This window comes from Methanolobus sp. (genome assembly GCF_016278385.1).
Lineage (GTDB): Archaea > Halobacteriota > Methanosarcinia > Methanosarcinales > Methanosarcinaceae > Methanolobus.
Genome location: NZ_JADQBY010000002.1, coordinates 1 through 57,671 on the forward strand (window position 1 = coordinate 1; position 57,671 = coordinate 57,671).

Genomic DNA, 57,671 nt, shown 5'->3' on the forward strand with positions numbered 1-57,671 from the left:
CTACGAGACTAGGCCCTCAACCTAGCGCCTTTGGCCTGGCTGGGCAACCCCCGCATCAAGATGGATTTCCTATAAATTGAAGGAGAGGAAAATCTCCTAAACCACATCAGAGGGACTCTAAAATTTGGCCCAACTGGCTGGCTTTCTCCTTAATAGTTGTTCCTGCATTTATAATTAACTGTTGAACTGTGTAAGAACCATCGGATTCCATTGTGAAAATAAAAGAATTTTCATCTTCAGACACAGTAATAGCATCAATCTCACAGACCGTTGAACAGAGTTTGCACAGTATGCAGTCAAGAATATCATCACCGGATATTTCTGCACCGTTTGGACCAAGGTGAATTATATCTTTAGGACATTCTTTCACACATGCGCCACACTGATCACAGTTTTCGAATTTGACAACCGGCATATTCTTGTAGCCACATGCCACACCTGCCTGCCATTTAGCATGATCGTGACCATAGCCCATATGAGCAATAGCCTCAAGCACTACTTTCTGGCCTTCCTTCAGATCGATGATAGGAATATTTTGGTCAGCTGGTTGTACTTTTTCATCAGATGACACAAAATCACCTGAGTATACCATTCTTGGACCCTCAGCACTGAGAGTCAGAGATACCTTGCATGCAGGGCATTCTGAACCGCAGGTGCACTCTTCAACAGGTACGAACTCCCCAATGTCTGTTGTCAAAGGAATAAGGCCAAGCCTTAAAGCTAACTGTTCGTCAAAGAGAACTGAAGTATTGTTGTAAATATTTACATCATCTATAGCAAGAGTTGGTACGTCAGAGAGCGCTGCCCTCCTTATACCGTTAGCTAAAGCTGCACTTGCATTAGATAATATAAACTTTGCAGACCTCTCTGACAGCTCAAGTATGTCTACTTCCATTGTCATGAGTTCATATCCATTTCATATTATGTTCTTCTACCGCCCTTTGGACGGGTACCATCGTGTGGAACAGGAGTTACGTCCTGTATTCTTCCAATTTTGATACCTGCTCTGGCAAATGACCTGATAGCAGCCTGGGCTCCAGGACCTGGGCTTCTCTGCTTGTTACCACCAGGTGCACGCACCTTGATGTGAACGCCTTCGATACCCTTGTCTCTGAGAATATCAGCAAGCTGGGATGCCATCTGCATAGCAGTGTATGGTGAACTTTCATCACGTGCTGCCTTTACAACCATTCCACCAGATGATTTGGCAATGGTTTCAGCACCGGTGATGTCAGTTACAGTAATGATAGTGTTATTGAATGAGCACTTTATGTGTGCTACAGCCCATATTCCACTTGTTGCCATAACTTACTCCCCCTTTCCTGCAACTGCTGAAGCAATCTGTGCTGGCCTTTCTGGGTGTGATTCACCTGTAAGTGGTGAATTTCCGTAGTAGTCGATATTCATCTCATCTTCCTTTGAGACAAGTACACTAGGAATTGTCACTTTCTGCCCATTGATTGCAATGTGGCCATGTGTAATAAACTGTCTTGACTGCTTTGGAGTCCTTGCAAGACCAAGCCTGTATACCTGAGTCTGCAACCTGCGCTCCAGAATTACTTCAGCCTGCAGTGCAAGAATATCATCAATATTTGCATCAGATGAAAGGATTGAAAATCTTCTAAGTCTTTCAAGGATCTGGGTTGATTCAGTCTTGAGGTGACCTGAAAGCTCAGTTTCTGCTGATTCTGCAAGAATCCTACGAGCGTCGGCCCTGTATCTTCTAAGGACACTAACTGCCTTCCAAAGTTCCTTCTTATTACGAAGACCGTACTTTTTAAGGAGCTCTACTTCACTGGCCATCCTGGCTGCCTGCCAAGGATGCTTTGGAGTATCGTAACTCTTTCTTTTTTTACCTGGGAATCCCATAAAATCACCTTATTACTTTTTCTTGCTTACGCCAATGGTTGAGCCACGTCTTCCTGTGGACTTTGTTCTCTGGCCTCTGACCTTAAGACCTCTTTCGTGTCTAAGACCACGGTATGCCCTGACCTTCTTAAGGTTGTTCAGGTCTTCCCTGAGAGTCATTATTATGTCCTGTCCAAGGTGGTGTTTGTTTTCACCAGAGATAGGATCTGCACATCTGTTAAGCATCCAGGTTGGGATGTTTTGTTCGAAATCAGCAATAGCTACATCGACCTTTGCAACATCCTCATCGGAAAGGTAACCGATTGTTTCTTTCGGGTCAACACCCGCACTTTCAATGATAATTCGTGATGTTCTAAGCCCTATACCGCGAATACCTGTCAGCGCATACATTACGGGCTGACTACCCTGAAGGTCAGTATTCATGATACGGACTAAGTGTCTTATTTCTTTGTCTGCCATTATTTTTCCTCCTTAGGGACATCAAGTGTCCTGTAGCCTCGAAACATAAGTCTCGACACACCCCACTGTTAGTGGAGCAGGCAATTCTAAAGATTGATAGAATAATTCGCCTGTATTATACTATTGTTCTTATTTAGCGTTACTCACGCAACAGAGAATAGTGATACAAGTGAGCATTCTCTATAGGTTAATTACTTAAATACTTTCCTGTGAGTGAAACAAATTCTTTTCTGACTAGCACAGGAAAAACAATAATCATGAAGCTCATACAGCAAGATGTAAAGATGGCCTGTCAAGTATTTTGAATATAATAACTCCGGCAATAGAACAAATTACAGCAAATACCATTGTTTCTCTGTAACCATAAAACTGGAGCATTAAACCACCCAGAATAGCACCAACTATATTGCTTGCAGCTATTACAGAATTAAGAATACCTGCAGCTGTTGCCTTTTCAGCACTACGCTCCATGAGCAACTGGCTGGCACCAACAAACAGGAATGACCAGCCAAAAGCGACAAATACCATACCCGGAATTATAAAAACATAATTAGGCGATATGAAATATCCGAAGAAAGCCACCCCTGACATGATAAAACCCCATTTTATGAGCCATTCGTTCCTGAACCTGTCCAATCTTCGCATAATAAGAAACTGCAGAAATGGATTAATAGCATAGATAAGTCCTATCCACATACTTGATGCTCCCAGAAACGCGAGATACAGAGGTAATATCGCCCATACAGCAGCTGCACCCGAATGCCTGATAAAAACCGACAGGTAGGTTGCAATGTTCTTCCTGAATGTTTCAAGTGAAAAATAACTTACTTTCAAAGAAGGCTTTTCAATATCTTTTAGCCTCAATGCTGCCAGGAATGAAATAAAATAAAACAGGGAAGAGAGGATAAAGAGATACTTGATCTCACCCACAAACCCTGCAACCAGAAAACCGGCCATCCATCCAAGTGAGCCGAATGAGCTGAACTTGCCGATACTTTCCTTCTGATAATAAACATATACCGTAAGTGCTGCCGGATAGGTACCCATACAAAAGCCAACAAGTGCCCGGGCAGCAGCAAGCGTAAGAGTATCACTTGCAAAGATCTGGAGGAAAAAAGCAAGTGCTGATGTCAGCAGACCAACAAGAACAATTGGACGGAGACGATTTATATCGGCAGCTTTTCCGAAAATAAAGGACGAAACGAAAGTGGCAAAACTGAAAAAGGCAGCAATGAGACCTACTTCGAAGAATGAAGCACCCAACGACCTGGCAAATATAGGAATAAAAACGTTGGACATCATATGAGAGGCATTTGCCAGAAACTGAATCGTATTTACTTTCATTATAGTGCAATGTGCAAAGACCATTTCAGGTATTTTAAGCTGTTGAATGTATCACTACAGAAAAATAATAGTGCTATAGGGCGGTAACAAAAAGATCATTGTTATCATCGCAATTGATAACCACTTTCAGAATCAGACATGAGGGGATTCAATTTTCTTATTGCAGTACGCATTTTCTTAAAGCCGCATACTTTAAAAACCATCTTTTCCAGGAACTGAATACAGAATTACATTCTCCACTGGCAACTAATCACACAAACTGTCAAGCATTAATCTCCTAAGACCGGATTAATCGGATATTTTCTCATTCACCATCATATCATCAATTTTTAGACAATCCTTTGTTCAAATCCAGTTTAAGACCCTTTAACAATTCTTTTGCAACATAATCAGCTATTTTCGTGTTCAATGCCTGGGAAGGATGCACCTGATCAAGATGTCTGTTACAGAGAGGACATTCTATGTACTCGACAAGAGCCATGCTGTCATCTGCCACATTTGAGAATGCCACGGTTATTTCGTTATCGCACTCAGGACATGTTACAACCGTGCTACCATCATCATTGACATCCATGTTTTGTTTTATGAGGAATATGTTTACATCAGACATGATTACATCACCTTGTTCTTTTAGTTCCGGAAGTAAATACAATTCAATGATATATACTTTCAACTATCAAACGTGCATCAATACACATGATAGAAATTGTGCAGGAATTGATTAAATATCCTAGGCAGATGCAGATTCGAAAGTCTATATAGATTCCATAGCTCATAGCTAAATAAGATATGATGTCAGTATGTACCGGGTAACACATTACCCCATAAGTAACCCCAAAAAATCGCTTTTAAAAAACGTATTGGTTTGCAGTCCTGGGCGCCTGTTGTGGCATCTGGCGCCCTTGTTTATTAGTTCACCATGAACCAGAACGCATAAACCAGAACAAACTAAACAGATCTAACCAGCCTATGGTTTGAATTTTCTTGAAATGATGTTGATTTTATAGCAATGTTTGAATACCTGAAATCAACCTGCACATTTTATACAAAATGCCCCATGCTTTACTTGCATCAACTGGCGCAACAACAACAGAGATAATCACACTTATTCTAATTTAGATTTGAAATATAAATCTGGCAACAGAATAACGCAAAATTAGAAAATTGTGGCGCCGAGAGGGGGATTCGAACTCCCGAGGGGCGGATGCCCCACAAGCTTTCCAGGCTTGCGCCCTACCGCTAGACTATCTCGGCACACGTATTTCATTGTGTTTTTTCTGGCTTGCTGTGCCAGCCTTGCGGATAAGTGCCAGCATCCATTATTACTCTTTCGGTCGTTGCAGCAATTCCATTACTATTCAGGAGCATTTCTTCTGTGCTCATGACAGCTTTGCAAAGCGCCACACCCTCCCCTTTTAAACTAAAAAGGCAAATTTCATCATCTTTCTCGATATTGCTGTCAAGACTTACTATACCAGGTACCGCAATTGCCGCACCACGACATACAGCATCCACTGCGCTATCACGAATGATGATTTTCGGAAGATGCGCAAGACCTTCTTCCATAGGCCTGACAACCTCTCGTAAGAATGATTCATCCCCATCTTCTTTCCAGAAGGTATAGGCATCCTTCAGGTCATGGAGTGTAACAAGAGTGTCTTCCCTGAAAGGACCGGTTTTGGTCCTGCGAAGCTCCTGCATGTGCGCGCCACAACCAAGCGCAACACCAATATCATGGCATAACTTGCGCATATACGAACCTGCCTGACAACCAACTCGCATAAGAACTGATTTGTCCTTTACATCAAGAACTTCAATATAATAGATAGTTCTTACTCGCACCGCGCGTTTAACTGCAGAAATTATGGGCGGCATCTGGAATATAGGTCCCTCAAATTCCTTACAGACCTTACGAACCTTTCTTTCAGGAACTGCCTCATGCAAACTCATGAGGCATATATACTCTTTACCAGACAAACGAAGCGCTGCAACTGTCTTGGTTGCTCTGCCCAGCATTATTGGAAGCACCCCCGTCACCACAGGATCCAGTGAACCGGAGTGTCCTGCCCTGTTCAGTTCAAGTATATCTTTGACCCAGGCAGTAACCTCATGACTTGTCGGACCTGCAGGTTTGTCAAGGTTGACAACACCCATCTCTATATGTAATCGAATTGGACGTTTATCAGGCGCACAACCATGAAAAGGACTTGTGTTCGCCTCTGCCTTATGTACTAATTCACGTTTGTATTCAGAAGGTAAAATACCATAGTTCATAAAAACCGCCAGAATCACTTGGATCAGAAATAAGAATTATTATCAATCGCACAGGAGATAACTTTTGTTATCTGGAACTGATCCCACTTTTCTGAATCGATCACAAGATCGTAAACAGAAAGATCATTGATGTCAATTCCATATATTGTCTTGTACCTTATAGCTTCTGAGGCTTCCCGCTCAATTGTTTCACTGAGCTTATACTCAAAAGACCCACTTTCCCTGTTGACAATTCGCTCCACCCGGACATCCACTGAAGCCTTTATCCACACTTTAAAAGCCTTTTCAGCCATGTGGCCTGCAAGTCTGCCTTCAAGAATGATATTATCACGAGTATTGGATATCTCTTTCTGACGCTCATCAATTTCGATATCAATACTATCATCAGATTCAGCCAGTTCACCAAACTCTGCTAGAGTCATACCATACTCTTTTGCAAGAGAACGAAAAACCTCTCCGGCAGAAACCACCTCAAGACCGTATTTTTCAGAAAGTAACCGAGATACAGTGGTAGTACCACTTCCCGGGAGACCGCTAATTGTCAGTAACACTTTATACTCCACCGACATCCAGAGCCTTTCTGATCAACTGACTTACAGCCAGTGAAGAAATGAAATACCAGAAGATCCAATGCTGGAAAGGACCAAGTACAGTATCAGTCAATATTTGCTGTCCCCAGAATGGGAACACAAGTGAAGCACCCTCATGAGCTCTTATGTAATGATACGCCCACATGAACAGTGGCAGAGAGATTATACTTATGTATGCCATTGGCTTGAACTGCTGCTTTGACATCTCCATCTGATCTTGCATCATATCCTTGCGCTCTTCTTCCATTTTCTTCGTTAGAGCGGTATTATTGGAAAGTTGGGCCTCCCTGAATTCTTTCTGGAATCCTTTCATCTTTTCCTGTGTGTTACGCATCAAATCCCAGTCAATAGTATATTTCTGGATAAGTGAAGCGTAAAGCGCAGTAATGGATGCCATTATGAACAGAACAATATGGAAATTGCTTGCACCCAGAATGGTCACTACCGGATCCATGATAACGCTCATAGCAGATCCAAGTGAGTCCCTGAAATCCTGCCCAAGTACCATGATACCAATCATGAGAGAAATACCGAAAGCCAGTAAAAATTGATCCAGCTTTTTCTTGAATTGTTCTGTAACCATGGAATAACCTCTTTATATGGTTTTACTTGTATTGATCCATTATCTTGCAGACATCAGCAAGGACAGCGCCCACGGCACCTGAACCATCGATATTAACGAGAATTCCTGTATCGTCATAATAATTGATCAATGGTTTTGTTTTCTCATTATAGACAGCAAGTCTCTGTCGTATGACTTCTTCCTTGTCGTCATCCCTCTGGTAGAGTTCAGCACCACATGCATTACAAACCCCTTCCTTTACAGGAGGGTTGAACATCAGATGATAACTTTCACCACAGGTACAGCTGCGACGTCCACTGAGCCTTTTTACAAGTGCTTCATCGCTTACCTCGATATTTATTACAGCATCAAGAGGTTTGCTTATGTCTTTAAGGATACCAGTAAGGGCGTCAGCCTGTGGAATGGTTCTTGGATAGCCATCCAGAAGATAACCTTTCTCACAGTCCGGCTCTGTTAGCCTGTTTCTGATAAGTCCAATAAGAACCTCATCAGGAACAAGTTCACCTTTGTCCATGTACTGCTTTGCCTTTAATCCAAGCTCAGTCCCATCACGGACATTTGCTCTTAGTATATCTCCCGTAGAGATATGAGGGATCTCATATTTTTTTGATAATTCCTTTGCCTGGGTGCCTTTGCCAGCACCCGGTGGACCAAATAATACAATATTCATAATCAACACCTTATTCTTGTCCGAAGAAGGACCTTACCATCGGATGCATTTCCATCATCTGCTCAGATGCTATATCCTCATATAAACGATACACAATACTTACCGTAAGCAGAAGACCAGTACCACCTGCACCTCCAAGGGTACCAAGCAGACTTGCAACAAGCGTAAGGAAACCTATGAAAGCACCACCAATAACGGTTACTTTCGGGATGTACCTTAACATTACTTTTTCAATACTTCCGACATTCCTTCTGAAACCCGGTATCTGCATACCGGAATTAAATATCTTTTGGGCTGTTGGTTTTGCACCCATTCCTGTTGTCTCGATCCAGAACAGAGCAAAGATAATACCTCCAACAATAAGGAATAGAGCATCAGTCAGCACATGCAGCCCGATCTGCCAGAGAGCAGGCACGGGAGCACCATAGCTAGTGAATGATTCCCTTACAAGGGAAGGTATCCAGTCATATGGACTGTGGATCGGAGCCAGATAATACATAATACCATTGATAGGGGATGAACCACTGAACTCACCAAGGAATGTTATTCCCTTACTACTCAGCAAAAGACCTATCATCTGGATATTAGCCTGCAATGCCCTTACAAGAATCATTGGCAGGACTGAAGCGTATATAAGTTTGACAGGGAACTTACCCCTTGCACCCCTTACTGCACTGTGTGCCAGAGGAATCTCAATACGAGTACTTTCCACATATACGACAAGCAAGAAAATTACTACTGTACTTACCAGTGCAAGAATTCCACCGCTTATCAGCATAAACATTATACCATCGCCAGAGAAGAGGAAATCTGCTTCCACATTCTGCAGGATGTATATCCATTTAGGGAAGAAACCGGTTGGTAGACCAGCTGAATTTGTTGTCCAGTTGAACAGACCTGTAACTATCTGCTGGGAAACACCGGCCACAATAAAAAGACCGACACCAGAACCGATACCCCATTTGGAGACAACCTCATCCATGAAGAGTACGAGTACGCCGCCTATACATATCTGTATAAAGATTATAAATGTAACTACACCTAGACCGACACCTAAAGTCGATGCAAGAACTGCATCCGGCTGTATATAACCACCGGCTATTTGTGGCAGAGCCTCAAGTATTATCATTACAAAGACCATAAACTTCTGTGCACCCTGGAAGAATGCCTGATCTGACGGATTTGACATATCTAGTTTGATAACATCAGCACCGACCAATAGTTGAAGAACAATGGACGCGGTAACAATAGGACCGATACCCAGAAGCATCAGAGAACCTGAAGCTCCGGCAAAAAATGCTCTATAGGACTCGAAAAGGTCAATCGAATCCGCTGACAATCCAAACAACGGTACATTTGCAAGTGCAAAATAAAGTACGAGAATGCCAAATGTCCACATTAATTTATTTTTAAAATGAACATGACCCTCTGGACTTGCAACCGCCGGCAATTTATTGAAAATTGGTTCCAAACTATCCTTAAGACTCATTAATTCCACCCTTTGAATGGAAAAATCCATGCAATTATTAGGTAAAGTAAACCTTAATGGGTTTAAACATTTATAAATATACACCCTTTAATTGCACAAATATAAAATAAAATAGGTAATGCCAAGTGGCATTACTCATTTATCTCAGTGCAAGATCCACCTGCACCTTCGATCTTTTCCTTAGCACTGGCAGAGAATTCAGCTGCTGATATTGAAAGTTTCTTAGACACCTTACCGGATCCAAGTACCTTATCGATATCAAGGACAGAAAGGTCGATGACATATGTGCCATCCTGAAGTTCTGCGAAACCGTCTTCTACAAGCTGATCTGCAAGTTCATCAAGTTCACCGACGTTTACAATGGAAGTGTCATTTAAGACCTTCAATGGACGTGTAAATCCTCTCTGATGTCCACGGAAGTATCCAAGTAACAGAGCACGGGTTGCATGGTGAGCATTTTCACCACATCTACCCCTACCACCACGGTTACCTGCACCACGTCTGTTCTTGGTTGTTCCGCCACCACATGTGCGTGAACCTCTGAACTTCTTTGTGTTGGTTTTCTTAGATGTCATGGGATTACCTCATTTTCTTCAACAACTTGTTGATGTCTTCACCATGGTTACCAAGTACACCGCCCTGCTGAACTGTCCTCTTCATTCCGGAGTGGCCTTTCCTTGGTGGGTGGAGCCTGAATACCGGCTTGAGTTTTGGAACATCTTTCAGAGTTGCGTTACCTTCACAGACAGCCTGTGCAAGAACCTTGATGGAATCATAGTCTGTGTTCTCAGCTATATATTCCTCGGTGAGCCTTACATCGCCTTCAAGTCTTCCACGGTTTGTAAGCATTTCTGCAAGTGTGTCAGCATCAATGATACCGTATGCCACGTAGTCCTTTACTTTCTGGATCATTCCTGCATTATGAGGATTGTCATTAAGGAGAACACAGTGGTTCACTTTGTGCATACGAAGCATTTTAAGGGTATCCTTGATGGTACCCCTTACATTTACGTCTCCACGTACTCTGACCAAAGCGTACATTTTAAGCCTCCTTGTTCTCCAGATGCATTGGCATTCTTATAGTACCTGCATTTTCCAGTGCACTAAATGTAGCCTTTGCGAAGTTCAGGGTTGTCCTTGTGGTACCTTCTGTCCTTGTCCAGACATCCTTGATACCTGCCTTCTCAAGTACTTTTCTTGCAGTATCTCCTGCAGCAAGACCAAGTCCGCGAGGTGCTGGTTTCAGTTCGACAATGACACTGCCGGCCTTGCCACGTACCTCTGAAGGTACTGTGTGCTCAAGTCCGCATGCACATTCCCATGAACCGCATCCGCGCTTTACCTTAATAATATTAATCTTAGCATTGCTGATAGCTTTCCTGATTGCCGGTCCTACCTGAACGTCCTTTGCCTGCCCAAGACCGACAAAACCGTTTCCATTACCAACAATAACAGTTGCTCTGAACTTTACACGACGTCCAGAGTCAGTCATCCTCTGAACCATGTTGATATCGAGAACCTCATCTTCAAGATCAGGTAACAGGATATCGATAATATTTGATTCCCTTATAGGAAGACCTGACTCGATAACCTCGTCCATGGAAGTAATCTGCCCTTCCCGAACTAGTTTTCCAAGCCTTGTCTGTGGAACCCACTCTTCTTCATATTGATATGCCATGTAATCACCTAGTTGAACTCAGCAGAGATCTTTTCCTTAACTGCATCAAACAGTTCAGGCAAATTTGAGCCTTCCATATACCCTGCTACGTGTTCTCCTCTTACTCTCTCATCTGAAGGAAGAACAGATGAGTCATGAGGAATCTCGAATCCTGCATCTACAATACCTTTCAAGGTTGCATACACACGTGATCCGGATGATGATGCCTGGAGCCCTATGTCAAGAACGCCGTAATCATATCCTTTGCTCAGTGCCCTGTAACCGAATAACAGTCCTGTAAGGTAGGCAGCTGTTGTGTTTCCTGTAGATGCATCGTATCCGTACTTCGCAAGTTCTTTTGAAACTGCAGCTGAAAGGGTCACATCCCCTTCATGTTTTGGAGCTACAAGCTGGACCTGCATGTGCCTTGAGCTCTTGCGTACTACCACACGGTCTTCCTTTGAAAGAAGTAACCTCAATCTCTGGTGGTAATCAGTACGCCCTTCTCTTCGTCGCCTGAATGCGACTTTATATCTGGGTCCTGTTGCCATGATTATTCCTCGTGCTTTATGAGTTTCTCTGACTCAAGATGTGCCTTAAGGTGAGCTACACTACGGTATTCTCCACCCTTTGCCTTACGGTATACTTTACAGTAAGTGGATCTGTCAAGTGAGCCATCTTCACGCATTTGTTTAAGTTCCTTCCTCAGAGCACGGATTTTCTTCATCCATTGCTCTTTGCGAGGGTTACGTGCGCCCTTTGTACCTTTCCTCTTACCGTGTCCTTTACGGTGACCATACTTACGCTTAGCATCTCTTTCTCTTGCACGACCACGGCTTACTCCTTTAACCGGAATAGCTTTGATACTGCCAGCTGTTACAAGCTCACGTATGTCAGCTCTAGTGATAGCCACTGCAATGTCAGCTGCTGCTTCAGGGTCAAGCCAGACCCTGTGGAAGCCACAGCCCAATACTTCAGAAGCAATCCTTTTCTGGTTAGTCAGATCAGTCATCTTACTCACCCCTTGTCGGGTTGAGGACCTTTATTGAAAGCTCTGCAGCTTTTGCCTCAATGATTGCCTTCTTTCTTCCGCCAACCTTTGCAGATATTCTGATAGCTTCTTCAGTTGCTTTTACAGCGTCAAGTTGTCCAACTGTGCATACAAAGACTTCTGCATATCCAGATGGGTGTAAACCTTTTACAGCAGCAGGGCTTCCATAGCCCACCTGAGCAAGAGCACCTTTTGCTTTTATGTGCTTGCGCTGTTTACCCTGAAGACCTCTTGGACGCCTCCAGTTGGAATCCAGACGCTTGTACTTGTGACTATCTGTCCTCTTGAAATCAGGTTTTTTGTGCTTCTGGATTTTCCTTACCTTAAAAAGGCGTTTAATTTTGTCATCCATTCAAATCACCTACACTATCTTCTCCACTATGTATATTCCGTCCTGGAATACACGCGGGTCGAATCTCTTGATCCTGGTCGCCTGCTCAATGTTGGCTGCTGTTTGTCCGACATCCTCCTTGTTGATACCGGTAACAATTACCTCATCAGCTGTGGCCTTTACCTTGGACTCACCAAGAATATTGGCAGACCTTGGTTTTTTCTCTCCAAGGAAATTGCTGATCGTTAACTTCTTTCCGTCAACCTTCAGTTGCATAGGAAAGTGAGCATAAACAACCTTCATACGATATTCGAATCCCTCGGCGACACCTTTTATCATGTTAGTAACATGTGATGCAAAGGTTCCGACCATTGCCTTCTGGGTCTTTTTCACGACTGACGAGTCCACAATGATCTCAGATCCTACAATCTCGATCTTAATACCAGGGTACCAGAAATTCCTTTCATTCTTGCCCTTTGGACCTGATGCTGTAAGGAGCTGGCCCTGTAATGTGACCGTCACACCTTCAGGGATTGGGATTATTTTCATTATTTCTTTTGCCATGCGACATCACATCCATCAGTACACATATGCAAGTAACTGTCCACCAGTGTTATTCTCACGAGCTTCATACTGTGATACTACACCATATGAGGTTGTCAATATCAATGTTCCGAAGTTCTTTGCTGGAAGGAACTGCTTTTCCCATCTTTCGAAGTCTGCAGCACCCACTGAATAACGTGGTTTGATAGCACCACACTTGTTGATTCTACCAATAAGCTCTACCTTATAAATCCCGGCCTTACCATCTTCGACGAACTCAAATTCACCGACATAGCCACGGTCCTTCATTACTTTCAGGACAGTGCCGATAAGTTTTGATGCGGGTTTAATGATACAGGAATCTTTACCAATTGCCTCTGCGTTCTTTATAGTAGACAAAGCATCTGCAAGCGGATCTAATAATACCATTTCTTTCACCTCACGTATACTTTTCAAATCCCATATCGTGGGCAACCTCACGGAAACAATGCCTGCAAAGGTAAATACCATATTTCCTTACAAGGCCTTGCTTTCTGCCACATCTCTTGCATTCACTTGCCCCTCTTCCAAAGCTCTTAGTGGTTTGAACCATTTATAATACCTCCACGGAGTATGTGTCTTTGAAGAAAGCAATTGTATCCTCTTTTGTGATCTTATGAGATGTAGGAATTTTTCTCTTGACTATCCTTCTTTTGTTGATCCTGTAACCTGGACGGTTGACAACAACGTTAACATCCATACCAAAGATACCGATGTTAGGATCATATTTCATACCTGGGAAGTCAGTATGTTCCTCAATACCAAAGGCAACATTCCCGTACTTATCGAACTGGGATGATCTAAGTTTGCTCTCTACAATATCAAGTGTTGTCCTAAGGAACTCTTCTGCGCGGTCAGACCTGAGTGTGACCTTGCAACCAATTGGTTCATTTTTCTTGATACCAAATGCAGGGAGAGTTCTCTTTGAATAAGTCCTTACAACGGACTGTCCGGTAATCTCGCTAAGAATGCTTTCAGCATCTACAAGGTGCTGACCACTTTCTCCGACACCCATGTGAACAACCACCTTTTCAACAACAGGTGTTCTCATTGGATTACTCAACTACCTCACCACCTAGTTTTATTTCAGGTTCCTTCCTGCCTATGACAACAACGAACTCCTCGATGGTTTCAAACTCATAGTCACCGGTAATTGAAACTGTGTTGTGCTTGGAACTTCTGACAGTGTTGATCTCTTTGATAGACCCAATTTCGCCAGTGTGCCTTCCACCAACTATCATAGCAAGGTTACCAACTTCATACCTGATGTGCTTAACAACATTCTTGTCAGGCAGTGAGAGGATGAGTGAATCCTTAGTCTTATAATCATTGGAACCCAGGAGGTTTGTACCATCATTAAGGTTGAGCTGCACTGCTCCGCCATTTAAGATTGTCTTACCATCGATCCTGCAAAGTTTGTTTGCATTTATGTCTTCAAGCTTATGAACTTCAAGTCTTCCCTTACGGTCCAACAACATACGGTATGCTGCATTCTCAAGAGGGATTGTTATTACATCTAAAAGGCCTACAGGGAACCTGAGGTCTTTTCTGATAACTCCATCAACAAGTACATTGCCTTCTGAAAGAACGCGTTTTGCTTCTGCACGGGTGTCTACGATACCCAGCATATCCCTGAGAAGGACAACCAGAGGAATACTCTGCTGCTTGTTATGTGGACCCGGTCTTGTTGCTGTGACCCATTTGTTGGATTTCTTTGATACCTGCCAGCTGTTAGGGACAGATATTCTTTTCTGATGTTTGCCCACAAAATCACCTGTTACTGATTACTTTTTCTCTGCGTTTGTCCTTCATTTCCAGGGTCATGATCATCACATTTGAAGGGTAGACTGGTCTTGCGACTTCCGTTCCGTCTGCTTTAGAAACGGTTACACCTTCTACAACGATCGTTCCGTGCTTAAGTGAAATTGCTTCCACTATACCGGAAGTACCTGCATGATCTCCACGCATTACTTTTACGGTGTCACCAACAATTACATTAGCACTGCGGGAACCGTATTTCTCCCGAAGATCCTTCGAAAGGGGACAACCCATGTACTTCTGTTTGATGTGCAGAGGAGCATTATATCTTGCTTTTCTCTGTTTTCTTGGTTGATTTGATACCATTTTCACACCTCACACTACCGTAGATGCAGTTGTGCCGATCTTTGGGAACCTTTCTGCAGCTTCCCTGGCTACCGGACCTTTAATGTCAGTTCCTTTTGGGATACCGTCTGCGTCAACAATGACAACTGCGTTATCTTCAAAGGAGACCCTTAAACCATCAGGACGGCGTAATTCCTGTTTCTGGCGTACGATAACTGCAAGAAGAATCTGCTTGCGCATTTCCGGAGTTCCTTTCTTCACGGAAACCACACACATATTACCTACACCAGCTCTAGGATGTCTGTTCTTAACGCCTCTGTAGCCCTTTACGGAAATAATTTCAACTACACGTGCACCTGTATTGTCCACGCAGTCAATCTTAGCACCAGCATTGAGTGCACGTGGAACTGTGGATTTAATTCCCCTCATTCCTGCGCCTCCGCTTTCACTACTACATAGGATTTAGTCTTACTAAGAGGTCTGCATTCAGCCACTGTAACAACGTCCCCTACCTTTGCATCAATGCAGGGAGGATTGTGTGCGTGAATCTTAGATTGCCTCTTTTCATATCTCTGATATTTCTTAATTAGCATCTCATGCCTACGCTGGATGACCACTGTCTTGTCCATTTTGTCGCTGACAACAGTCCCTACAAGGACCTGTCCACGAACAGGAAGTTCTCCATGGAAGGGACAATTGACATCGTCACACTCTTTTTCAGGAGCGGGGACATCCAATCCAATATCTTTAACCATGATTATTACCTCATGTGTATTTTTCTTATATTCTTTGTTCTGTTCTCAGGTTGTGAGAGCAGAAGGTTCCCATTCACTTTAACATACCTCTCAGCATGCTTACCGGATAATTGGGCCGGTATCTGAAACACAAAGGATGTACCCTTTTTCGGAATCTTTTTTTCAGTTCCGTCCTTTGTCTGAACAATTATCATGTTCTTTGTCTCGTCAACCACTTTGCCACATATATCGTTTAGTGTTGGATTCGTAGCACCTATAATAGTTGCTCCTAATCCAATCAGTTCATGGAATACCAGTTTAGAAGGAGTGATCTCCAAATCAGATCTCCTTCATTTCCCTCTGGATGGTCTTTATCCGGGCAATGGTTCTCCTGAGTTCGCCAATCCTACCGGGATTGTCAGGAGCTCCTCCCGCGGATGAAAGAGCACGCTCGCGAATGAGTTCAGCACCCATTTTATCGAGTTCGTCCATCCTTTCTTCAGGGGACATATCCCTTATCTCGTTCAGTCGAAGAATAGCCATTTATTTCTCCTCCTTATGAACACGTGAGACTGGATGCCAGTAATCATAGCTGTCATGTTTATGCTGCCATACATCGTCAACCAGCCTGCGTTCTTCTCCGAGTCCTTCTGTAGGGACTGAATCATCAGTAGCTGATACCTCTTCTGCACAGGATTCTTCTTCAACTTCCTCAGCTGAAGCTTCTTCAGTGACTCCTGTTTCTGCAACCTCTTCGGTAACTTCTACTATTTCCTCCTCATCTGCAACCTCGCCTTCTGATTTCTTGTCTACGAGTTCTGCGATATCAGCTTTTGCAGCTTCCGGTGCAACAGCTTCAACCACTTCAGCCTCTACGACTTCTCTGATATCAAAGGCGTCAGGTAATGCTACACCAGGAGGAATGATTCTAACTTTGCAGCCAAGAGTTCCCAGCTTCTTTATAGCTGTTGCAAAACCCTCGTCTACCATATCATCAGCAGGTTTTCCAGCGTGCTTTATGTATCCGTCAACAAGTTTTTCAACCCTTGACCTTGCACCTGTCAATTTACCTGAAATAACTATCTCACAGCCCAGTGCGCCTGAGTTCATAATAGCCCTAAGGGTATTATGACCGGCTTTCCTGAAATACCAGCCTCGTTCAATTGAAGAGGCAAGGCGACTAGCCATCATCTGGGCATTAAGCTCTGGTCTTCTGACCTCCTGAGCATCTATCTGGGGGTTATCGATATCGTACATCCTGTCGATGTCGCGTGTAAGTTTGCGGATAACCTTACCAGCTTTACCAATGACCATTCCTGGCTTTTCAGCGTATACAGTGATCTGAGTACCCATTGGAGTACGGTTGATCTCCATTCCGCCATAGCCTGCTTTGCTGAGCTGTTTTGCGAAATATTCGTCCATTGAAGCTTTAACGTAGCCTTCCTGAACGAATTTCTTCTCTATTGCCATTAGCGCACCTCATTCAAAATAATCTCAATGTTCACAGTTTCTGTGTTCTTGGGACTTCCACGTCCACGAGCTCTTGGCCTCATGCCATGAATCACGCGTCCGCGCTTTGAAGCAACATGTGCAATAAACATGTGCTCAGGGTTGAGTCCCTTGTATTCAGCATTGTTTCTGGCATTCTCAAGAATCTTGAGGAAAGCCTCAGCAACCTTCACAGGGTATCTACCGTTTGCCATTGGACCTTTTCTGTGCCCTGAACCATCACTGTGCCTCTTGAAAGGTACTGCCTGTTTCATTATCACGACATCTTCAAGGTACTTCTGTGCTACAGTGGTACGCATGCCTTTGATCGCTTTACCAAGTTCGCGTGACTTCTTCGGAGAGATATGAAGTTCAGCACCCATAGCTTTTGAACTTGCTTTTGGGTCCATTTCAATAGAATATCCAATTCTTGCCATAATCTCACCTACTTAAGTGGCACGAACTTACTTGAACGGGTTGCTCCTACACCAGCGCTTCCGTGGGAAACTTTTGGCCTGGTTGGGGAGAACTCTCCGAACCTGTGTCCGATCATTTCAGGCTGAATCTCAAATGCCACAAATGACTTGCCGTTATATACTTCTACATTTTTGCCGACCATTTCAGGGAATATAATAATATCCCTGTAGTGGGTCCTCAAATTGTCCCTACCATCTCTGAGCTGTTGAACAACGTTCTTCCTGCCTTCTGTATAGCCCCTCTTAAGAGTGCGGCGTTCACGTGCAGGCAACATCTCAACAAACCCATCATTGCCAATGGCCTGGAGTTCTGCTACCGTTTTACCACGGTAGGTATATTCACCTTTTCGTTTTGGTAATCTGGATGATGTTTTCTTTGCCATGTAATAACCTCCGGTTAACGCTTTCCGGTCCTGCGTGCTGCTATCTGACCTACCTTACGACCAGGAGGCGCATTCCTTCCAACTGTTGTTGGCTTACCAGGATGCTTACGATTACCTCCACCGAATGGGTGGTCAATGGCGTTCATAGCAATACCTGATACACGAGGATACTTTGCAGCTCTTGTCTTCATCTTGTGGTACTTCTTACCTGCCTTAAGGAAAGGCCTGTCAACCCTGCCGCCACCTGCAACGATACCGATTGTTGCGCGGCATTTAGGATTTAACCACTTCATCTCGCCTGATGGCATTTGAACAACTGTCTTACCACGATCATGGGATACAACTGTTCCATAGACACCGGATGCACGTGCGAACTGTCCGCCATCGTTTGGCTTGGACTCTATGTTACAGACTGGAATACCTTCCGGAATCTCTGCAAGAGGCAGGATGTTACCGGGTTTAATCTCAGCTGAAATTCCGCATGCTATCTGTTCGCCTACTGATATACCTTCGGGCGCAATGATCAGGCGTTCCTCACCATTGTCAAAGGAAACCTTAACAATAGGTGCTGAACGAGCCGGATCGTGTGTAATCTCAATAACTGTACCATAAACTGTGCCACCTTCATCGACACGTGGGTGTTTAAGTGCAGCTTTGTACTTGTGTGATGGAGCCCTGTATGTAGGTGATCCACGACCTCTGTTCTGTGATATGATTCTCTTTGTCATGTAAATTCACCTCACATAAGACCTATTCGGGTCGCGATCTCATGAGCTGCGTCCGTACCTTCAAAAGTAACGATTGCTTTCTTCAGGCCTTTCATCGTGCTCATTGTACATACGGATACCACAGGGAATCCATACATCTGCTTCACATCAGTCATGATCTGCTTTTTGTTTGCACGAGTATCAACAATGAACTGAAGTTTATTGTCTTCCAGCAGCATCATTGCCTTTTCAGTAATAAATGGATATTTAATGACGCTCATTCGAACATTCCTCCAAGTGAGGATATTGCAGATTCCGTCCATACAGTCAATCTGCCTGCATGTGTTCCAGGTGCAAGAAGCTCAGCGTTAAGTGAATCAACGGATACTACATCCACACCGGAAAGGTTCTTTGCGGACCTCATCAGTGGACTGTCGCATGTTGCAACAATAAGAAGACTCTTCTTATTCTTGAATCTCCTGCCACGTATCTTACCCTTTCCTGCACGGATATTTCTTCCGTCTTTTGCACGGAGCACGTCATCATAAACACCTGCATTCTGCAGGAAGCTTACAACATCCTTTGTCTTTACGACGTCTTCAAGCTCATCTGCAGCGACCAAAGGAAGCTGTGCGTCGAACCTGTGTCCACGGCCTTTTACGAGTTCTGCATCGATTGTTGCAGCGATTGCAGAGCGTATAGCCATACGTCTTTCTTTCTTGTTAACCTTTTCAGTTCTGTCTGCTTCAGGCTTTGGAGGATGTGCTCTCCTACCACCTACAGCCTGAGGAACTCTTGCTGCACGGCTTCCGTTAGCAATCCTTGGGATCTGAGCAGCGCCTCTGCCTGAACCCCATGAACGTGCAGACGTATCCATACCGGAGTACATCCTTGGACCATATGGCTGGTACCTGTTAGACTGAGCTGAAAGAACTGCTCTTTTGATAAGGTCAGGTCTGTATGTCTCGTTGAATACTTCAGGAAGTTCAACCTCTCCTTTAGCATTTCCTGATAAATCTATAATTTTTGCTGTAACCATTCAGTTCACCCCTGCTTGGACTGTGTACTTATGTGAACGATCTGTGGTTCACTAACAGCAGGTACTTTTGACCTCATTGGATCTCTGAGTCTTACAAGTCTCTTTGAAGGTCCCGGAATGCTTCCTTTAATGAGGATATATTCACCACGGACAACACCGTAGTTAAGGAAACCACCTGCAGGAGTTACATCAGCTCCATCAGTACCTACCTTAAGGATACGCTTGTTGTATTCTGTCCTCTGGTGGTAACCCATCTGACCCATCTGTGGTACGGTCCATCTGACAACTGCCGGATGCCATGGACCAAGAGTACCGATCTGCCTGAGACTTCCCTGACGAGAGTGCTTGTTCTTCATCAAATTGATACCCCATCTCTTAACAGGACCCTGAGTACCCTTGCCAGTTGTAATAGCTGCTACGTCAACAAATGCGCCTTCGCCAAAAACATCGCTAATCTTTATCTCTGAGCCGAGCACGGACTTTGCATACTCGAGCTTTGCTTTTACGTCAGATCCACTTACTGCTGTTTCCATGATATCAGCGTTCTTCTTTGGAACACCTGTAAGCTTTTTTGGTAAAGTGTATGTGATGACCTTGATATCTGAGACTTTACCCTCATCTACCAGACCCTCAATCTTTGCAAGAGCTGCTTCAGTGTTTGATTCCTTTGGAAGTGCAATTGTCTTCCCAAGGCTTTCATCAAGATCAGCGGCCCATGCTTCAGAAAGTGTTTTCTCACCATCTGTAGAACTACCGTAGGCACGAACTGCAGCAACACGTACAGCAGGAGTTTCTACAACAGTTACAGGAACTGATACCTCCATACCTTCTGTGAGACTGTACTTAACGTCATCAATCATTACCACATGAGTCATACCTACCTTGTAGCCTGCAAAGTCCTGGAGCTTTGGTTCTCCAGCAGTCAGCGGCCATGAGTTAAACCTTGGTATGTGGCTTTTTGCTCTTACGCGTGGACTGAAAGCGAGTGATCCTCGTTTTGGTCTGTGTCCTTTTGCCATTATTATTCTCCTAATTTATACATTTCTTCTTGGCAGGCCAATGCAATTTTGCATAGACCAGTTTACGCGAGAAAGTCAGGAAGGAACCGCTATTGAAAAAGAAGTAGACATGATAGAGCGGACTCCACGTACTCTCATAGTACGCATTCAACGCCAAACCTGTACATCCCTCCAGTCATCAACGGACCTTAGTATGCCCTAAGGCATTACTGAGTGGTCATCTCGAAAAGATTTAAACATCCCAGTATTTTAACACATTGTTGTGTAAACGGGCATTCTTGAAGAGGCCCAATTATACTTCATGTTAAATCCGACTTTTTCGCACTGTAATCTTAATACATTCTAGCACGTCCAGATTCCCATATATCGATGGAATCTAACGTTGCGCCATTAAAGGGACATATTATATATAAACCCTTTGCAAGCATACCGATGAAAAAGAGAACGAATATCGTAATTCGGCCCTTACACAGGGCATCACTATTGAAGGTAACATAGAACTGGCACTATAAATAGAGCACACATTAGAAATACAATTTTCACCATATGCAGAATTTCGATGCAAATGAAGATCCCCGCATACTTGCATACATAGTGAAAGTACAAATATATATATTGTATATAGATATTATACGATAAGTACTTCTAGAAAATGTGGCATCAAGTCACATTGGAAATTACGCAGAATAGCAGAATGGGGTAAAAAAATGGAAATTAAAAAAGCTGTGATACCTGTTGCAGGAATGGGGACCAGATTCTTACCGGCAACTAAATCCATGCCAAAGGAAATGCTACCAATTATTGACAAACCAGTAATACACTATGTCGTGGAAGAAGCCATAGCTTCAGGAATTGATGATATTATATTCATAACCGGAAGAAGTAAACGATCCATTGAGGACTATTTTGATGACTCCCCTGAACTGGAAAACCATCTCAAGAAAAAAGGAAATGAGAAATTACTGAAAATAGTACAGGACATTTCCTCAATGGTCGACATCCACTACATTAGACAAAAGGAAGCAAGAGGACTTGGCGATGCAATCCTTACTGCAAAAAAACATATCAATGAAGAACCTTTTGCAGTCCTGCTCGGTGACGACATCATCGTAAACGATAAACCGTGTACGAAACAGTTGATCGATAACTTCCAGAAATATGGTCGCTCTACAATAGCAGTAGAAGAGGTACCCCTTGAAAAGACTGGAAGCTACGGAATAATTAAAGGGCAACTGCTCAATGAGTCACTGTATGCACTTGAAGACATCGTTGAGAAACCTGCTCCGGAAGATGCCCCATCAAATATAGGTGCCATCGGCAGATATGTATTCACACCGGAAATACTTGACTGCATCAAGGAAACTACTGCAGGTGTTGGCAATGAAATTCAGCTTACTGACGGTATTCGCCTTTTGAATGAGGAACAAAAAGTATATGCATACAAATTCACAGGCAAGAGATATGACACCGGTGATAAAGTAGAATACGTAAAAGCAATTATTGATTTTGCACTGTGCAATGAAGAAATGAAAGACCAGATAAAAGAACACATCACAGGCATAAAACTGTGATATTTACTCTTTTTTCGTTTTACAACTTAGTAGATTTAGGTAAAAATCATGGGTAAAAAGAGGATGATAAAATCATCCCTTTGTAACATACCTGCCCATCTCAAATGCTTTTACATTGATATTAATTGTCTTTGGAGGAACAAGTTCCCTGACGCATTCAACCAGAGTATCAACAGATACAGGAAGGTAGTTTGACACTGCACCTACCATGACAACATTCATGGACTGGACATGTCCTGCTTCTTTTGCAAGCTCAGTTGCATTGAAGGCTTTTACCTTGTGGGTCTCTTCCAGTTTTGCAATAATAGCATCAACATCAGGATAAGTACAAAGCCCGGATGTCACCGTTACCGGAAGTATCGGATCGGTGTTTACTATTATAGTACCATCATCGGAAAGAAATTCGAGATATCTGAGAGCCTCGCTTGGTTCAAGGGAAAGCAATACATCCGCACCCTTCATTGGAATCATGGAACCAAGTTCACAACCAAGCCTTATGTGATTAACAACAGAACCGCCACGTTGTGCCATTCCATGTGTCTCTGCTGCACGCACAAACATATTTTCCTTAACTGCCGCCTTACCTATTATGTCTGATGCAAGGATGGTACCCTGTCCACCCACACCGGCAATGACAAGATCGAAAATTGATATTCCTTCAGCGCTCATTTCTTCACCTCCGTGATGGAATCGAACTTACACAAGGCTGCACATACTCCACAGCCGGTGCACATTGCATTGATAGATGCTTTTTTGGTCGTTGTGTCAAACTCAATTGCAGGACAGCCTAGATTTACACATAGCCTACACCCTACACACTTCTCGGCATCGATGCTAAATGGTTTCCTGCGAATACCAGAACGCTTTGCATCAATAACACAGAGCTGTCTTGTGATAACAACAGATGTACCTTTGTAGTCCTTTGCTCTTTTAAAGACCTCTTCTGTCTGCTTAAGGTCATAAGGATCAACGGTTTCAACGAACTCTGCACCAAGTGCATGACATAATGCTTCGAGGGAAACCTCTACAGTCTCCTCGCCTATGGCAGTTCTGCCCATCCCCGGATTCGGCTGGTGACCAGTCATTGCAGTGATACGATTATCTACTATAGTTACTGTGATATTTGCTTTATTATAGATAGAATTAAGAAGACCATTCATTCCGGTGTGGAAGAAAGTTGAATCCCCTATTGAGCAGCAGATTGGTTTTTTCTCTCCTGCCTGATACATCCCACTTGCTACGGTTATGCTTCCACCCATGCAGAGTGTCGTATCAACTGTACCACTCTGTATCCCCAGTGTGTAGCAGCCAATGTCACTTGGGAATATGGCATTCTTGCCGTAGACCTTTTTCATGACATGGAATGTTGCCCTGTGGGAGCATCCCGGACACATGACAGGGGGACGCATTGGCAGGTCGATTCTGCATGCATTGTAATCGAAATCCTCTGTGACTTCTGCAGGGACATCTTGTCTTTCAAGTTTAAGGACTTCTGCAAGGATATCAGCACAAATATCGGTGTTCAGTTCGTAGACTCTTGGGACAGAACCCTGGAGCTTACCGATTATCTCTACCGTTGAACCGGTTTCCTGTGCTATGACCCTCACCTGCTCTTCAACTACAGGCTCCATTTCCTCAAAGACTATTATCATCTCTGTGTTCGCCATGAGGGTGCGAATTTTGTTCTCCGGAACAGGATACGTTCCAATCTTGAGGAATGAGACGTTAATTCCCTGCTTGATGATGGCTTCCTTTGCATAGACAGAAGCAATACCTGATGCTATGACCCCAACCTTTGCACCATCACTTGTTTCAAGTGAATTCCAGGGTGAGTTCTCAAGCTCTTCCTGAATGATCTTCTGGATTTCAAGGAGATGAACATGTTGTACCCTTGCATTCTTCGGGACCATAACCCATCGTTCGAGTTCTTTCACGAACTCTGCAGCAGGTATTGACTCATTTACAGGCCCAAGCTCGACATCAGATTTACCATGAGAGATGCGCGTTGTGGGTCTGAAAATAACTGGCATCTGGACCTTGTTGGAGAATTCGAATGCGTAAGAAATCATGTCCTTGGCTTCCTGTGGTGTGGAAGGATCAAGACATGGTATGAGTGAGAATTGTGAGTATCGGCGAGTGTCCTGTTCATTCTGTGACGAGTGGCATGACGGATCGTCTGCAACGATGATTATCATGCTGCCTTTGATACCTGTGTATGCGAGAGTCATTAACGGATCTGCTGCTACGTTAAGCCCGACATGTTTCATGGTAACTACCGAACGCACACCAGTCATTGCAGCACCAGCTGCCACTTCAAGCGCAACCTTCTCATTGACCGACCACTCTACGTAAAAGTCCCTTTCCACCATTGCTGCCAGTGTACCAATAATCTCAGAGGAAGGTGTTCCGGGATATCCGGATATTACCTGTCCGCCTCCTTCAACGATACCGCGTGCAATTGCAACGTTACCCAGCATGTACTCGCGTGTGCTCATGTTAATCTCCTGCCAAGTCATACTTAATGATTATTGATAAAGATATCTAAGAAAAATCAGAATCGTGTTACTGTGTGACAATGAATGTTGATTTGATTGTATTTTCAAAAAATAGAACAATATGAAGGGATTAATTAGTTTGTACTATCAATTTAAAGCAAATTGCACTGTTGCTTTCGAAGATTTGCCCTGCTTAAAGCAGTGAATTCCTGCTTTTTGCCCATAAACCGATACTGGATTATGCGTCGGCCATCATCGTTGCTCTGGCCGAGCCGAAGTCTTTCTAGCAGAAAAGAATATAATAAAGATAGGAAGTTGAGGAGTGCGAGTTATCACACTTCCATGAGAAGACGTAAACCGATGCTCACGCTGCAGTATTCGGGACTGCTGCGACCGCGATTTGCCGACTTACAGCAACTGGAGAAGCGGCCCCAGCCGCCACCACGAATTACCCGGAATAAGCTATAATCAACTTTCTTATCATCAGAACCAGAAGGCTCGGAAGAAAACTCCTCCTTGTTTTCGGATTGCGAATCTGTATCTTTTTCCCAGGCATTGCCATCTATCGGGGCATTCTCATAAGTATCATGCCAATTGTCCTGTAGCCATTCCCATACATTCCCATGCATATCATAAAGTCCCCATGGATTTGGTTTTTTCATACCTACCGGATGAGTACTGCCCTTTTCATAAATTTTATCGATGTTCTCATTCGACTCTTCAAAGGTTTGATACCCATTGTACCAGGCATATTCCCCCAGCTTAGATGAATCATCACCGAAAGAATAGTTCGCGGTCGTGCCCGCCCTGCAGGCATATTCCCACTCGGCCTCAGATGGTAGGCGATACTTGTCTGTACCCTCCATTGCATTCAGTTTCCTGATAAAATTCTGCACATCATTCCATGATACAGATTCAACAGGATTTTTGTCATCCTTGAAACGTGAAGGATTGGTGCCCATCACAGCAATCCATTCTTTTTGGGTTACAAGATACTTGCCAAAGTATAATGGCTTTGAGATTTTCACCTTATGAAAAGGTATTTGAGATCTTTTCACCTTCTCAGGAGATGTTTCTGAATTATACTCATTTGAACCCATCATGAACTCACCGGCAGGGATCTTTATGAACTGCATCCCAATGGAGTTCGTATAATCTGCTTTTTTCAGCTGCTTCCGTTCAGCCATTTTATCCAACCCCCAAGACTTTACGTCCCTCTTCCGCAATAATACTAGGGCTAGCATTGACCACATGCTTATTAAATCGGGTGCATTCCCGGCATAATTCCGATTCCCTCGTTATGAGGAGAGAAGATTCCAATCCATCACCACTTAATGTAATATAACATACTCCTCGGCTGTACATCTTTATAGTTTTTATGTATTACGAGTGTATTATACATATGACCGTCATTATATTTATACAGTACTAATAATATATTAATAATAGGAGTTTATCCACACCCATTAAGAACATACTGCACAATATTGATAAAGAACTTCATACAATTCTCAGCATGCTCAGGAAGAAAAGCATATACAATCCAAAAGAGATTGAAGAATCATCTGGTAAAACATGGAATTTTGCTATTGATGACAGGACTTTGCAGACAAGATCAGAAAGGCATTGGGATCAGGAGATTTATTTCAATTTTGAAACTGGTATGATTTTTAAATGTAAACGTTTTAGCGTTTCTTAAAATCCCACACATTTTCAATCATTTTTGCCGATGCCCACATCTGCATGAACAGAATCCTGTAAAGGTTTATAAGCTAACACCATGGAAGTATTAAATGGATACATTTCTGCAGGAGACAACAATATATGATAGCACTTCGGTTTTACAGGATCTATGACATAGGACTGGAAATAGATCTTGACTGGCTGGAAAAAGAACTTTCCAACAGTTTCCTTACGGCAAGGACCAGTTTTCTGCGTGTCAAGCCGAAATCCATCATAATGGATATGCCACCTTTGCTGATCAGGATGGGAAAATCCAGCGTTGAAAAAGGAGGTATTACCTACGAGTTCTCCGTGTTTGCCCGCATATTTGATATAGGTGCCATCAGCCTGTGTCTTGTTTATGAAAGACCGGAGAAGGATTTTAATATCCTTGAAGAAACTGCACTTATTTTTACAGAGCAGGAAGGGCTTTCCGATATATTTGTGTCACACCTGAAAACACTCACAGACATACTCAAACCCCATATCAGAAGTTTTGCGCTAAACCCTGATTTCTTTGAAGATTACACAATATATCTCATGGACTGGATGGACAAATCAATTGACCCAGTACCCTTGCTGGCCGGGGAAAAAAGAAATTTCTCCCCTCAGATGAGGGAAGAGATACTCAGAGGCACCCAAAGCTATACCAGTGATGATCTTGCGATTCTTTCATGGGACTCTGCACTACTCTGCAATCCAGACAGCCCCACTGATTTTTTTGACCTGATTGAATTTGCAAATGTGCAGGTCTTCGAACTGCGTTACTACGACAGAGAACTGAGCCGCCAGATGGAAAAGATGTATGATGAAATTGTTCTTGTCGACAAGCTACCTAAATTCAGAAGAAAGCATAAGTATCGACTTATCATGATGCAGCTGATGCAGAATAGCGCAGAGCTGTCAGAAGTAACCGAGAAGGTAAACAACCTTATCAAAGTCACAGAGGATGTATACTATGCCAGAGTATATGCATCTGCCCTGAAAATGCTGAGAAGCAGCCAGTGGAGCGAGAGTGTGAGCCACAAAATAGACGTGATCAGAGACAATTATTCCATGCTCTCCGAAGAAGTTCACATTCAGCACTCACATAACCTTGAATGGATAGTGATTATTCTGATAGCTTTTGAGGTTGTGATGGCAGTGATGGAAAGATTGGTTTGAGTTAGGACGGACGTTAGTTTGCGTTTTTTGCCCAAATTATAATTTGCTTTACTTAGAATGGAAGACTGGATTCTAAGTAAAGGATACTTTACTTAAAGTTGAAAAGCTCTATTTTAAGAATTCATGCTATTTGATTAATTGATCTGCTATTCGAAAGTCCTCTTGCGAGTAATAAAAACGTTATAGATAAGTTAATATGTTCCTTGAAAATATATATATATGCATATGTGCATTAGTCTTTTGATTATAACCCCATCCCACTCATCCACATACATAAGAAACAAAGAGCGATTTATATGATGCGTACTGCAAACCCAGCTTTGAACAAAAATACATTTACTGAGTTAGAATCTTCTGATAACGTCATGACTTTGGGAGGAACTGCTAATAAATCAACCCTCTTGCTTTGCATATTACTTGCTACCGCCACATACACGTGGGGCCTTGGAGCTGATGGCCGGATGCTTATGATGCTCGGTATTTTTGGAGGATTTATTACTGCCATTATCACCATCTTCAAAAAGACTGCATCACCCATCACTGCGCCTATATATGCTGCATTTGAAGGACTTTTCCTTGGAGGAATATCATCTGTTTTCGAAGTAATGTACCCGGGGATTGTTTCACAGGCAGTTTTTCTTACATTAGGCATATTCCTTGCACTTTTATTTGCCTATAAATCACGTATCATTAAACCAACTGAAAACTTCAAATTAGGAGTCTTCGCTGCTACTGCAGGAATTGCAGCCGTCTATATTATTAACCTGTTCTTGAGCTTTTTTGGTAGCTCCATACCTGTACTTCAAATAGATAATGCAAGTCCATTGAGCATTGGTATTAGCATCTTTGTTATTATTATCGCTGCCCTTAACCTCGTACTTGACTTTGACTTCATTGAGAGTGGAGTTGAATCCCACGCTCCAAAATATATGGAATGGTACAGTGCATTTGGACTTCTGGTAACACTCGTATGGCTCTACATTGAAATACTTCGTTTACTTGCAAAATTGAACTCGCGTAGATAATCAACTAGATGTAGGCATATCATATAGCGATCAAGAACAAAATACTGTAACAAATTGCTGTATGATATCTTTTTAATTTTTAATTTGATTTTAAGGTCAGCAGTTAAGATAGACATTAATACTGATTCCATAATCGACAAATATAAAACCAAAGAACTATGTGCAATATCACTATATTACATAGTAACTTTTAATAATCTCACATCACTCTTTTAAAAAAACCCAAGGTGGTTTATTCATGGTTCTGGAAATTGAAGAAAAGGTCATTGAGGCAAAGAAAGCATCTATTATCCTTGCAAGTGTCAACACGGAAACAAAGAATACTGCTCTTGAAGCAATGGCACAGGCACTTGACAATAATCGCGATAAGATACTTAAAGCAAACCAGAAGGACGTTGAGACTGCTGAAAAGCTGAAAAGGAAAGGAGAACTTTCTCAGGCCCTTGTGGAAAGACTCAAGGTCAGCGACAGCAAAATCAGTGGAATGATAGACGGTATTCGTGACGTTATCAACCTCGAAGACCCTGTGGGTAAGACCATTGATGCCCTCGAACTTGACCAGGGACTTGAACTCTATCAAGTAAGCGCCCCTATAGGACTTATCGGAGTAATATTTGAAGCACGTCCTGATGTTGTGCCACAGGTAATGGCATTGTGCCTTAAAAGCGGGAATGCCACCATATTCAAAGGCGGAAGCGAGGCACTCAACTCCAACCGCGTGATATTTGATCTCCTTAATAATGCAGCTGAATCCGTGAAAGGAATGCCAGAAGGCGCATTCCAGTTAATGGAAACAAGGGAAGAGGTCAACGACATACTACGTCTGGACGCATACATCGACCTGCTCATCCCAAGAGGTTCCAATGCATTTGTAAAATACATGCAGGACAACACAAAGATACCAGTCCTCGGACATGCAGACGGTATCTGTCACGTATATGTTGACGATGAAGCAGACCTTGGAAAAGCGTATGATGTATGTTTTGACTCAAAAACCCAGTATCCTGCAGTCTGTAATGCAATGGAGACCCTGCTCATCAACGAAAAGATAGCCGGCAAATTCCTTCCTAAAATGGCAAGGATGTACGGCGATGCAAATGTAGAAATGCGCTGTGATGACAGCTCCTTTAAGATACTTGAAGAGATAGATTTCCTCAAAAAAGTGGGAAGAGCCACAGAAGATGACTGGAAGACTGAGTACAATGACCTGATACTCTCCATAAAGATAGTCGGTTCTATAGAAGAGGCCATGGAACATATCAACAATTATGGCTCCCATCACACCGATGCCATCATAACGGAAAGCGACCTCAAAAAAAAGAGATTCACTGACTTGATAGACTCATCAAGTGTGATGATCAACGCATCCACCAGATTCGCAGATGGTTTCCGTTATGGAAAAGGTGCAGAAGTCGGCATCAGTACCAACAAGATACACGCACGTGGTCCGGTTGGCATGGAAGGACTGCTGATCTACAAATACATACTCGTGGGCAATGGTGACAAAGTTGCAGATTATGCAGGATCTGATGCGAAGAAATTCACGCACCGCAGACTCAACAAAACTGCATCAAATGCTATTTCCAGAAAGTAACTGATACAAAAAATGGAACGAAATGCAGGAGCATCACTTTTGAACGACAGGAAAGAGCTCTTTAAAGATGTGAACAGGATAGTTGTAAAAATAGGTACATCGTCCATCAACACCGAAGACGGTAAGCTTAACCACCAGTTCATGGACAACATGGCTGCACAGGTAGCTGAACTGCACGAAATAGGTAAAAAGGTCATCCTTGTAAGCTCAGGTGCCATCGGTATAGGAATAGACATACTGGACTTTGACAGGAGGCCAAAGGAAATACCTGTCAGACAGGCATGTGCCGCTGTGGGTCAGAGTGTACTCATGCAGGAATGGAGCAATTCCTTTGCAAAACACAACCTAAAAGTAGCCCAGATACTCCTCACTTACGAATCATTCTCCAACAGGCTGACCTATCTAAACCTCAGGAACAGCATTTCCACCCTCCTGAGCTACGGTGTCATACCAATCATCAACGAAAACGACACTACATCTGTTAATGAGATAGAAGCAACATTCGGTGATAACGACAAACTTTCCGCAATGGTTGCCAGCAAGACAGAGGCGGACCTTCTCATCATCCTTTCAGACATTGACGGCCTTTATGATAAAAACCCAAAACGCAACAATGATGCGACATTCCTGAGCCTTGTGGAAGAGATTACACCGGAGGTGGAAAGCTATGGTGGCAGCCCCACAAGCATGAAAGGTGTAGGCGGCATGAGAACTAAGATTGAGGCTGCAAAGATATGCCACATGTCAGGATGTTACCTTGTCATCACGAACAGCGCTATCGAGAACGTGGTTACAAATGTGTTGAAAGGGGAAGAGATTGGAACACTATTCCTTGCAAACCAGGATGTACAAAAGAACAGGATACGCTGGATACTGCTTTCCAGATCATGTGGTTCCATTGAAGTTGATTCCGGTGCCATGGAAGCAATACTTAACAGCATGAGTTTGTTACCATCTGGCGTTACAAGAGTTCAAGGCAAATTTGACAGAGGAGAGATAGTTGAAATTGTCTGTGAAGGTAAGGTCTTTGCAAAAGGAATAACCGACTACACTTCTGAGGAACTGGAAAAAGTCAAGGGACAACATACCGATATGATAGCTGATATACTTGGTTACAAGAACTATAACCATGTCATCAAGAAAGAGAACATAGGAATTTGTTAAACAGTCACCGATGTTTTCAAGGCGTAGCAGGATGTTTCATATTTTAGAAAATATTCATTAGTATTTTATAACCTGCTCACATATATTATATTTAGGATTATATTGAATGATCAAATATGACACTGGAAGAACAGGTACTTGAAAGGATAAAACCCAGTACTGACGAAAAACAGAAGCTTGAAGAAGTGACTTCTGAGTTGCTGGCAAAGGTAAGTAAATCAGCCGCATCACTTGGAGTAAGTAATATTATTCCCAAACTCGTTGGCTCTGCTGCAAGGAATACCTGGATATCCGGTACTCATGACCTTGATATTTTTATTGCATTTCCCGCAGACACACGTCGTGAAGACCTGGAAAAGAATGGACTCCGTATTGCCAGGAATGTTGCAAATGAAGGGCAGAATATAGAAGAGCGCTATGCTGAACACCCATATTTAAAAATGGAGTACAAAGGATTTGATGTTGATCTCGTTCCCTGTTTTGCAGTTGACTCTGCATCTGAGATCATATCTGCGGTGGACAGGACACCTTTCCACAACGAATTCATCAAAAAGACTATACCTGGCCGTGAAGATGATGTGTTGATCATGAAACAATTCATGAAAGGCACTGGAACATACGGTTCTGAGCTTCGGACCCAGGGATTTTCAGGATATCTCACAGAGCTTCTAATAGTACATTATGGTTCATTCCGCAATGTCATCAGGAACGTCTGCAACTGGAAACCCGGACTGACAATAGATATGCTTGAACATGGAACTATCAAACACCATGACTCCCTTATTGTAATCGATCCCACTGACCCTAAACGAAATGTAGCTGCTGCACTTTCCCTGAACCAGTTTGCACAATTCATTGATGGCTGCCGAGCATATTCAGAAGAGCCATCAGAAGAGTTTTTCTTCCCGAAGGAAAAGGAACCCATGAATGAAGATGATATCATCCATATGATGAATTCAAGAAGGAGTTCCTTCATTGCAATTGTTTTTAAAGCTCCACATCTTGTGGACGATATACTGTACCCACAGCTGGATAAAATGGAGCAATCAATTCGTGCATTGTTCGAAGAATATGAATTCCAGGTACTTAATTCAGGATACTGGGCAAAGGAGGAGGTCATCGTCCTGATAGAGCTCATCTCATCCCAGCTTCCTCTTGTCAAAAAGCACAGAGGACCACCTGTATGGGTATGCGGACATGCAAAAGGTTTCAAGGATAAATATGTATATTCCGATGATCTTTTCTCTCTATACATCGAGGATGGATTCTATATTGCCGATATCCGCCGAAAGTTCGCAACTGCAAAAGAACTTATTGAAGCTAAAATAGAAAGCTGCTCTCTGGGCAAACACCTTGGAAAAGCTGTTTCATCGGGTTTTGTAACCGTCGAAGATACAGATATTGCCAAAATAAAGGATCCCGGTTTCAGGAGATTCCTTCGCAAATGGGAACATGGAAAGTAAAAAAAGTGAAGCATACTTGATAGATTCAGATGCCTTCAAGCCTTTTCTGATAAAAGAAATACTGCTGCGCATACCCACAGTAGTCACCAAAATACATACGTCCCCAGCTACCTATCTTACTCTTTGTTGCTTTCCCGTTAAAAAAATCATGATTACCGTAGATTGTCTTTACTACCTTTTCCACATGAGTATCTACGGGAAAAGCCTCCATTTTTTCAAAAGCAAAGAGTAGTATACAGTCTGCAACCTTCTCCCCGATGCCTTCAAGGAACATCAGTCGCTGTTTTGCAGCTTCGTAATCCAGTTTGAAGATGTCGTCAAGGACGAGATTACCTTCCTCAACATGCCTTGCAGCCTTGATAACACGCCCGGAGCGAAAACCAAGTTTACACCCCCTCAAATCATCATCGCATGCATGGACAAGTGAGTTTGGTTCAGGAAAACTGTAATATCCATTCTCAATTTCCTCTCCGTAGTTGCTGCATATCATGGAAATCCCCCTTTTGATATTTGGAATACTCCATGCCGTTGCAAGCATATAGGATATAAGGCACTCCCATGGATCCTGTCTGATAAGACGTAGACCCATGTACTTGCTGATAGCCTCGTCCATGAACTCATCTTTATTGATCTCCTGCATGATGGCATCAAGATCATCATCAAAACGGAAGTAATCCTCAAAAAACTTTCCTGGCAGCTTTGAATCTACCAGTATCTCACCACTTTTATTGTCCTGCTGCAAGCGTGCAACATGACCATTCACAACCCCGGTCCACCAGCTATCAATATAGTCCCACCGAAATACCTGGCCGCAATCAAGAGTGTAATTCAGGTTAAAGTTTTCTGAGAAAAGAGTGTACATGTTAGGAGTTGAGTTCAAGCTCCTTTAAAAAAATGGCGGCTGAGATAGTATCCCCGAGTCCAACTGTTGATACAGGCTCATCGCATATACGAGTTGGAACTATGCTTACCTGATAAGACATATGTATGCCACATGTGCTGCTACACTGCCATTCCTCATCCATGTGTTTTGCCAATCGTGCAGATTCTGCTTTTCCAAACTCACTTTCTTTAATTCCTGAAGCTATATCCAGCAGTATTTCCCTGTCATCAAGCTTTCCGGAGCATGCAAATGCGGCTGCACAATTGACTCCAAAATCCATTGCCCTGATTATTACTTCAGGGTCATCATTCTTCATACATGATACAGAAAGTGCAAATTCCCTTGTATGCACAAGCATCCTGCAGAGTCCGAAATCACTGCAAAGTACAATTGCAGCTTCTGCTATGGCCACCGAATCCATTGCAAGTATAGGTTTGGGATCTATCCCATTAATACGGGCTAGCATGGCAAGTTCATCCTCATTCATGCCTATGCGGTCAACAACGGGAGAAAAGAGTGAGAATGCTTCGGATGCTATTTTTTCAGAGGAGAAATGTCCAAATTCAATATGAATATGAAGGTCTGGCCTGACATTTTTCCAGCTTTGAAGCTGTTTCAGGGATATATCCAACCGCTCCTTATAATCGGACATATCAGAACAGTCTTCCTGTAACATGTGAAAACCGGAAATTATAGCACCATCCATCTCTCCTGCATGTTTTATGGAATAATACCTGAAATTAGCATCAATATGAAGCCGGAAGTTTAACGGATCATACGTTGCAATAAACCGGTTCTCCCTTGGAACCTGAATGTTTTCACCCGAAAGTGTGATAACATCATCTTTTTTAAAATCAAACACAAAATGAATCAGTTCAGGCCGGTCATTGTCGCTTGAGATAATATTTACGATTTCATCACTGCGGTACAATTGTCCTTTATACGGATGATAAATAGCCCTTGTAGAAAAAAAGGATGCCTGTAATTTCGAGAGACTGGCAACATTTGGTACCACCTTTGAAGCACCGAGTTCTGAAAGAACATTGGACATAATACCCATATTGCCACCCATTCTCATCAGAGAATCACTGAGAAAAGTACTTTTTAACCACTCAAAGACTTCCCTGTCGTGGATAAGCCATTCAGCACCTGTGCCATCACGCATGCAAAGGGCAAGACCTGCAAGAAAATCAGATTTTGAGGATATTGAACCCGGAGGATCGTTTATCTTTCCCAGAATATCAGAGTGTCCTTCAAGCATTCTGGAAAAATCACGGCCTTTGATATGAGATATGGAATCTATGTTTGCATTGTAGGCACAGAGAATGTTCATTAAGCTACTTCCGTTATTTTGCATTCATTGATCTTTGGCATTTTTGCCAGCAGAGCAATGAAGGCACCTGCTGATATAGCATCGCCAATCCCCACCGTTGCAACAGGATCATTTACAACCTTAGAGGGGACGATGATAAGATCATGATCATAGACGCTTATGCAGCCATCTTCAAAATCTTCTGCTGAACAGATACCTCTTCTTACAAGATACTTTTCAAGTTCTATAAGGTCTTCGTATCCCTGATCATAGACTGGAACTTCCAGGCCTACGGAAATATCATCAATATCTCTGATTGAACCAAGGGTTGCCTGTGTTGCTGCAAGTGCCGAGGCAAATAACAGGGCCTGCCTCTGGTCATCTACACTTAGAGGATGATCTTTTGCTGCCACACATATATAGTATCCCAGCGAGTGAATATGCACCCTTTGCAGTTCCAGTTCTTTCAGAAGCCTGACAGCACCTTCGTAGAGTGATACAATACTGTCTTCCCCTTTGTTGATCACAGAATATGCCAGTTCCTCGTGTCCAAGCACATTCAGGGCATTAGCAACCTCCACGGTATCAAGTCCAAGAGAAGTTACATGCTTTTTCACAATATCGGTAAGTAACGCCTTGCGTATGACCTTATTCTGTATGGATGTGAATTCAACATGGATACGCATCAAAGGATTACAGCCTTTGAGCCGCTCGATCACATTGACCGCATGCTCCACATAATCACGGTATGTTGTGCCATCCTCATATTCTTCCTTTATCATCTGATAACCTGCGAGTATAGCACCATCTATATCCTCTCTTATATCGGACAGCTGCTCATACATCTCAGGCATCATATCGATACGTATCCATTTAGGACGTGAGGAGATGATCAGCCTGTTATCTCTGGGAACCACATATTCCTCTCCTGCACAGCCGAATTTTAAGCCTTTTGAGAATTCAAGTATCCAGTTGATCTTTGGCTTCTGGTCTGGATTATATGCTTCCTTTGGGTGCTTGAGTACAAGTGTTCCATTTTCGAGAACGGGGTGCCACAGGTTTGGTGAATCCACAAAGTATTCGGCCTGCTCCCTTGCAAGCCAGGGTACATAGGTAATGATATTCTTCACGCCAATTGTGGCAAGAAGATTGGAGATGATACCTGCCTGCCCGCCCATACGTGCAGAATCAAAAACGAGGTTGTCCATGAGCCAGTCATGGATATCAGTTGTATAGGTTGGTACCTCAGCAGCCTTCCCATCCCGCATTGCAATTATAAGGCGGGCCATGAAATCCACGGGGTCCTTTATCTCCCTTGGATACTGAGAGATGCGTGCATGTATTTCCCTGCACCCGACAATACTAATCAGCTTTTTTATATCAGATTCCCTGATATGTTTCATGGCATCAACATTACTGTTGTAGGCCACGAACACTCCCTGCACATTCCCAAGCTGTTCCTTCACAGTGGAAACTGCTTCATCATACCGTTTCTCCCAATCGGCTATTTCCATTATTTCACCCAATGGATATTAATTATGTTTATACAGTATTTATATGCGATGGATGAGGAAGGAGAAGGGAAACAAAATTTCAATAACAGAACCGGCCTACAAAAGACCGGTCGTCTCATCCATGCCAAGCATGATGTTCATGTTCTGTATGGCTGCACCTGATGCACCTTTTCCAAGATTGTCCAGACGGGAGATGACCTGTATCTGATCCTTGTTACCATAGATATAAAGATCATGATAATTAGTGTCATTACTTCCCTGAACATCGAAGGCATTGTCCACCAGGTCGTCCGTCTCATCCACATTGTGAACACGGATGAAGATGGAATCTCCATAATATTTCTGGTAAAGCTCATACATATCAGTTTTTGTCATGGGTTTTTCCAGATCCTTGACTGACAGAGGCAATGTGACCGCCAGTCCCCTCGGATAATTGGAAACCACCGGCATAAACATTGGATTCACATTAAGACCGGAGTGTACCCTGATCTCAGGCACATGCTTATGGTTCAGGCCAAGAGCATACTGCCTTGGAGCCTTATAGGCACGTTCTTCCGTGGTCTCGTATGTCTGGATCATTTGTTTGCCGCCACCGGTATATCCGGTGATGGAGAACAATGGAACTGCTGTTTCCCTTGTAATGATGCCTTCCTCCACAAGTGGATAAAGAGCTACAATGGAAGCCGTGGCATGACAACCCGGATTGGAGACTTTGCTTGCTCCGGTTATCTTCTCCTTGTGTCCGGCAGAGAGTTCAGGTAATCCGTAAGCCCATACTTCATTTATACGATTGGCTGTGGATGCATCGATAATTTTCGTGTTCGGATTTATAATAAGACTTACAGTATCCTCAACCGCTTCATCCGGCAGGCACAGGAACACCAGATCTGCCTCATTGAGTAGTTTCTCTCTCAATTCCCTGTTATGACGCTCCTCATAGGGAATCTCAAGTATTTCCACCTGCGGGTGTTCTGCCAGACGCTCATTCACCAGTAAGCCAGTCGTTCCGTGTTGGCCATCCACATATATCTTGTACATTATCTTCCTCAAATCACTAATAAGTGTCAAATTCAAATTCTTATAGATCAGGTAGTATACTCGGCATTGATCCTGACATAATCATACGTCAAATCACAACCCCATGCTGTGGCACTCTCATGTCCCATGCCAAGGTCGGTTATGATGAATATTTCATCCTCTGCCATTATGGATTTCAACTGAGAGAGAGTTTCTTTGTCATTTTTGACGACCTCACCATCTTTGACAAGCTCAACGACCTCAGTTCCTGCGGAGAAGGACAGGGAGATTTTGGTCTGATCCATATTGGCTCCGGAATATCCGGCTGCAACTATGATACGACCCCAGTTCGGGTCCTGACCGAAAATAGCAGACTTTACAAGCGGAGAGCGAACTATTGCCTTGGTTACAAGACGGGCATCCTCTGCTGTGGCTGCACCAGTTACCTTGGATTCTATGAGCTTGGTGGCACCTTCACCATCGATAGCTATCATTTTGGCAAGCTCGATGAGTATATAATCAAGACCTGCCTGAAGATCGGCTATCTCAGGAGTGATGCCGGACTGTCCTGTGGCTGTTACAAGAACCATGTCATTGGTGCTTGTGTCACCATCAACCACTATCATATTGAAACTCTTGTCCACGGATGTGGTAAGGCATGACTGTAATACATCTGAAGGAACTTCTGCATCGGTGTACACAAAGGCAAGCATGGTACCCATATTGGGTTCGATCATACCTGAACCCTTGGCAATGCCTGCTATGCGAATACCACAGTCCAGCTCGATGGCTATCTCCTTGGGAACGGTGTCAGTGGTCATGATGGCACGTGCTGCCCTCATGCTGGCATCGGCATCCTCACCCATTGAAGCCAGAGCCTCGTCAAGATGGGTGGTTATCCATGAAGTATCAAGTTTACGTCCAACGACACCTGTAGAAGCCACACCTATAAGCTCCTCGCTGACACCAAGTTTGGATGCGAGAGATGATGCCATTATTCTTGCATCAGCAAGACCCTGCACACCTGTAAAAGCATTTGCATTGCCACTGTTGACGATAACCCCGGCAAGCCTTCCGGTCCCGTTGATATGCTCCCTGGTAACAACCAGAGGAGCTGCAATGACCTTGTTCCTGGTATAGGCTCCGGCAGCGTTTCCTTCTGCCTGGATGATCGCCAATCCCATCTTTCCGGGTTTAATGCCACCGGCACTCACACCCTTTATCGCACAGATACCGCCTTCAATATATTTCATAACATTCCTTCTTACAATTTTCCAAGACCGTTAATAATGTCTCCACGTGTTACAATACCCACAAGTGTACCATCCTCCACCACAACCGGAAGGCGATTTATCCTGTGTTTGCTTATTACAGTGGAAGCGTCCTCAATGGAGGCATCAGGGCCTATTGCGTAAACATTTTTTGTCATTATTTCCTTAATTGGTTTTGAACCTACGTCATCAAGCATGTTCTTGGTATCTTCCCAGTTGAGCAGCTCGCGGATAGGAACTTCAATAACCTCGAACGGACTTGGCAACCAGAGCCCTCCATGTTCGGGAACTGCCAGTAACTTAAGGATATCTCCTTCGGAAACAATACCGACTACCTTGCCCTCATCCACAACAGGAAGACCACTGATACTTTCCTGCTTCATGAGTTGTGCTACTTCTCTTATCGGAGTTTCCGGAGAGCAGGTAACAACTTCAGTGTTCATTACATCTTTTACGTCCATGAGTATACCTTACTTTACTATAATATTTCAGGATTTGCACCTTACGGAAAGGTTGCAGCGTCCCACAGAATTCTACTTTATCAAATATATGATGAAAAAGTGATTGTAGGGGTATAATGGTTGCGCTTTGGTAGGAGAGAGGATTCTCTACCGACTACCCATAATAAAGGAAATAATATTTTGTATTTGATTAATCGAACTCTTTTTTTAATTTGTCTTCAAGTACTCCAATGTCCAAATTAACTTTGTGTAAAATTGCTGATTTCGTTTTGTTTGAGCAGCTATCTAAAACTCTATGTTTTTCAGGGTTCTTAATTTTGTCAAAAAAACATTCCATGTCTTTTTTTGTAAGATGGATAGCTAGAAGATAGCAATGATCTATGAAATATTCCAAATCTACTTCTTGTGTATTCTTGCTGAGTAATTGTTTTCTTAGTGGTATATAATAGCAATCAAGTTGTTTTTGAATGAATTCAACTTTTGTTTGATTGGGCGATAAATAGTTCATAATTGAAACATATACTGAAAAAAGAGCTATAGATGCCGTTATTATATAAAGTCCTACAATGTGGAACTGATTATCAATTGTAATATGATACTGATCATCAATTATTACATATCCAGGAAATGCATTTAAAAGGAATGCTAACAATAATACTATTATTCCAAAAAATATGCAATCTATTAAAATCTTTTTATTTATTGTTTGTTTTTTCAAATAAAAACCCTCTCCTATTGCGATTGTGAACACTTTTTAGTAATACTTGTTATGTTTTTTCAGTTAAAAATTGTTTGTTTTTATTTTCATGACGATTATTCATTCGATATAACTGGTCTGTTCTTAAACTGCCAAGTAGAGGAAAACAAGACGAAGATAACCCATGATAAAGGAAAGATACCCATAGAGAGAGAAAGGTGTCAAAAACTACTTATCCTCTTCTTCATTATGATTTTTATGTTTATAATACAATCGCAAATTCAAAGAACCAATACAAATATAGAGTGCTCCTAATGCCACATATACGCTGTTTTTACCGATTCCTGCAGCGGCAAAAAAGAATATTGCTGCCACATACCATAAAACCGCTATAATTGAATAAGACTTTTTTTTCATATTACTCATTCCCCTCTTATTTTTATTGTATAAATATCTCACATCAAATATGAGATTGTGATAAGATTCATAGTATAAACAGGTCGGTAACCTAAACTGCCAAGTAAAGGAAAAACGTCCAACAGCATTTTAAAAACATCTTTTTCTTTTTATGCAATCTCTGTTTTTGTCGTATCTATCGGCAGCGTGGAAATTAATTTCCTATTAGTTTGACTAATCGGAAGTCAAATATCTCTTGGCTAGCCCTCACCTAAATCAGTGATTGTGATGATTGTATAAATTATAGCCAAATGTTGTAATATACTAGTGTTTGTAACATACAAAGAGGAAAAAAGAATAGAATGATATTATGTTCGAGTTCGAAATCACTCTGCCGACAATTCAAAAAATAGAACTCGGATGGTAAACTTAACCATCCTCTCAAATACAGTCCATTAAAATCCAAACAATGACGATACTTTCATCACAACATTTACTACGGTATATTTCGCAGTATTGATAAGCCCAACAGGCTCAATTACAATTTCCCCATTTTCCTTTGCAGCGATGAACTCAGCCAGTGGATCAGATGATCTGAGAATGGTCCTTACCGTGGCTTCATTTGCCCCTACGATCATAGTTGCATCGAACTCCTCGTCATCATCTACTTCTTCAAATGTAGTGATCAATCCATCTTCAGTGATTGCTTTTACGTATACTTCATCTCCCTCATCAGTGACGATTGCCAATTTGGTAATCTCATTACCAAGCAGAGATGTCAGGTAAGAAGGCACATAATCAACATTATTGTTGTACTCGGTAACCTTGTTATCCATATCATCGATTATATCAGCACTTGCCAGAGGCACGAGCATCGCTAAAAGTAACATTAATGTGAATACTATCTTTTTCATTCACTTCCTCCTTTCTTAACTTTCTTTCAATTACTATCTCTGTGGAATAGATATACCAGAGCAATTATGTAATATCCAGTGCACCCCGTACCTGCACATATGCTATAATTCTAGTTATACATTTTCGTATGGATTAAAAATATTAAGAGAGAGTAATACTAAAGAAGAGCCTTCCTTAACTACAAGTAAATTCATCATGTTTGATGGACACATGTAACTTTTTACTTTGTAGAAGGCATGTTATTATAGATACAGGAAGAGAAATAGAATTAGAATAGATGCTGATTCAAAATACAGCATCATTCACTGATAATATCAAATTCATCGGTTAATCATATCAATCCGGATACTATTTTCACAGCCATTATCCACAAGACTACGCCAAACATCTGCTTGATTGTCTTTGACTTCATTTTACTGTGCATCAAATGTGAACCTACCTGACCACCTATAAATGCAGCTATAGCCGTATAGACCATAAGTGTCACATCCAGATGTCCTGTACCCATATGACCAAAGAATCCCGAGAATGATGAGAACAACACGATGAAAGTCGAAGTTGCAAAAGCACGTTTTGTCTCATAGCCCAGTGCGATCAGGAGAGGCACAATGAAAACACCGCCACCGAGTCCAAGAAGTCCGGCAAAAACACCGATCATAAATCCAAGACATATACCGATTATAAATCTCTTTTTCTTGACCACGGACTCATTACTACCCTCTGCTCCCTTATTTCCAGACAATAACATCCGTGTCCCTGCAAGCAGCAACACAATGCTGAGTATCCACAGTAGTGCTCCAGTAGAGACGAACTTTGTGAAATAAGCACCAATAGGAGCACCAATGGTAGAAGTCAATACAAAAGGAGTTGCCATATGCAGATCGATCATTTTTTTCCTGTAATATGTGATCGCTGCAGAACTGGAAGTTATACCATTAAGTAGCAATGCTGTGGGGATAGCTACCAGCATATCGATACCCAGCCAGTAGAACAGCGGCACATATACCAGAGAACCGCCATGACCCAGCATTGAGAATATTATAGCCAAGAAAAAGATTATAACTGCAACAATGATCGGGTCCATTTGTATCAGTCCAGGAGTTTGAAATTACAGGAGGAATAAAGAAAAGTGGTACTACCGCACCTACAATTTATGAACCTCTTCCATACATGGGCGGCAGACTATCTCCTCATCAAGTATGTTAGCATACTTCCCAATTACCATTTCCTGACATTTGGAACATTTCACACGCTTAAATTGCACAACAAGAGAGTCAAGCTCATAGTCAAATACATCAGTTACTTCGATGAAAGCTGAATCAGGCATTGACATTACCATGTCTATTGAAGGTTGTGAGATATCGCAAGATGCCTGAGATGCTGGAACTCCGGGCTTCCTTTGCTGCATAAAAGGAGACTGCTCCATCTTTACGAAGGATGCAGGCACTACGTATGATCTGACTGCTTTGTTGTCCTTGCTAGAAATAAGTGTCATTGCTATTTTTCCGTAATGGGTCTTCTTTATGTTACCTTTTCCCACCGTACATCCAGTGGCAACCTGTACTCCATCTCCAAAGCAACCTGCACAGTGAGCATCTCCGAGGTCAAGCATTTCTTCTTTTGTCATTTCCATTTATATCACCTTAATAAGTTGTTTTGTGTGGTTTTGTCAGTATTGCACAATACCCGTATTAAAATATAAAATATTGATACTGAAACAGAGAAGTTTCAAATATATTTGAAATACACGTGCAAAACAATATCTGAAAATCTGTTATTGAATGGTATCAGAAAAATTATAGAAGAAAATGAAAGGATGGTCAAACTACCGCCTACCTGGTAGACGATCTGTCAAAGAAGATGTTCTTCCCCTTGACACTCAACGGAACAGCCATTGCAACATCTGCATCTATCATATCAAAGTAGCATGCAGCAGCACCTGCTGAATACATGATTCTGTTATCGACGCACAGGTCTTTTGCTTTTGCAACCGCAGAGCCAACAGCAATTCCAAGGTCCACGTATTTTATCATGCAATGCGGACCTGTAAACTCTACCTTGACCTTTTTGTTCTCAAGCATTTCCTTACATGTCTTAAATCCGCATGCTCCGCAGTTAAGTGAGCTAACACCAGAAGACTTCAGGCCGATAAGAACCAATAAATCAGCATCCCTTACATTCTTTGCATCCCGTATCAGGAACTTCATATCCTTGATTTCGCTGAGCTCTTCCATTTTATCCGCAAGATACATTCTTTCATCATCATGCACCAGAAAGGTAACGATATCATCGACACCTTTTCCCTTGGGTGCGGTCCTTGCAGCTACAAGAATAGTCTTTGCAAGTGATTCAAGTACCTCGTTTTCAGGATTTTGTTTCATAAAAAAGAAAACGTTTCAATGATATTTATTCATTGAGATGAAAATAGTAATACATGACAGAAATTATTTGTCCTGCCAAAAAACTATGCCAGTTAAATATCCAAAGTTATCAATTTGGGTTCATCATGTGCCTGGAAACTGATTTTCTCAAAAGAAATACTTTCCTTTTCCAGAATATCCTGTATGCATTCATCAACAATCCCCACAAGTTCTTCCTTCTGGACTTTCGTTACCGCACTGAGGAACTTGAGATGCTCTTCCCCATCTCCTTTTTCATCAAGTATTTCAACAACCGGTTCACCTTCGGAAGATGTCAGGCTGCCCTTGATAAGACCGTCCTTGAACTTGAAACTGATCTTAACATGACCTATGAACTCAGGATTTATCAGTTTCACTTTATCCCTTATATCCATTAAAATATGGACCAGCATTGTTGTGGCATTATCAGGATGCATAGCTTCCGACTTGATGGAATACTCACCTGCATAGGCACCCACACCTGAAACCTCCATGGAGTTCAGGTCCTCACGTTCCTGATGTATCTCACTTTCACCTGTCAGCAGGTCCATGAATCTCTCGAATTTCTCATCTGCATTCTTTGCTGAGAATTCAACAACAATTGCATCAGGATTTATTCCAAGGACCATCTGAGTTGAAGTTGCAATGGCTTCACTGTCAACAAGGTCTATCTTATTGATACAAACAATTTCGGATTCCTTAATCTGGCTTTCAATAAACCTTGGGATCTGTTTCCATTCAACACCAAACCTGCTGGCATCAACTATGGAAACCACCGGAGCGAATGAGACCTCACCCAGATCCATGAGTTCTATATGCTCCTTGATCTGAAGAGGGAAAGCAATTCCCGTCGGCTCGATAATAACAACATCAGGCTCATAATCCTCAATAATGGTTTGCAGTGTGAATTCCATGCTTATTTTAAGGGAACAGCAAATACAGCCACTTGTAAGCTCTTTTGTCACAAGACCACTGCTTGATATTGTCTCACCATCTACTCCAACCTCACCAACCTCATTAACAATTATGGCTAGTTTGTGCCCTTTATCGATCAGATGTTTAGCAAGATTCCTTAAAGTAGTTGTTTTTCCGCTGCCGAGAAAACCACCTATGATTATCACTTTCATATTTTCACCATGAATTAGCAGATATGAGAATTGTTGTCTGATCAAAGATACGATCCAAAGTAATGATCAGATACCAGAACATACACCTATACTAAAAGAACTTACAAATAAATAGCCATTGAAATCTATCCGGATATAGGAGCTACTGATGTAAAGGAAGTCGAATGTGAATTATCGTTCCTTTTCCTTCCTTGCTTGTGGCATGGATATCACCTTTGTGGTCTTCAATTATCTTCTTGCAGATATAAAGACCAAGTCCGGTTCCCCCATACCTTCTTTTTACGGATGAATCCACCTGATAGAAGCGTTCGAAGAGTTTATGGATCTTGTCTGTGGGGATACCGATACCAGTGTCCTCCACATTCACATAAAGAGAATCCTCTGTGGCATGTGCCGAAATAGTCACCTTGCCATTCTGCGGTGTGAATTTAATAGCATTATCTATCAGGTTGACAAAGACATCCATCATCTTATCACGATCAGCAGGTACAGTGGGAAGGTCTGCAGAAATATCTTTTATCAGTTTAATACCCTTCCCTTCTGCCTGAAGTGCAAGATCCTGCATTGAATTATCAATAACATCCGACAGATTTATGTCCTCAAATGAATAATTCAGCTTTCCGGACTGTGCCCTGCTAAGATACAGCAGGGAATCCACAAGTCTGCGCAGACGTTCAGAGTTCCTGATAACAGTATCTTCAGCCTTTTTCTGCTGCTCGTTAACAGAACCCAGTGTCTCATCAGCTATCAACTGGCTATATCCCTGAATAGATGTAAGCGGTGTTTTGAACTCATGGCTTACATTGGACAGGAAATCATCTTTCATCCTGTCAAGGGACTTCAGTTCTTCATTCGCCTCTGAAAGCTCAGTATTTGCCTTTGATAATTTGGCATTTACCCTGGACAGCTCATCGGCATATTCCCGCAATGTCTCCTCGGCTCTTTTACGCTGTATAAGTCTCCACATGCCTTCCATGAACAATGTAAGCTGCCTTACATCGGATTTATCGTATTCTTCTTCTTTGTTCCCGACCCCTGCCGCACCAACTATTTTCTTGCCATCGAATATGGGGATGTTCATGTAGCGTTTCATCCTGATATGCCCTTCAGGATAACCATGTTTCAACAAGTTAGGAGCATCAAAATCATTGATAACTATAGGCTTTTTCTGCCGAATGGACTCTCCCCAAAGACCTGTTTCCTCAAGTGGATATTCCAGCTTCTTTCCCCTGACCTTACATTCCTTCATTATATTCTTTGACCAGGAATACACAGTAAGGACAGTCCCTTCATCATTCAGGAAAGCGAGATAACCAATCTTACTCTGGGTAAGCCTGACGGCCTCCTCCTGTACAAAATCAGCAATTTCCTTAAGAGAAGTACCAGTCAGCTGATTGATCTTCAAAAGGGCTTCAAGTCTCGATTCATCAAGACGTAAAGCCTCTTCTGCCTTTTTACGTATGGAGATATCCCCAAAGATACCGATACCTCCAAGAAAAGTACCATCTTCTGCAACATTCGGACTGTAATCAGCCTTTAGATAGACATCCTTTCCACTGATGACAGTACGATATTTCCCTTCAAAATGACCTGTTTTTCGGAAAAGAGCATCATTAATCGCCTTTTTCATCATCTTGTCAGTTATCTGTGTGACCATATTAAAACCGATGATATCTTCCTTATTCTGCAGACCTATTATCTGCAGGAATTTCTCATTGCAGTGAGTTACGATCCCTTCAGCATTGAACTGGAATATTCCCAGGGGAGAATTCTCAAAGATAAGGCGGTATTTTTTCTCAGCCTCAAGAACAGCGTCTTCTGCCTTTTTGCGTTCAGAAATGTCCTCAAATACCCCTATACCTCCAAGGAAAGTACCATCATCTGCAACATTCGGACTGTAGTCAGCCTTAATGTAAATAGTTACATCACTTGAAACTGTGTGGTATTCACCTTCAAAGTGTCCGACCTTCCTTGAGAGAACATCATCCACAGCTTTTTTCATCTTTGACTCTACAATTGACGCAACCATATCAAAACCTATAATGTCCTCTTTCTTCTGGAGTTGCATTATTTTCAGAAACTTCTCGTTGCAGTGGGTTATGATACCATTTTCATTAAAGTGAAAAAGCCCAAGTGGAGAATTTTCGAATATCATACGATATTTTTTCTCAGAATCTAGTGCAGCTTCTTCAGCTTTTTTCCTTTCTGTGATATCAATGATTATACCCTGGTAATATGCAGGGTTGCCTTTTTCATCCCTTATAAGGTACGACCTCTCCGTAACCCATCTGACTTCCTTGGATTTTGTTAGTAAGCGATACTCTTTTGAAAAGAACATTTTACCCTGGACCTCGAGCTGGGAAATATCTGTTCGGACATAATGCAGATCATCCGGATGAATTATGTCGCCATATTTCATTTGACCAGATATAAGATCATCAGAACTGAAACCGAACTGGGAAATATTTTCGGAAACAAAAACCACTGGCCAATCCTCTTCAGCAATCCAGAGAAAAGCAACAACCGGACTTTCCCGGTAAATATCATCCAGCTTTTGAATGGATTTGAACTTATCCCGCAGAATCTTATGATCGATCTTTTGTTCCACAAGCTTACCAACAGTACCGAGCATACCCTCATAATTACCTTCATCATCCGTTAGTGGAAGTAGAAAACCACTGTGATATATGAACTGGCCGTCTGGTTTCATGAAAGGGAAAATATCATAACTCCTTGAGTGAAGATTTTCCTTTGCTATCTGGAAAATATCGATGAAACTTAACTCACCCCCATCTGTATGAGGAGGTATGAAACTTGCCAGCTTTTTCCCGAGCACATCACTTTTTGATAGGCCAGAGATAGATTCCATACCCTTGTTGAAGTAGACGATGTTATCATGCTTATCCACAGTCCAGACACCTGTCCAGACACTCTCAAGCATGTCATCAGGGAAGTGGGTTTCTTTCATGACTGTCTTGCATGAGGAGGAGCTTTGAAGCAGAGTCCACTTATCTTTCTTTTTTACGATCGTGCCATCGTGCATACCGATGACCGCAATTATCTCAGATCGTGTACGTGCTTCAAGTAAAAAAGCGAACAGACCAATAATGCCCTTCATTTTGATAAGTTCCATGGCCTTTTTTTCGTATTCAACAAAATGCTGCCAGGCATTTTCCCCCACAATGGTAAACTTATCGACTATCCGCAGACCATCATAACCTTCGGCTATTGCAATATCGTAGATCTCCTGCCATTTATTCAGATCATGTTCTGAAACCGCACCTTCCCCTGCGATGTAACATTCATTGCAGGAGGTTAGCATAAGCTGTCCGCTTTCCAGATACTTATCCACATCCAGACCCGCATCCTTTAGTAACTTTTTTGCATTATCAGTGTCAAGCTGACCTGAAACTCCCCACAGGCAACACTCATTGTTACTAAAACCGGCATCAAAGAATGAAGCCACTATATCCACAAAATCTTCTGTTTTTTCGTACAGCAGGGAAAAAGAACTCCCCCGTGTTATATCTTCTATGAAATCAATTTCTGAATTGATAGTCTGGATGCTGATATTATAACCCCGCATATCTGAAACGGATTAACAATTAATAATTTAAATCCCTATAAGTAAGAGTATTCAACTCTTATATTTAATTAATTACATCAGGCGCTTAGCCTGTGTAATATATCCTGTATATTTTCCCTGCATTGTCATCACTGACAAAAAGCGAGCCATCATCAGCAACTACAACATCAACTGGTCTGCCGCTGATCGTTGCAGCCCTGAGCCATCCTGTTGCGAAATCACTTACCTCCCGAGTGTCCATATCTATACTTACCACCTTGTAACCCGTGGGTTCCTGCCGGTTCCACGAACCGTGGAAACAGACGAAGAGATCACCCTGATACTCTTCCGGGAAACTGTCGCCGTCATAGAAAGTAAGACCAAGAGGTGCTGAATGTGCCTGCAGGTCTACAAAGCTCGGAATCTTCCCAGTATCATTACACAGGTTGCCGGTGTACTCGCCGGTATTAAAGTCGGTGTCATAGATGTTCTTACCATAACATTCGGGCCAGCCATAGTCGCCACCTTCTGTTATATGGTTTATTTCATCAGGCGGCAAATCGTCACCAAGCCAGTCTCTTCCATTATCAGTGCCATACAGATCCCCGGTGAGCGGATGGAATGCCAGCCCGACCGAGTTTCGAAGCCCTTTTGCAAATACCGTAAAGTTGCTGCCGTCAAGATCACTCTTTGATATGGCGGCTCTCATATCATTAGATTCATAACAGACATTACACGATGAACCAAGACTCAGGTAGAGTTCTCCATTATGGACCTTCACAGTCCTTGTATAATGTCCTCCTGTGGGAAGAGTGTCGATAAGCACTTGCAGACTACCCTCGTCTGCAACAAGGTCATTGTCATCATCTCTCACCCTAATGACCCTGCTTTCCTCTGCTATGTAAAACCAGCCATCATAATAGTCGGTACTGTGTGGATAATCGAGGTCCGATATGAACACCTGCACCTCGTCAGCCAAATTATCCCCGTTACGGTCCGGCAGTACAGCTATCAATCCTTTGTTAGGAATTGAAACGAAAAGAAGATCATCTTTTATCATCATCATACGAGGACCTGGAGATGGACCACCAAATGAAAGCAGTGTGCTTCCAAGGTCATCTGCATAAACATCAATAGCAAAAGCCGGTGGCAGGTCTATACCTTCAACCCCCGAACCCGTAACTGTCGGCCTCAATCCGAGATAGTTTGCCGAGAACACAACAAGAAAGACGATCACTATGAAAACAACAGCGATCCACCAAACCCTCAAACCGATCAATAATCGTGACATTACAACCACTGATAATTGTTATCGCTTGTAGAATAAAAAGGTTTCAGGAAATTAAGGAGAAAGTAACTGCCAATCATGTAGATATGCATGCGATCAGACGCATGCCAGATCGCTAACGTCATTACAAATAATTTTACAAAACAAAAAGTAATATATATACCTGGTACAAATTTTAAGATAGGATCATGCCAAGAGATAAGAAGAAACTAGAAAGTATCTTCAAAGTAGCACCCATCGGAATAGGTGTTGTAAAAGATCGCATACTTACAGAAGTAAATTCCCGAATATGCGAAATGATAGGATATGACTACGATGAACTCGTAGGGTCCAGTTCCCGCATTTTGTACCCCAACCAGGAAGAATATGAATACGTAGGAAATGAAAAATATCAGCAGATATCAGAAAATGAGACAGGTACCGTTGAGACAAAATGGAAGAGAAAGGACGGAAGAATTATAGATATCCTGTTATCTTCAACGCCAATCGATATTTCTAATCTCTCAGAAGGAATAACATTTACAGCCCTCGATATCACTGACCGTAAACAAGCAGAAGCCGAATTAATTAACAGGGAACAAAAATTCAGAGCACTTTACGACAATGCACCTCTGCCATACCAATCACTTGATGAGAATGGACGTTTCATCGATGTGAATCCCGCATGGTTGGAAAAACTCGGTTACAAAAAGGGAGAAATCGTCGGCAGATTATTTTCAGAATTACTGCATCCGGACTGGGCATCTGATTTTCACACAATTTTTGCACGATTCAAACTCATAGGGCATGGCAGTGACATACAGTACAAGGTCAGGCATAAAGATGGACACTATCTGCACGTTTCGTTCGAGGGAAGAATAGGATATCATCAGGATGGAACTTTTAAGCAGACATATTGTGTGTTCAAGGATGTTACTGAACAAATCGAGTCCCAAGAGAAGATGCTGATGCTGGCAGGTGTGCTGAAAACGTCCCCTGCATCCATCATAATCCACGACTTTGAAGGAAATATTCTGTTTGCAAATCAACGTATGTATATACTCCATGGATACCTGGAAAGTGAAATTGAGAATCTGAATCTGCAACTTATGTATGATCCGGATACTATCAGAAAGATACCGGAGAGAATACAGGAGACCAAAGATAAAGGTACAGTATCTTTTGAAGTATGTCATATTAAGAAAGATGGGACTAAATTTCCATTAAGTGTGAGTGCAAAAGTCATACCCTGGCATGGAAAGGAAGCTATTTTGAGCATTGCACTGGATATGACGGAACAAAAAAGGGTTGAAAATGAACTACAGGATGCCAGCGAACGTCTTCAGCTGGCCACTCGTGCCGGTGGTGTGGGTGTCTGGGACTACGACATTGTCAATAATAAAATAATTTATGATGAACAAATGACCAGTCTTTACAGAATCAATCGGGATGAATTTGATAACACATTAGAATCCTGGCTGGCACTTATTCATCCTGATGATCGTCTGGAAACGGAAAATGCCATGAAAATGGCCCTTTATGGAGAAAATGAATACGACATCGAGTTCCGCATTGTACGACCGGACGATTCTATCCGTAATATCCGTGCTCTGGCCACCGTCCATCGTGACGATTCCGGAATACCTGTACGTATGATCGGTACTAACTGGGACATTACAGCTCAGAAACATGCAGAAGAAGAACTGCGGGCAAGTGAGGAAAAGTTCAGGTTACTTGTCACCCAGATGCAACAGGGTATGGCTGTTCATGAAGTAATATGTGATGAATCCGGGGCGGTTGTAGATTACCGTTTCCTTGATGTTAATGAAGCTTTTGAAGATCTGACAGGTCTCAAAAAGGAAAGTATTCTTGGTAAGACAGTACTCGAGGTATTGCCAAATATAAAAGCATCCTTGATTGAAAAATACGGCCATGTTGCCCTGACCGGAGAGCCGCTATACCTCGAAGACTATGTATCCGAACTCGACCGATATTACGATGTGGTCGCCTATCAGACAGTTCCCGGGCAGTTTGCAAGCATTATTTCAGATATAAGTGAAAATAAAAAATATGAAGATGCTATGCGAGTAATTGCCGAGACATCTTCCTCTCGCGATGAGGACCTTTTTGCCGTACTTGTTCACCAGCTTGCACTCTCCCAAAAGCTGTACTGCGTATTCATTTCCAGTCTGGATACAGTGAGACCCGATACTGCTACAACACTTGCCGTATGGATGGATGGAAAACTTTGTGATAATTTCAGTTATTCTCTTGAAGGAACCCCATGTCACGATGTTATGAATGGAGAAATGTGTTTCTATCCCTCAGACATCTACAAAAAATTCCCTGAGGACCATATGCTAGAGGAAATGAAAGCAGAGAGCTATTGGGGTACACCCTTGAGGGATAGTAAAGGAAAAACAATCGGACTGATATCCGTTATCGACAACAAACCGTTAGACAAAAGTTCACACCTCCTATCACTTCTTAGTAGTTTTGCCTCTCGTGCAGCAGCTGAAATGGAACTTCAAATAGCTGAAAAAGAGATTGAAAAAAATGAGAAAGTGTTCAAACTGTTCTTTGACCAGGCAGCAGTAGGTGTTGCCCAGATATCCCTGGATGGACATTTCCTCAGGACCAACAAACGCTTCAGTGAAATAACCGGTTATTCGGTCGACGAGCTAATATCAGCAAATTTCAGAGATATAACTCATCCTGATGACCTGCACCTGGAAGATACATATATCCGGCAGATCATGGCAAAAGAAATGGATTCATATGAGATCGAAAAGCGCTACATTCATAAAGAAGGTCATATAGTATGGATTAAATTATATTCGAATGTTATCAGAGGTAAAGATGATTCTGTACTTTATGCCACTGCAGTCATTGTTGACATAACTGATCAGAGAAAAGCAGAGGAAGCTCTAATATATGCAAAAACCATTGCAGACGAATCGAACCGCATTAAAAGTGAAATGTTGAATAATGTCAGTCATGAACTCAGAACACCTTTGACTGCGGTAATAGGTTTTTCAGACCAGCTTCTTCATGGAACTCACAATAATCTTGATGAACAGCAAAAGACATATTTAGGATACATTCAGCAGAGCGGTGAAAACCTGCTATCCGTAATAAACAGGATGCTTGATTTTGCGAATCTGGAACATAACATATTGGAATCCCTAAAACTACAACCTGTAAACATAAGCAATATTGTTCATGATACAACCAGTGTCCTGTTTGCAAAAGCATCAAAGAAAAATATCCAGATAAATACCACGCTGGATCATAACCTGGATACTGTTATCGCAGACAAAGGAAAGATGGAAAGCATCCTGTACAATCTTGTGGAAAACGCCATTAAATTCACAGATGACAGCGGTACTGTAACGATCAGGGTAAATACCGGTAATGATGATACCGTTCTTTTTTCAATTCAGGATACCGGAATAGGTATCGAAAAAGAAAGGCTTGGCAGTATCTTTGAAGCTTTTATACAGATAGATGGTTCTATGAACAGAAGGTACGGCGGAACAGGGCTTGGACTTGCGCTGGTCAGGAAGCTCGTAGAGATGCATGGCGGTAGTATATGGGTGGAAAGCGAACCATGGAAGGGCAGTAAGTTCTCCTTTAGGATACCAATCAATCCCAAATGAAATAATAGAACTATTCTGGCCCTTATCTCTTTTATATCAAATTTGTAAATCTAGAATTTGGAATTAAAACCTCTACCTTCGTTTCTGTAAAAATTCGCCTCTACTAAAAAATAGTGATTAAGTCAATCGATTCATGTAGCATCAACTTGGTCAGTCCCATGGAGAATATCTATGCGATGCAAAAAGGAGTTCTCTTTGAGTACTACATTCAGAACCATGTTGCAAATAGAATGTATCAGCTTACCGAAGAGACAAAAAGAATGATTAAAAAAACAGTGAGCTTCGAAAATATGAATATTCAGAGATTAAAAGAAATCATTATAAGTATTGAACCTGTTTTTAAGAATTAGATATATACGCTAGGACATAGTTAGATGCGTGTTTGAGGGAGGAATGTAGATTAATCTGAAAAAAGTAACCGATGGAAAATTACCTCTTCTGTTTCTGGTAATATTTGCTTTTCTAGTAAGGATGATATCCTGGTTCAATATTAGTGCAAATGGTAGAATAATGTTCACAGGAACTGATTCTTTTTACCATGTCAGACGGGTTGTTTACACGGTACAACATTTTCCAGATACAATCACTTTTGACTCCTACATCAACTTTCCTTACGGTTATGAAATTGGATGGCCTCCTCTTTATGACCAGGCAATAGCAGGCTTAGCTCTGATAGCAGGCGGTGGAAATCCAGGTATAGCTACTATAGAAATGGTGGCTGCAATTTTCCCTGTAATACTGGGAACTCTGACAGTTATACCAGTCTATTTTGTAGCTTCAAACATTTTTGATAAAAGAACTGCAATTTTAAGTGCAGTAATAATCTCACTGATACCCGCACACCTGATGATATCCCAGGCAGGTGCTACTGACCACCACGCAGCAGAAGTTTTGTTATCAACTGCTGCATTCACCCTGTTCATACTGGCCTTAAAATACAGCCATGAAATGAAACTCACTATTTCAAACATCAAAGAAATTGACAAAAAACTTGTTCTTAAACCGATTTTTTACTCAATTGCTACCGGATTGATACTTACACTCACAATATTTACATGGATTGGAGCACCAATCTTCCTAGGTCTTTTGGTTTTGTATTCTTTTGTTCAGTTCACCTTTGACCTCAAAGAAAAAAGGCAATCTCAATACATGCTGATCAACGTGATCATAACTTACATCACAATTCTTCTTTTAATAGTACCTCTCATTGAAATAGGACTCCGGCCAGGACTTGAAATGAGTGGGATGTTCCTTTCAGAATTCCACATCATATACGTGGTATTTTTACTTGCAGCAACCGCAATATGCGGAATAATTGCTAGCACATTCAGTAAAAAAGACGTGAAATGGACATATTATCCTGCAGCTATCATAACCATTGGTATTATTGGAATAGCACTGCTTAATCTCATTGCCCCCGATTTTTACCATCAGGCAATGACCGGTATACAATACCTGAGCGGTGACAGCGGCGTACTTGGAACGATAACTGAAGCACAACCCATATTGTTCGACGGAGCATTTACGACAAAATACGTGTGGAGCGGATTCACAATATTTAGTTTAACAGCTATTATTGGCTTGTTTGTTGCTGCAGTGGAAATGAATAGAAAGAAATACCCTGCTGAGATGGTATTTTTCGTTACATGGACCATAGTTATTCTGGTTTTAACTCTTTCACAGAGAAGATTTTCCTATATGCTTGCAATCAACTTCGCAGTCTTATCCGGATTTATCATCGATATGTTGTACAAGCAATGGAAAAAAGAACAGGAAAAAGAGAAAAAACCACAGAAACTGTCAAAAAAGAAGCCTGAAAAGACCCCTCTAAGGGAAACCATTGTCAGTACAGGAATTATACTACTGTTTGTCAGCATTGTTTCAATTTTTGCATTTTCACCTCTTGTGGATACACTCATTACTCCCAATACACCATCTTCGGACTGGCAGGAAACACTTGAATGGCTTGGATCAAACAGCCCGGACACTTCATATTACCTTGAGCCGGAACAAACACCGGAATACGGTGTGTTAAGTTGGTGGGATTATGGAAACTGGATAGTTTACATTGCAAAAAGACCAGTGGTTGCAAACAATTTCCAGACAGGAATTGAAGATGCAGCTCGCTTTTATGTTACATCGGATGAAGATGAGATTGTGCCCATTCTTCAAAAAAGAAATGTCAAATACGTAATTACCGATACATGGGTAACTACCGGGAAGCTCGGATACATATACGATATTGCAGGAGAAGAATTCCTTGGGGCACAGCAGTATGAGGATTTTGTATGGGGAGATGAGAAACTTCGACCAAACATAATTAATCTGCACTTCTTTAGTGGAAACAAAGTTGATAACCTTCGGTTGATTCATGAATCAGAAGGAGCAGATCTGAACGTAAAATTAGACAATCGTTCTGATAACTCCACTGAGATTAGCAATATAAAGATATTTGAATATGTACCGGGAGCCACTATTTATGGACTTGCCAATGCCAATGAAATGGTATCTGCAAGGGCGAATGTTACTTTGAGCAGCGGAAGAAGCTTCGAATATGAAAACGAAGCAATAGCAAATGAATCCGGCTGGTATGAACTGACTGTACCATATTCAACAACAGAAATACCATATGATTCAATTGTAGAACCTTACTATGTCAGCATGAGCGAAAATACAGAGGATATAGAAATAATATCAATTGATGAAAAAGACGTAACTGAAGGTAATAATATAAGACTTGATCTCATTCAGCAATGACTTCAGTAAAGAATATTTGAGCGAAACTAAAAAGTAACATCACATACAACCCTGCGACCCATGCCCACGATTTCCATAGTAATACCCTCGATGAATGAGGAAAAAACAATACGCATATGCCTTGAGAAGGCGCATAGTGTCTTTAAGCACTATGGAGTTGAAGGCGAAATTATTGTTGTTGATAACTCCTCAGACTCCACACCCGAAATTGCTAAGGAAATGGGAGCAATACTAATACCTGCGATACAGGGTTATGGGAATGCTTACAAAATAGGTCTTTCACAGGCAAAAGGGGATTATGTAGCCATTGCTGATGCAGATGATACCTATGATTTCAATGAGCTTACTAAATTCTTAGATATACTGATGGCTGGAGACGCAGATTTTGTAATTGGTAGCCGGCTTAAAGGAGATATCAAAAAAGGAGCAATGCCCTGGCTGCACCGTTACATCGGAAATCCTTTTCTCACATGGTTACTGGACATATTATTCAAAACAAAAATATCAGATGCTCACTGCGGTATGAGGGCATTTACAAAAGAAGCATTGCAGAAAATGGATCTTAAAAGCAGGGGAATGGAAATGGCTTCTGAAATGATCATTGATGCATTACATAAAGGCTTACGTGTCAAAGAAGTTCCAATTTCATATTACAAACGAAATGCCCCATCAAACCTGCGTTCTTTCCAGGATGGATGGAGACATGTACGTTTCATGATGCTGTATTGTCCTGTGCCTTTCTTATATATTCCCGGTGCATTCGTATTCTTACTTGGTTTCCTAGTTACCAGTGTCCTCCTGCTAAAAGGGGATGTGGCTGATACAGGACTCCATTCTTTCATATTAGGTAGTATGCTATTGATAATCGGTGGACAGACTCTGGCAACTGGCGTATATCTGAAAACATACGGCTTAATACATGGAATCTATGAAAAGAAAAGTATCAGTGATTACAAGATCTTAAGTTATCACTCTCTTGAGAAAGAACTTATTGCTGGTTCCATAATACTTCTGATGGGGCTAAGCCTTGGAACACGATTAATTTATCAATGGATGAGTTCAGGATATGGTTCCCTTTCAGAAATAGAGTCTGCAGTCATTTCAATGGTACTTGTTGCCATTGGTATGCAGCTAATATTCAGTGCAATATTCCTGAGCGTAATGCTGCTGGATACCGATCAGGACGAGTGAACGGATGAAAATCGCATTTGTTTATGATGCTGTTTATCCATGGATCAAAGGTGGCGCAGAGAAGCGAATATTTGAGATGGGAAAACTTCTTGCTGAAAAAGGGAATGATGTCCACCTGTTTGGAATCAAATGGTGGGATGGAGATAATATAATTGAGTATGAAGGTATGACACTGCATGGCGTTTGTGGAAAAC

At 42.1% G+C, this 57,671-nt stretch carries 63 protein-coding genes and 1 tRNA gene (1 of these 64 running past the window's edge); 11 read left to right on the forward strand and 53 right to left on the reverse strand.

Annotated features, from left to right (window positions below):
* Positions 1-106 precede the first annotated feature (106 nt).
* The 35 genes from QZZ23_RS00335 to rpl3p all read right to left on the reverse strand — a co-directional run bounded on the left by QZZ23_RS00335 (position 107) and on the right by rpl3p (position 20,848).
* The gene (locus QZZ23_RS00335; protein WP_292466208.1) at positions 107-901 is read right to left on the reverse strand and encodes a DNA-directed RNA polymerase subunit D; all 795 of its coding nucleotides are present in this window, start codon (positions 899-901) and stop codon (positions 107-109) included.
* A gap of 20 nt (positions 902-921) precedes the next feature.
* Entirely contained in the window at positions 922-1,305 is a 384-nt protein-coding gene (locus QZZ23_RS00340; protein ID WP_292466209.1) for a 30S ribosomal protein S11, read from the reverse strand.
* 3 nt (positions 1,306-1,308) lie between these two features.
* Positions 1,309-1,869, reverse strand: coding sequence for a 30S ribosomal protein S4 (locus tag QZZ23_RS00345; protein ID WP_292466210.1), 561 nt, complete (start codon positions 1,867-1,869; stop codon positions 1,309-1,311).
* Positions 1,870-1,881: 12 nt separating this feature from the next.
* The gene (locus tag QZZ23_RS00350; RefSeq protein WP_292466211.1) at positions 1,882-2,328 is read right to left on the reverse strand and encodes a 30S ribosomal protein S13; all 447 of its coding nucleotides are present in this window, start codon (positions 2,326-2,328) and stop codon (positions 1,882-1,884) included.
* A gap of 264 nt (positions 2,329-2,592) precedes the next feature.
* The gene (locus QZZ23_RS00355; RefSeq protein ID WP_292466212.1) at positions 2,593-3,672 is read right to left on the reverse strand and encodes an MFS transporter; all 1,080 of its coding nucleotides are present in this window, start codon (positions 3,670-3,672) and stop codon (positions 2,593-2,595) included.
* A 322-nt stretch (positions 3,673-3,994) separates the two neighbouring features.
* Positions 3,995-4,282, reverse strand: coding sequence for a hypothetical protein (locus tag QZZ23_RS00360; protein WP_292466213.1), 288 nt, complete (start codon positions 4,280-4,282; stop codon positions 3,995-3,997).
* A 557-nt stretch (positions 4,283-4,839) separates the two neighbouring features.
* A tRNA-Ser gene (locus QZZ23_RS00365) sits at positions 4,840-4,926 on the reverse strand.
* A 9-nt stretch (positions 4,927-4,935) separates the two neighbouring features.
* Positions 4,936-5,946 carry an RNA-guided pseudouridylation complex pseudouridine synthase subunit Cbf5 gene (locus QZZ23_RS00370; RefSeq protein WP_292466214.1) on the reverse strand — a complete coding sequence of 337 codons (1,011 nt, stop codon included), beginning with the start codon at positions 5,944-5,946 and terminating at the stop codon, positions 4,936-4,938.
* A 23-nt stretch (positions 5,947-5,969) separates the two neighbouring features.
* Complete coding sequence (cmk, locus tag QZZ23_RS00375; protein WP_292466215.1) at positions 5,970-6,497, reverse strand: (d)CMP kinase; 528 nt, start codon at positions 6,495-6,497, stop codon at positions 5,970-5,972.
* Position 6,498: 1 nt separating this feature from the next.
* Positions 6,499-7,119 (reverse strand): DUF106 domain-containing protein, encoded by a 621-nt coding sequence (locus tag QZZ23_RS00380; RefSeq protein ID WP_292466216.1) that lies wholly within the window; start codon positions 7,117-7,119, stop codon positions 6,499-6,501.
* 22 nt (positions 7,120-7,141) lie between these two features.
* Positions 7,142-7,789, reverse strand: a complete 648-nt coding sequence (locus QZZ23_RS00385; RefSeq protein WP_292466217.1) for an adenylate kinase — start codon at positions 7,787-7,789, stop codon at positions 7,142-7,144.
* 10 nt (positions 7,790-7,799) lie between these two features.
* Complete coding sequence (secY, locus tag QZZ23_RS00390; RefSeq protein WP_292466218.1) at positions 7,800-9,278, reverse strand: preprotein translocase subunit SecY; 1,479 nt, start codon at positions 9,276-9,278, stop codon at positions 7,800-7,802.
* A gap of 131 nt (positions 9,279-9,409) precedes the next feature.
* A complete protein-coding gene (locus tag QZZ23_RS00395; RefSeq protein ID WP_292466219.1) occupies positions 9,410-9,853 on the reverse strand; it encodes an uL15m family ribosomal protein in 444 nt (147 codons plus the stop codon).
* 4 nt (positions 9,854-9,857) lie between these two features.
* Complete coding sequence (locus tag QZZ23_RS00400) at positions 9,858-10,319, reverse strand: 50S ribosomal protein L30 (protein WP_292466220.1); 462 nt, start codon at positions 10,317-10,319, stop codon at positions 9,858-9,860.
* Between the two features lies 1 nt (position 10,320).
* Positions 10,321-10,956: a 30S ribosomal protein S5 gene (locus tag QZZ23_RS00405; RefSeq protein WP_292466221.1), complete on the reverse strand. Its 636-nt coding sequence runs from the start codon at positions 10,954-10,956 to the stop codon at positions 10,321-10,323.
* Positions 10,957-10,964: 8 nt separating this feature from the next.
* Complete coding sequence (locus tag QZZ23_RS00410) at positions 10,965-11,486, reverse strand: 50S ribosomal protein L18 (RefSeq protein WP_292466222.1); 522 nt, start codon at positions 11,484-11,486, stop codon at positions 10,965-10,967.
* A gap of 2 nt (positions 11,487-11,488) precedes the next feature.
* Complete coding sequence (locus QZZ23_RS00415) at positions 11,489-11,947, reverse strand: 50S ribosomal protein L19e (protein WP_292466223.1); 459 nt, start codon at positions 11,945-11,947, stop codon at positions 11,489-11,491.
* Position 11,948: 1 nt separating this feature from the next.
* The gene (locus QZZ23_RS00420; protein WP_292466224.1) at positions 11,949-12,338 is read right to left on the reverse strand and encodes a 50S ribosomal protein L32e; all 390 of its coding nucleotides are present in this window, start codon (positions 12,336-12,338) and stop codon (positions 11,949-11,951) included.
* Between the two features lie 9 nt (positions 12,339-12,347).
* Entirely contained in the window at positions 12,348-12,881 is a 534-nt protein-coding gene (gene rpl6p / locus QZZ23_RS00425; RefSeq protein ID WP_292466225.1) for a 50S ribosomal protein L6, read from the reverse strand.
* Positions 12,882-12,896: 15 nt separating this feature from the next.
* A complete protein-coding gene (locus QZZ23_RS00430; protein ID WP_292466226.1) occupies positions 12,897-13,289 on the reverse strand; it encodes a 30S ribosomal protein S8 in 393 nt (130 codons plus the stop codon).
* A gap of 10 nt (positions 13,290-13,299) precedes the next feature.
* Complete coding sequence (locus tag QZZ23_RS00435; RefSeq protein WP_091709280.1) at positions 13,300-13,452, reverse strand: 30S ribosomal protein S14; 153 nt, start codon at positions 13,450-13,452, stop codon at positions 13,300-13,302.
* Positions 13,453-13,950, reverse strand: a complete 498-nt coding sequence (locus tag QZZ23_RS00440) for a 50S ribosomal protein L5 (RefSeq protein WP_292466420.1) — start codon at positions 13,948-13,950, stop codon at positions 13,453-13,455.
* Between the two features lie 4 nt (positions 13,951-13,954).
* The gene (locus QZZ23_RS00445; RefSeq protein ID WP_292466227.1) at positions 13,955-14,665 is read right to left on the reverse strand and encodes a 30S ribosomal protein S4e; all 711 of its coding nucleotides are present in this window, start codon (positions 14,663-14,665) and stop codon (positions 13,955-13,957) included.
* Between the two features lie 4 nt (positions 14,666-14,669).
* Positions 14,670-15,023 (reverse strand): 50S ribosomal protein L24, encoded by a 354-nt coding sequence (gene rplX, locus QZZ23_RS00450; protein WP_292466228.1) that lies wholly within the window; start codon positions 15,021-15,023, stop codon positions 14,670-14,672.
* 9 nt (positions 15,024-15,032) lie between these two features.
* Positions 15,033-15,431: a 50S ribosomal protein L14 gene (locus QZZ23_RS00455; protein WP_292466229.1), complete on the reverse strand. Its 399-nt coding sequence runs from the start codon at positions 15,429-15,431 to the stop codon at positions 15,033-15,035.
* Positions 15,428-15,757: a 30S ribosomal protein S17 gene (locus tag QZZ23_RS00460; protein WP_292466230.1), complete on the reverse strand. Its 330-nt coding sequence runs from the start codon at positions 15,755-15,757 to the stop codon at positions 15,428-15,430. The genes QZZ23_RS00455 and QZZ23_RS00460 overlap by 4 nt, the downstream gene beginning before the upstream one ends.
* 5 nt (positions 15,758-15,762) lie before the next feature.
* Positions 15,763-16,074 carry a ribonuclease P protein component 1 gene (gene rnp1 / locus QZZ23_RS00465; protein WP_292466231.1) on the reverse strand — a complete coding sequence of 104 codons (312 nt, stop codon included), beginning with the start codon at positions 16,072-16,074 and terminating at the stop codon, positions 15,763-15,765.
* A gap of 1 nt (position 16,075) precedes the next feature.
* Positions 16,076-16,279: a 50S ribosomal protein L29 gene (gene rpmC, locus QZZ23_RS00470; protein ID WP_292466232.1), complete on the reverse strand. Its 204-nt coding sequence runs from the start codon at positions 16,277-16,279 to the stop codon at positions 16,076-16,078.
* Entirely contained in the window at positions 16,280-17,206 is a 927-nt protein-coding gene (locus tag QZZ23_RS00475; RefSeq protein ID WP_292466233.1) for a 30S ribosomal protein S3, read from the reverse strand.
* Positions 17,206-17,661, reverse strand: coding sequence for a 50S ribosomal protein L22 (locus QZZ23_RS00480; protein ID WP_292466234.1), 456 nt, complete (start codon positions 17,659-17,661; stop codon positions 17,206-17,208). The genes QZZ23_RS00475 and QZZ23_RS00480 overlap by 1 nt, the downstream gene beginning before the upstream one ends.
* An 8-nt stretch (positions 17,662-17,669) precedes the next feature.
* Positions 17,670-18,083, reverse strand: coding sequence for a 30S ribosomal protein S19 (locus QZZ23_RS00485; RefSeq protein WP_292466235.1), 414 nt, complete (start codon positions 18,081-18,083; stop codon positions 17,670-17,672).
* 14 nt (positions 18,084-18,097) lie between these two features.
* Complete coding sequence (locus QZZ23_RS00490) at positions 18,098-18,811, reverse strand: 50S ribosomal protein L2 (RefSeq protein ID WP_292466236.1); 714 nt, start codon at positions 18,809-18,811, stop codon at positions 18,098-18,100.
* A gap of 11 nt (positions 18,812-18,822) precedes the next feature.
* Complete coding sequence (locus QZZ23_RS00495) at positions 18,823-19,071, reverse strand: 50S ribosomal protein L23 (RefSeq protein WP_292466237.1); 249 nt, start codon at positions 19,069-19,071, stop codon at positions 18,823-18,825.
* Positions 19,068-19,829: a 50S ribosomal protein L4 gene (gene rpl4p / locus QZZ23_RS00500; protein ID WP_292466238.1), complete on the reverse strand. Its 762-nt coding sequence runs from the start codon at positions 19,827-19,829 to the stop codon at positions 19,068-19,070. Before rpl4p ends, QZZ23_RS00495 begins: the two co-directional genes overlap by 4 nt.
* A gap of 5 nt (positions 19,830-19,834) precedes the next feature.
* Positions 19,835-20,848: a 50S ribosomal protein L3 gene (gene rpl3p / locus QZZ23_RS00505; protein ID WP_292466239.1), complete on the reverse strand. Its 1,014-nt coding sequence runs from the start codon at positions 20,846-20,848 to the stop codon at positions 19,835-19,837.
* 707 nt (positions 20,849-21,555) lie between these two features.
* Here rpl3p and galU point away from each other — a divergent pair.
* Positions 21,556-22,419 (forward strand): UTP--glucose-1-phosphate uridylyltransferase GalU, encoded by an 864-nt coding sequence (gene galU / locus QZZ23_RS00510; protein ID WP_292466240.1) that lies wholly within the window; start codon positions 21,556-21,558, stop codon positions 22,417-22,419.
* Positions 22,420-22,491: 72 nt separating this feature from the next.
* On the opposite strand, the gene QZZ23_RS00515 is transcribed toward galU, so the two are convergent.
* From QZZ23_RS00515 to QZZ23_RS00525, 3 genes are all read right to left on the reverse strand, one after another.
* Positions 22,492-23,088, reverse strand: coding sequence for an indolepyruvate oxidoreductase subunit beta (locus tag QZZ23_RS00515; protein ID WP_292466241.1), 597 nt, complete (start codon positions 23,086-23,088; stop codon positions 22,492-22,494).
* The gene (gene iorA, locus QZZ23_RS00520; protein ID WP_292466242.1) at positions 23,085-24,914 is read right to left on the reverse strand and encodes an indolepyruvate ferredoxin oxidoreductase subunit alpha; all 1,830 of its coding nucleotides are present in this window, start codon (positions 24,912-24,914) and stop codon (positions 23,085-23,087) included. Before iorA ends, QZZ23_RS00515 begins: the two co-directional genes overlap by 4 nt.
* Before the next feature lie 332 nt (positions 24,915-25,246).
* Complete coding sequence (locus QZZ23_RS00525) at positions 25,247-26,101, reverse strand: formylglycine-generating enzyme family protein (RefSeq protein ID WP_292466243.1); 855 nt, start codon at positions 26,099-26,101, stop codon at positions 25,247-25,249.
* Positions 26,102-26,430: 329 nt separating this feature from the next.
* Here QZZ23_RS00525 and QZZ23_RS00530 point away from each other — a divergent pair, with 329 nt between their 5' ends.
* The 6 genes from QZZ23_RS00530 (at position 26,431) to cca (ending at position 33,046) form a co-directional block, all read left to right on the forward strand.
* Complete coding sequence (locus QZZ23_RS00530) at positions 26,431-26,613, forward strand: hypothetical protein (protein WP_292466244.1); 183 nt, start codon at positions 26,431-26,433, stop codon at positions 26,611-26,613.
* Positions 26,614-26,738: 125 nt separating this feature from the next.
* The gene (locus QZZ23_RS00535; RefSeq protein ID WP_292466245.1) at positions 26,739-27,800 is read left to right on the forward strand and encodes a hypothetical protein; all 1,062 of its coding nucleotides are present in this window, start codon (positions 26,739-26,741) and stop codon (positions 27,798-27,800) included.
* A 299-nt stretch (positions 27,801-28,099) separates the two neighbouring features.
* Complete coding sequence (locus QZZ23_RS00540) at positions 28,100-28,825, forward strand: Bax inhibitor-1/YccA family protein (RefSeq protein ID WP_292466421.1); 726 nt, start codon at positions 28,100-28,102, stop codon at positions 28,823-28,825.
* Positions 28,826-29,063: 238 nt separating this feature from the next.
* Positions 29,064-30,419 carry a glutamate-5-semialdehyde dehydrogenase gene (locus QZZ23_RS00545; RefSeq protein ID WP_292466246.1) on the forward strand — a complete coding sequence of 452 codons (1,356 nt, stop codon included), beginning with the start codon at positions 29,064-29,066 and terminating at the stop codon, positions 30,417-30,419.
* Between the two features lie 39 nt (positions 30,420-30,458).
* A complete protein-coding gene (proB, locus tag QZZ23_RS00550) occupies positions 30,459-31,583 on the forward strand; it encodes a glutamate 5-kinase (RefSeq protein ID WP_292466422.1) in 1,125 nt (374 codons plus the stop codon).
* Between the two features lie 116 nt (positions 31,584-31,699).
* Entirely contained in the window at positions 31,700-33,046 is a 1,347-nt protein-coding gene (cca, locus tag QZZ23_RS00555; protein ID WP_292466247.1) for a CCA tRNA nucleotidyltransferase, read from the forward strand.
* A gap of 25 nt (positions 33,047-33,071) precedes the next feature.
* On the opposite strand, the gene QZZ23_RS00560 is transcribed toward cca, so the two are convergent.
* The 15 genes from QZZ23_RS00560 to QZZ23_RS00630 all read right to left on the reverse strand — a co-directional run bounded on the left by QZZ23_RS00560 (position 33,072) and on the right by QZZ23_RS00630 (position 49,894).
* The gene (locus QZZ23_RS00560) at positions 33,072-33,926 is read right to left on the reverse strand and encodes a DNA glycosylase (RefSeq protein WP_366931285.1); all 855 of its coding nucleotides are present in this window, start codon (positions 33,924-33,926) and stop codon (positions 33,072-33,074) included.
* Positions 33,910-35,262 carry an ADP-dependent glucokinase/phosphofructokinase gene (locus tag QZZ23_RS00565; RefSeq protein WP_292466248.1) on the reverse strand — a complete coding sequence of 451 codons (1,353 nt, stop codon included), beginning with the start codon at positions 35,260-35,262 and terminating at the stop codon, positions 33,910-33,912. The genes QZZ23_RS00560 and QZZ23_RS00565 overlap by 17 nt, the downstream gene beginning before the upstream one ends.
* Positions 35,262-36,755 carry an ADP-specific phosphofructokinase gene (pfkC, locus tag QZZ23_RS00570; RefSeq protein WP_292466249.1) on the reverse strand — a complete coding sequence of 498 codons (1,494 nt, stop codon included), beginning with the start codon at positions 36,753-36,755 and terminating at the stop codon, positions 35,262-35,264. Before pfkC ends, QZZ23_RS00565 begins: the two co-directional genes overlap by 1 nt.
* Positions 36,756-36,851: 96 nt before the next feature.
* Positions 36,852-37,793, reverse strand: coding sequence for an N-acetyl-gamma-glutamyl-phosphate reductase (gene argC, locus QZZ23_RS00575; RefSeq protein WP_292466250.1), 942 nt, complete (start codon positions 37,791-37,793; stop codon positions 36,852-36,854).
* Between the two features lie 47 nt (positions 37,794-37,840).
* Positions 37,841-39,025 (reverse strand): bifunctional ornithine acetyltransferase/N-acetylglutamate synthase, encoded by a 1,185-nt coding sequence (argJ, locus tag QZZ23_RS00580; protein WP_292466251.1) that lies wholly within the window; start codon positions 39,023-39,025, stop codon positions 37,841-37,843.
* A gap of 11 nt (positions 39,026-39,036) precedes the next feature.
* On the reverse strand, positions 39,037-39,504 hold the full coding sequence (locus QZZ23_RS00585) for a CBS domain-containing protein (RefSeq protein ID WP_292466252.1): 468 nt from the start codon (positions 39,502-39,504) through the stop codon (positions 39,037-39,039).
* Between the two features lie 190 nt (positions 39,505-39,694).
* Entirely contained in the window at positions 39,695-40,222 is a 528-nt protein-coding gene (locus QZZ23_RS00590) for a hypothetical protein (protein ID WP_292466253.1), read from the reverse strand.
* 207 nt (positions 40,223-40,429) lie between these two features.
* Positions 40,430-40,618 carry a hypothetical protein gene (locus tag QZZ23_RS00595; RefSeq protein ID WP_292466254.1) on the reverse strand — a complete coding sequence of 63 codons (189 nt, stop codon included), beginning with the start codon at positions 40,616-40,618 and terminating at the stop codon, positions 40,430-40,432.
* Between the two features lie 434 nt (positions 40,619-41,052).
* Positions 41,053-41,511, reverse strand: a complete 459-nt coding sequence (locus QZZ23_RS00600; protein ID WP_292466255.1) for a hypothetical protein — start codon at positions 41,509-41,511, stop codon at positions 41,053-41,055.
* 332 nt (positions 41,512-41,843) lie between these two features.
* Entirely contained in the window at positions 41,844-42,596 is a 753-nt protein-coding gene (locus QZZ23_RS00605) for a sulfite exporter TauE/SafE family protein (RefSeq protein ID WP_292466256.1), read from the reverse strand.
* Positions 42,597-42,656: 60 nt separating this feature from the next.
* Positions 42,657-43,145 carry an FmdE family protein gene (locus QZZ23_RS00610; RefSeq protein ID WP_292466257.1) on the reverse strand — a complete coding sequence of 163 codons (489 nt, stop codon included), beginning with the start codon at positions 43,143-43,145 and terminating at the stop codon, positions 42,657-42,659.
* A gap of 199 nt (positions 43,146-43,344) precedes the next feature.
* On the reverse strand, positions 43,345-43,893 hold the full coding sequence (locus QZZ23_RS00615) for a ferredoxin domain-containing protein (protein ID WP_292466258.1): 549 nt from the start codon (positions 43,891-43,893) through the stop codon (positions 43,345-43,347).
* A gap of 92 nt (positions 43,894-43,985) precedes the next feature.
* A complete protein-coding gene (locus QZZ23_RS00620; RefSeq protein WP_292466259.1) occupies positions 43,986-45,038 on the reverse strand; it encodes a GTP-binding protein in 1,053 nt (350 codons plus the stop codon).
* A gap of 142 nt (positions 45,039-45,180) precedes the next feature.
* Positions 45,181-48,624, reverse strand: a complete 3,444-nt coding sequence (locus tag QZZ23_RS00625) for a PAS domain S-box protein (RefSeq protein WP_292466260.1) — start codon at positions 48,622-48,624, stop codon at positions 45,181-45,183.
* Between the two features lie 85 nt (positions 48,625-48,709).
* Positions 48,710-49,894 carry a PQQ-dependent sugar dehydrogenase gene (locus tag QZZ23_RS00630; RefSeq protein ID WP_292466261.1) on the reverse strand — a complete coding sequence of 395 codons (1,185 nt, stop codon included), beginning with the start codon at positions 49,892-49,894 and terminating at the stop codon, positions 48,710-48,712.
* 185 nt (positions 49,895-50,079) lie between these two features.
* Between QZZ23_RS00630 and QZZ23_RS00635 the strand changes: the two genes are divergently transcribed.
* The 4 genes from QZZ23_RS00635 to QZZ23_RS00650 form a co-directional block, all read left to right on the forward strand.
* Positions 50,080-53,529: a PAS domain S-box protein gene (locus QZZ23_RS00635; protein ID WP_292466262.1), complete on the forward strand. Its 3,450-nt coding sequence runs from the start codon at positions 50,080-50,082 to the stop codon at positions 53,527-53,529.
* Positions 53,530-53,973: 444 nt separating this feature from the next.
* Positions 53,974-56,286: an oligosaccharyl transferase, archaeosortase A system-associated gene (locus tag QZZ23_RS00640; RefSeq protein WP_292466424.1), complete on the forward strand. Its 2,313-nt coding sequence runs from the start codon at positions 53,974-53,976 to the stop codon at positions 56,284-56,286.
* 60 nt (positions 56,287-56,346) lie between these two features.
* Entirely contained in the window at positions 56,347-57,477 is a 1,131-nt protein-coding gene (locus QZZ23_RS00645; protein ID WP_292466263.1) for a glycosyltransferase family 2 protein, read from the forward strand.
* A 4-nt stretch (positions 57,478-57,481) separates the two neighbouring features.
* A protein-coding gene (locus tag QZZ23_RS00650) for a glycosyltransferase family 4 protein (RefSeq protein WP_292466264.1) crosses the window boundary here: on the forward strand, positions 57,482-57,671 show its 5' portion. Its footprint extends 941 nt past the window's final position; only the first 190 of its 1,131 coding nucleotides appear in the window; the start codon lies at positions 57,482-57,484; the stop codon falls past the right edge of the window.

Bases quoted from the DNA above. Each gene is read 5' to 3' on its own strand.
- QZZ23_RS00335 (WP_292466208.1), bottom strand. From the start codon at position 901: ATGACAATGGAAGTAGACATACTTGAGCTGTCAGAGAGGTCTGCAAAG.
- QZZ23_RS00340 (WP_292466209.1), bottom strand. From the start codon at position 1,305: ATGGCAACAAGTGGAATATGGGCTGTAGCACACATAAAGTGCTCATTC.
- QZZ23_RS00345 (WP_292466210.1), bottom strand. From the start codon at position 1,869: ATGGGATTCCCAGGTAAAAAAAGAAAGAGTTACGATACTCCAAAGCAT.
- QZZ23_RS00350 (WP_292466211.1), bottom strand. From the start codon at position 2,328: ATGGCAGACAAAGAAATAAGACACTTAGTCCGTATCATGAATACTGAC.
- QZZ23_RS00355 (WP_292466212.1), bottom strand. From the start codon at position 3,672: ATGAAAGTAAATACGATTCAGTTTCTGGCAAATGCCTCTCATATGATG.
- QZZ23_RS00360 (WP_292466213.1), bottom strand. From the start codon at position 4,282: ATGTCTGATGTAAACATATTCCTCATAAAACAAAACATGGATGTCAAT.
- QZZ23_RS00370 (WP_292466214.1), bottom strand. From the start codon at position 5,946: ATGAACTATGGTATTTTACCTTCTGAATACAAACGTGAATTAGTACAT.
- QZZ23_RS00380 (WP_292466216.1), bottom strand. From the start codon at position 7,119: ATGGTTACAGAACAATTCAAGAAAAAGCTGGATCAATTTTTACTGGCT.
- QZZ23_RS00385 (WP_292466217.1), bottom strand. From the start codon at position 7,789: ATGAATATTGTATTATTTGGTCCACCGGGTGCTGGCAAAGGCACCCAG.
- secY (WP_292466218.1), bottom strand. From the start codon at position 9,278: ATGAGTCTTAAGGATAGTTTGGAACCAATTTTCAATAAATTGCCGGCG.
- QZZ23_RS00395 (WP_292466219.1), bottom strand. From the start codon at position 9,853: ATGACATCTAAGAAAACCAACACAAAGAAGTTCAGAGGTTCACGCACA.
- QZZ23_RS00400 (WP_292466220.1), bottom strand. From the start codon at position 10,319: ATGTACGCTTTGGTCAGAGTACGTGGAGACGTAAATGTAAGGGGTACC.
- QZZ23_RS00405 (WP_292466221.1), bottom strand. From the start codon at position 10,956: ATGGCATATCAATATGAAGAAGAGTGGGTTCCACAGACAAGGCTTGGA.
- QZZ23_RS00410 (WP_292466222.1), bottom strand. From the start codon at position 11,486: ATGGCAACAGGACCCAGATATAAAGTCGCATTCAGGCGACGAAGAGAA.
- QZZ23_RS00415 (WP_292466223.1), bottom strand. From the start codon at position 11,947: ATGACTGATCTGACTAACCAGAAAAGGATTGCTTCTGAAGTATTGGGC.
- QZZ23_RS00420 (WP_292466224.1), bottom strand. From the start codon at position 12,338: ATGGATGACAAAATTAAACGCCTTTTTAAGGTAAGGAAAATCCAGAAG.
- rpl6p (WP_292466225.1), bottom strand. From the start codon at position 12,881: ATGGCAAAAGAAATAATGAAAATAATCCCAATCCCTGAAGGTGTGACG.
- QZZ23_RS00430 (WP_292466226.1), bottom strand. From the start codon at position 13,289: ATGGTATTATTAGATCCGCTTGCAGATGCTTTGTCTACTATAAAGAAC.
- QZZ23_RS00435 (WP_091709280.1), bottom strand. From the start codon at position 13,452: ATGGTTCAAACCACTAAGAGCTTTGGAAGAGGGGCAAGTGAATGCAAG.
- QZZ23_RS00440 (WP_292466420.1), bottom strand. From the start codon at position 13,950: ATGAGAACACCTGTTGTTGAAAAGGTGGTTGTTCACATGGGTGTCGGA.
- rplX (WP_292466228.1), bottom strand. From the start codon at position 15,023: ATGGTATCAAATCAACCAAGAAAACAGAGAAAAGCAAGATATAATGCT.
- QZZ23_RS00455 (WP_292466229.1), bottom strand. From the start codon at position 15,431: ATGAGGGGAATTAAATCCACAGTTCCACGTGCACTCAATGCTGGTGCT.
- QZZ23_RS00460 (WP_292466230.1), bottom strand. From the start codon at position 15,757: ATGGTTAAAGATATTGGATTGGATGTCCCCGCTCCTGAAAAAGAGTGT.
- rpmC (WP_292466232.1), bottom strand. From the start codon at position 16,279: ATGGCTATTCTTCGACTGAACGAGATAAGGGATATGTCCCCTGAAGAA.
- QZZ23_RS00475 (WP_292466233.1), bottom strand. From the start codon at position 17,206: ATGGCAATAGAGAAGAAATTCGTTCAGGAAGGCTACGTTAAAGCTTCA.
- QZZ23_RS00480 (WP_292466234.1), bottom strand. From the start codon at position 17,661: ATGGCAAGAATTGGATATTCTATTGAAATGGACCCAAAAGCAAGTTCA.
- QZZ23_RS00485 (WP_292466235.1), bottom strand. From the start codon at position 18,083: ATGGCAAAGAAAACATCATCCAGATTACCAAAACGAAAAGGTGAATAT.
- QZZ23_RS00490 (WP_292466236.1), bottom strand. From the start codon at position 18,811: ATGACAAAGAGAATCATATCACAGAACAGAGGTCGTGGATCACCTACA.
- QZZ23_RS00495 (WP_292466237.1), bottom strand. From the start codon at position 19,071: ATGAGCGTCATTAAATATCCATTTATTACTGAAAAGGCAATGATGCTG.
- rpl4p (WP_292466238.1), bottom strand. From the start codon at position 19,829: ATGGTTACAGCAAAAATTATAGATTTATCAGGAAATGCTAAAGGAGAG.
- rpl3p (WP_292466239.1), bottom strand. From the start codon at position 20,848: ATGGCAAAAGGACACAGACCAAAACGAGGATCACTCGCTTTCAGTCCA.
- galU (WP_292466240.1), top strand. From the start codon at position 21,556: ATGGAAATTAAAAAAGCTGTGATACCTGTTGCAGGAATGGGGACCAGA.
- QZZ23_RS00515 (WP_292466241.1), bottom strand. From the start codon at position 23,088: ATGAGCGCTGAAGGAATATCAATTTTCGATCTTGTCATTGCCGGTGTG.
- iorA (WP_292466242.1), bottom strand. From the start codon at position 24,914: ATGAGCACACGCGAGTACATGCTGGGTAACGTTGCAATTGCACGCGGT.
- QZZ23_RS00525 (WP_292466243.1), bottom strand. From the start codon at position 26,101: ATGGCTGAACGGAAGCAGCTGAAAAAAGCAGATTATACGAACTCCATT.
- QZZ23_RS00530 (WP_292466244.1), top strand. From the start codon at position 26,431: ATGCTCAGGAAGAAAAGCATATACAATCCAAAAGAGATTGAAGAATCA.
- QZZ23_RS00535 (WP_292466245.1), top strand. From the start codon at position 26,739: ATGATAGCACTTCGGTTTTACAGGATCTATGACATAGGACTGGAAATA.
- QZZ23_RS00540 (WP_292466421.1), top strand. From the start codon at position 28,100: ATGCGTACTGCAAACCCAGCTTTGAACAAAAATACATTTACTGAGTTA.
- QZZ23_RS00545 (WP_292466246.1), top strand. From the start codon at position 29,064: ATGGTTCTGGAAATTGAAGAAAAGGTCATTGAGGCAAAGAAAGCATCT.
- cca (WP_292466247.1), top strand. From the start codon at position 31,700: ATGACACTGGAAGAACAGGTACTTGAAAGGATAAAACCCAGTACTGAC.
- QZZ23_RS00565 (WP_292466248.1), bottom strand. From the start codon at position 35,262: ATGAACATTCTCTGTGCCTACAATGCAAACATAGATTCCATATCTCAT.
- pfkC (WP_292466249.1), bottom strand. From the start codon at position 36,755: ATGGAAATAGCCGATTGGGAGAAACGGTATGATGAAGCAGTTTCCACT.
- argC (WP_292466250.1), bottom strand. From the start codon at position 37,793: ATGTACAAGATATATGTGGATGGCCAACACGGAACGACTGGCTTACTG.
- argJ (WP_292466251.1), bottom strand. From the start codon at position 39,025: ATGAAATATATTGAAGGCGGTATCTGTGCGATAAAGGGTGTGAGTGCC.
- QZZ23_RS00585 (WP_292466252.1), bottom strand. From the start codon at position 39,504: ATGGACGTAAAAGATGTAATGAACACTGAAGTTGTTACCTGCTCTCCG.
- QZZ23_RS00595 (WP_292466254.1), bottom strand. From the start codon at position 40,618: ATGAAAAAAAAGTCTTATTCAATTATAGCGGTTTTATGGTATGTGGCA.
- QZZ23_RS00600 (WP_292466255.1), bottom strand. From the start codon at position 41,511: ATGAAAAAGATAGTATTCACATTAATGTTACTTTTAGCGATGCTCGTG.
- QZZ23_RS00605 (WP_292466256.1), bottom strand. From the start codon at position 42,596: ATGGACCCGATCATTGTTGCAGTTATAATCTTTTTCTTGGCTATAATA.
- QZZ23_RS00610 (WP_292466257.1), bottom strand. From the start codon at position 43,145: ATGGAAATGACAAAAGAAGAAATGCTTGACCTCGGAGATGCTCACTGT.
- QZZ23_RS00615 (WP_292466258.1), bottom strand. From the start codon at position 43,893: ATGAAACAAAATCCTGAAAACGAGGTACTTGAATCACTTGCAAAGACT.
- QZZ23_RS00620 (WP_292466259.1), bottom strand. From the start codon at position 45,038: ATGAAAGTGATAATCATAGGTGGTTTTCTCGGCAGCGGAAAAACAACT.
- QZZ23_RS00625 (WP_292466260.1), bottom strand. From the start codon at position 48,624: ATGCGGGGTTATAATATCAGCATCCAGACTATCAATTCAGAAATTGAT.
- QZZ23_RS00630 (WP_292466261.1), bottom strand. From the start codon at position 49,894: ATGTCACGATTATTGATCGGTTTGAGGGTTTGGTGGATCGCTGTTGTT.
- QZZ23_RS00635 (WP_292466262.1), top strand. From the start codon at position 50,080: ATGCCAAGAGATAAGAAGAAACTAGAAAGTATCTTCAAAGTAGCACCC.
- QZZ23_RS00645 (WP_292466263.1), top strand. From the start codon at position 56,347: ATGCCCACGATTTCCATAGTAATACCCTCGATGAATGAGGAAAAAACA.